Genomic DNA, 54,603 nt, shown 5'->3' on the forward strand with positions numbered 1-54,603 from the left:
TCGTGAACGGCCACGAATAGAGCGACAACCCATGGAGGTCGGCGACCAGGGTGGGCATCGCCGTCGCCACGCCCATGTTCTCGAACGCGACCAAAGTGACCACGAGCAGCAGCGCGATCGTCGTCAGGCGGTGTTCCGGGCTCCAGAGCACGCTTCGGCGGCGGGGTGCGGAGTCGAGCGTCGAGGCCATGATCAGCAGCGTGCAACCTCCAGCTGACTGGAGGTCAAGGCGATTCAGGCCGTGCGGTGGGTCACCGGCTCCAGGGGCAGGTCGCGGGCCAGTGCGGCCGCCTCGCCGCGGGAACTCACGTCCAGCTTGTCGAGGATGTTGCGGACGTGGAACTTGACCGTGTGCTCGCTGAGCTGCAGCTGCTCGGCGATCTGCCGGTTGCGCAAGCCTTGGGAGATTCCCGACAACACCTCCAGCTCGCGCGGGTTGAGCCGGTCGAGGGGACGCAGCTCGGGAGGCTCGGTGACGCCGTGCGGGAGGACAGCCGTGACCGTCGTGCCCCAGCCGGGCACGGCGTCGACCTCCCAATGGCCGCCCAGGGCCGTGAGGCGCTCGGTCAGGCGCCGCGGCGGGACCGCGTCCGCTACTTCCGGGCAGTCGTCGCGGACGGTGATCCGGAGCAGGGGTCCGTCCACGCGCCAGGACGCCCGCAGGCGCGTGGTCGTCGGGCGGTCCAACGCGCCGAGCACGAGGCCGCGGGTCAGCGTCCGGGCCGTGTGGGCGATGTCCTGCGGGAGGGACGCGTCGCCGACCGGCGCGGGCAGGTCGATGTCGGCTTCCGTGTGGCGGACCAGGTCGGCCAGCTGGGTCTTGAGGACCTCGAACGCCGTGTCCACCTGCTCCGCGGATAAGACCTCGTCGCGGTCGACGACGCCCTTGAGCTCGAGGAGCGCGGCGGCCGCCAGGTCGACCGCGGTGCGGCGGGCGGCGACGTCGGTGAGCCGGCCCGAGCGGAGCACCGACAGGATCGTGACCAAGGTTGCCGCGTGCGCCTGGCCCAGGTCGGTGATCGCGCGGGCGCGGGCGGACGCTGCCGCGAGGCTGCCGGCCAGGACTTCCGGCTCCGGGTCCGCCGCGCGCCGGCCCGCGTCGGTGCTGAGGATGTGCCACAGGCGGACCGCCAGGTCCAGTTCCGCGGACGGCGGCTGCGCGGCCTCCGGCACCACCGCGAGCACCGCGCCCTGGCCGATGGCCGGTTTCGAAGCGAGCAAAACGAGACGGCGTTCGACGCCGCCGAGCACGCCGTCGATCACCAGGGCCGTGCCCGGCTCGCTGCGGTCGGCCAGCCGCTGCAGCTCGACGCTCGTCACGGCCTGGGTGATCGCTTCGTCGCCGATGACCTTGAGCGGGCTGCGGGGACAGTCGCCCGTCTGCATCGCGACCCCGCGGTGCGGGATCAGCCTGCCCAGCTCGGCGGCGAACCGGCTGAGCAGCTGGGACCGCGGGGCCGACAGCACGCGCTCGACGACGTCCAGCACGTGTCGCGGATCCGACCAGGAGGCGTCCATGTCGTCCACGGTAGGCGCGTCCCCGCTCCGGCGACCTGCTCGTCCGGCTAGTGAACACTGCTCGTCCGGGCGGTTCGCCGGTTCCGCCGGGCGAGTTGACTTCCCGGGGAGGACATTCGAACCGAACGTCACGAACCGAGGAGCGACCACCACCATGCGAGCGATCACCTTCTCCGCGTACGGCGGGCCGGACGTCCTGCAGCTGTCCGAGGTGCCGGTGCCGGAGCCCGGCCCGGGGCAGGTGCGGCTGGCCGTCCGGGCCGCCGGGATCAACCCGATCGACTGGAAGATCCGCAGCGGCGCCATGCAGCAGAACTTCCAGGTCGCTTTTCCGCACACGCCCGGGCTGGAGGTGGCCGGGGTCGTCGACGCCGTCGGCGAGGGCGCGGACTTCGCCGTCGGCGACGAGGTGTTCGGCTGGTCCGAGACCGGCGCCTACGCCGAGTACGCGCTGGCGAAGACCCTCGCGCCGAAGCCCGCGAGCCTCTCGTGGGCGGACGCTGCCGCTCTGCCGGTCGCCGGCGAGACGGCACTTCGCGTCCTCGGACTGCTCGAGGTCCGCGAAGGCGAGACGCTGCTGATCCACGGCGCCAGCGGCACGGTCGGGCGGTTCGCCGCGCAAGTGGCCGTGGCGCAGGGCGTGACCGTCATCGGCACCGCCGGCAGCCGGAACCTCGACGACCTCAAGTCGCTCGGCGTCGTTCCGGTGCTCTACGGCGACGACTGGCTGGAGCGGGTCCGGGAGGCGGCGCCCGGGCCGGTGGACGCCGTGTTCGACGCCGCCGGGCACGGCGTGCTGCCCGGTTCGGTCGAGCTGCGGGGCACGAAGGACCGGGTCGTCACCATCGCCGACAGCGCGGCCTTCGAGCTGGGCATCCCCTTCTCGAGTGGCGGCGAGCAGACCCGCGAGGTCCTGACCGGGATCGCCGGCTGGGTGACCGACCGCGGGGTCCGGATCGCGCAGGGCACGAGCTACCCGCTGGCCGAGGCGGCCGCCGCGCAGGTCGAGAGCGAGGGTGGGCACCCCGGCGGGAAGCTCACGCTCGCTGCCGGCTGAATCGGCGAGATGAACGGGCCCGTCGCCGAATTTCGGCAACGGGCCCGTTCGCGACGAGAACACTTCCGAGCCGGAGCTCGACAGCGAACGGCCGGCGCTCCCGATCCGGGCCTGCCACCGGATCGCGGCGGCAGGCCCGGATCACTTCGCGGGAGGCGAAGCCACCAGTGCGCGGCTCGGCGTCCGGCGCCTGCGCTGCGCCGGGATCCGGACCGTGCCCAGCGCGGAATGGACCGCTGCCTCGGCGAGGGCCGCCAGTTCCCGCCTGGTTTCCGCGCGGCCCGGTGCGATCTCCGGGCAGATGTGGATCTCGAGCACCAAGCCGCGCAGAGCCGCGACCCGGCGCAGCGACGCGATCAGGGATTCCGGGCCGATGAACGCCGGGCGGCTGGTCTCGCGGCCGTCCGCGAGGCGGTAGCGCAACGCGATCGGGCGGACCGGGACGCCGCCGTCGATCGCCGCCTGGAACGTCGCCGTCGTGAACCGGCCCGAGGCCAGGCCGCACCACGTCGTGCCCTCCGGGGTGACGCTCACCAGAGCGCCCGTGCGCAACGCTTCGGCCAGGGACGCCATCGTGGCCGGCAGGGTCGTCAGCCGCTCGCGGTCGAGGAAGATGCTGCCGCCGCGGCGGACCAGGCCGCCGAGCACGGGCCAGCCCGCGATTTCCTTCTTCGCCAGCGCGCGCATCGGGCGCAACGCGTTGATCGCGACGATGTCCAGCCACGAGATGTGGTTGTTGACCACCAGTGCCCCACGGCCGGTGGGGGCCCTCAGGAAGTCCGCGCCGCCGCGGATGTCCAGCCGGACGCCGAACGCCCGGAGCACGCCGAGGAAGATCAGCCGGAGGAGACGTTCGCGGCCCGGTGCCACCAGCAGCAGCGGTGCCGACAGCAGCGCCGCGAGAACAACGGTGATCGCCGCCGCGAAGCGCAGGATCCGGCGCGGGAAACCGACCACCGGGTCGTCGGCGGTGAGGCAGCCGTCGCCGCACGGCGAGGCCGGCATCCAGGCGTGGCTCATGACTGGGCCCCGAGGAAGAACTTCAGGTACCGCTCGTCGACGTTCTGCAGGTCCAGCAGGACGAAGAAGTCCGCGACGCCGAAATCGACGTCGAGCGCGGGCGGTCCGCAGACCTTCGCGCCGAGCCGGACGTAGCCCTTGATCAGTGGCGGCAAAGTTGCCCGCGCCGGGCGCTCGATGCCCGAGGCATCCCACGGGATCAACGGCGACACGCGCGTGGCCTCGTCGGAGTAGTGCTTGGCGCGCAGGACGTCCCACACGCCGGCGGCGAAGGAGCCGTCGCCGACCAGCGGGACCGAGGCGCAGCCGGCGAGGTAGCGGTGGCCGGAGAGCAGCATGTAGCGGGCGATCCCGGCCCAGACCAGGCTGACGACGGCGCCGCTGCGGTGGTCCGGGTGGACGCACGACCGGCCGGTCTCGACCAGCGACGGCCGCAGGGCGTCGAGCTCGCCCAGGTGGAATTCACTGTCGGCGTACAGTTTCCCGGCTTGGACGGCACGTTCCGGCGGCAGCATCCGGTAGCAGCCGACGATTTCGCCCGTGTTGTCGTCGCGGACCACGAGGTGGTCGCAGAACTCGTCGAACTCGTCGATGTCGAGACCGGGCCGCGGGGAGTGCAGGCGCGCACCCATTTCCTCGGCGAAAACCCGGTGCCGCAGTTTCTGCGCCGCGACCACTTCGTCGTTCGCGTGCGCGACGAGAAGCGAGTACCGGGGGGCGTCGGCGGGGAGCTGGGCACCCGCCTGATCAGTGCTGACGAGGAGCTGTGACGTCGTCATGGTCAAGGTGTACCGGCGCGGAGGAAGCCGCGGAGAGTGCGATCCGATGACCGATCAGTGCACGTTCAGTGAATGGCGGGTTCTGTGTCCCGAAAACGCCCGAAGGGCCTTCCGGGAGCTCGCGGAAGGCCCTTCGTGAGACCAGGCTCAGCCCTTGCGCTTCTCGACCGCCTCGGTCAGCTGCGGCGCGACGGTGAACAGGTCGCCGACGATGCCGAAGTCGGCGATCTCGAAGATCGGCGCCTCCGCGTCCTTGTTGACGGCGATGATCGTCTTCGACGTCTGCATGCCGGCGCGGTGCTGGATCGCGCCGGAGATGCCGAGCGCGATGTACAGCTGCGGCGACACGGTCTTGCCGGTCTGGCCCACCTGGAACTGCGCCGGGTAGTAACCGGAGTCGACCGCGGCACGCGAGGCGCCGACAGCCGCGCCGAGCGCGTCGGCCAGCTTCTCGACGACGTCGAACTTCTCCGCCGAGCCGACACCGCGGCCGCCGGAGACCACGATGGAGGCTTCGGTCAGCTCGGGACGGTCACCGCCGGTCACCGGCTCGACGCCGGTGATCTTGGTGGCCTTCGCCGCGTCGACGGCGGGGATCTCGACGGTCTCCTCGGCCGCCGCGCCCTCGGCCGGCTCGGCCTCGACCGCACCCGGGCGGATGGAGACGACCGGCGCACCCTTCGCGGACTTGGACTTGACCGAGAACGCGCCACCGAAGATGGACTGGTCGATGACGCCGTCGCCGTTGACGCCCACGGCGTCGTAGATCAGGCCGGAGCCCAGGCGCACGGCCAGGCGGGCGGCGACCTCCTTGCCCTCACCGCTGGCGGTGACGAGCACGGCCGCCGGGGACGCCTGCTGCGCGAGCGCGGCGAGCACGTCGACCTTGGGTGTGACCAGGTAGTTCGCGGCGTCGTCGCCTTCCGCGACATACACCTTGGCGGCGCCGTGCGACGCCAGCGCCTGCTTCGCCTTGGCGGCGGTCCCGGTCGGGCCGACGACGACGGCCGACGGCTCACCGAGGGCGCGGGCGGCGGTCAGCAGCTCGAGCGTGACCTTCTTGACCTCACCGTCGACGTGGTCGACGAGGACGAGTACTTCAGCCATGTTCTTGTTTCCTCCTCGAAGAGCCGTTGTCAGATGAGCTTCTGGCCGACCAGGTACTCGGCGACCTTGGTGCCGCCGTCGCCCTCGTCTTCGGCCTTCTCGCCGGCGGTGCGCGGCGGCTTCGGCGAGGATTCGGTCACGGCGGACCACGCGTTGCCGAGGCCGACCTCGCCCGCGTCGACGCCCAGGTCGGCGATGGTGAACTTCTCGACCGGCTTCTTCTTGGCGGCCATGATGCCCTTGAACGACGGGTAGCGCGGCTCGTTGATCTTCTCGCCGACGCTCACGATCGCGGGCAGGCTCGCCTCGAGGTGGGTCAGGCCGTCCTCGGTCTCCCGGGTGGCCTTGATCGTCGAACCGTCGACGGTCAGCTCACGCACGTAGGTGACCTGCGGCAGGCCCAGCAGCTCGGCGAGGATCGCCGGGATGGCGCCACCGCGGCCGTCGGAGGACTCGTTGCCGGCGATGACCAGGTCGAAGCCCTCGACCTTGGCGATGGCGGCGGCGAGCACCTTGGCGGTGGCGATCGCGTCGGAGCCGTGCAGCGCCTCGTCGGAGACGTGGATGGCCTTGTCGGCGCCCATGGACAGGGCCTTGCGGATGGCGTCGGTCGCGCGGTCGGGGCCCACCGAGATCACGGTGACCTCGCCCTCGCCGGCTTCCTTGATCTTCAGCGCTTCTTCGACGGCCTTCTCGTTGATCTCGTCGAGCACGGCGTCGGCGGATTCGCGGTCAAGGGTGTGGTCGGACCCGTTGAGCTTCCGCTCCGAGTAGGTGTCCGGTACCTGCTTGACCAGGACGACGATGTTGGTCATGGGTCTGCTTCGACCTCCCGGTTCGTGGCCCGCGGTCGACCACGGGACAGTGCTCTACTGGCCGGTAGATTAGGGCCATTCCGCCGCCACGACCCGTCGAGGTGACGCCATTCACCTGGATGCGCAATCTATTGGGACGATTGTCCCGGTAGTTGACCGGTTACCCCACCCGAACTGCCGTTCGTCCAATCGGACCAACCACGGCCTACTCGCGGTGGGTCCCAGGCATTAACCTCCCCCACCATGCCCGCGCGCATCGCCGTCATCACCGACTCGAGCTCCTGCCTTCCCGACCTCGTCGCATCCCGCTGGGCCATCGGCGTCGTCCAGATCCAGATGAGCCTGGGAAACCACTACGACGACGAGAACCGCTTCGACCGCGGCGAAGTGATCGACGCCATGAGAGCCGGGCAGGTGATCACCACGGCGCCCCCGGACCCGGGGGCGTTCTTCTGGACCTACCAGGAAGCGGCCGCCTCCGGCGCGACCGCCATCGTCAGCGTCCACATCTCCGGCCGCATGTCCGACACCGTCCGCGCGGCCCGGGAGGCCGCCCAGCAGGTCCGCATCCCGGTGCACGTCCTCGACAGCCGGACCACCGGCATGAGCCTCGGCTTCGCCGCCGTGTCCGCCGCGCGGGCGGCCGCGGCCGGGGCGGACGCCACCCGCGTCATCGAAGCCGCCGAGCGCCGGTGCACCACGAGCACCGAGTTCATCTACGTCGACACGCTCGAGTACCTGCGCCGCGGCGGCCGGATCGGTGCCGCGCAGGCCGCGCTCGGCAGCGCGCTCTCGATCAAGCCGCTGCTCACGGTCAAGGACGGCGAGGTCGCGCCGCTGGCCCGGGTCCCCGGCACGCGGCGCGCGCTGGCGAAGATGGTCGACCTCGCGGTCAAGAAGTCCGGTGGGTTCCGCGCCGACATCGCCGTGACGCGGTTCGGCGCCAGTGACCACGAACTGGAAATCGGCCGGCAGATCGAACGCCGCGTGCCGGCGATGGTCGAGAGCATGGTCGTCGAGGCGAGCACGGTCATCGGCGCGCACCTCGGCCCCGGTGCGCTCGGCATCACGGTGTCGCCGGTGGGCTGACCCGCCGCCCCGGGATCGCCAGCACCACGAGCGGGACGACGACGCCGAGCGCCGTCGTCGCGATGATCAGCACCTGGTCGATCCGCTCGAAGTGCGCCACGTGGCCGAGGTGGTAGAGGAAGTGCGGCAAGCCGAACAGCAGCCCCGCCACGCCGGCGAGGCGCGCCACGGCTGTGGTGCCGATCACGGCGGCTCCGGCCAGGAGCGCGGCGAGGGTCAGGTTGAGGCCGCCGAAGTCGCGCAGGAGGTGCTCGTTGAAGGGCCCGTCCATGGCGACCCAGCCGGTGCGGAACCCGGGAAAGTCCTGGTAGAAGCCGGTGGGCGACACCAGCGGCCACATTCCGACCACGGCCTCGACCAAGCCGAAGACGACGAGCAGTACGCGGGTGATAGTCCGTTGCATGCCCACGGAACGAGACGGCGGGGCCGGACGTGACACCCGCTAGGGTCGCGGAGATGACCACCCCAGCCACCCGGGCCGAGGCGCTGCACCTGACCGGCGAGCGGACCGTCCCCGGCATCGCCGCGGAGAACTATTGGTTCCGCCGCCACGAAGCCGCGTACGCCGCCCTGCTTCCCCACTGCGCGGACGCGACGGTGCTCGAAGCCGGCTGCGGCGAGGGCTACGGCGCCGGGCTCATCGCCACCACGGCCCGCCGGGTGCTCGCCCTCGACTACGACGTGCCGACCACCGAGCACGTCGCCCGCCGCTACCCCGAGGTCACCGTCGCGCGGGCGAACCTGGCGTACCTGCCGGTGCGGGACGCCGTCGTCGACGTCGTAGCGAACTTCCAGGTCATCGAGCACCTGTGGGACCAGGCCGGATTCCTCGCCGAGTGCCACCGGGTGCTGAAGCCGGGTGGCCGGCTGCTGGTCACGACGCCGAACCGGCTGACCTTCACCCCGGACAGTGATACGCCACTGAACCCGTTCCACACCCGCGAGCTGGCGCCGGCGGAACTGGCCGAGCTGCTCACCGACGCCGGGTTCGCCGTCGAATCGCTGCACGGGCTGCACCACGGCGCGGCCGTGCGCGCGCTCGACGAGCGGTACGGCGGTTCGATCATCGACGCCCAGCTCGACGTGGTCATGGGCAAGCTGCCGGGCCAGGCGGTGTGGCCGGAGGCGCTGCTCGCCGACGTCGCCGCGATCGAGGCGACCGGGTTCGACGTCCACGGCGACGACCTCGACGCGAGCCTCGACCTGATCGCCGTGGCGGTGCGCCGATGAGCGAAGGCACCTTCTGCCTCGTCGTGCACAGCCACCTGCCGTGGCTGCCGCATCACGGGACCTGGCCGGTCGGCGAGGAATGGCTGTACCAGGCGTGGGCGCACTCCTACCTGCCGATGGTGGAACTGCTGGAGCGCTTCGCCGACGAAGGCCGCCGAGACGTCCTGACGCTCGGTGTGACGCCGGTGCTCGCCGCGCAGCTCGACGATCCGTACAGCATCCGCGCGTTCCACGACTGGCTCGGCCACTGGCAGCTGCGCGCCCAGCACGCGTCGACGCTGTGGCGCGGCGACCCGCTGCTGCGCGAGCTCGCCGCCGCCGAGCACCGAACCGCGGTCCGCGCGGCCGAAGAACTCGGCACGCGCTGGCGGCACGGGTTCTCCCCGATCCTCCGGTCACTGGTCGACAACTCGACGATCGAGCTGCTCGGCGGGCCACTGGCGCACCCGTTCCAGCCATTGCTGGACCCGCGGGTGCGGGAATTCGCGCTGAACGCCGGGCTCGCCGACACGGCGCTGCGGCTCGGAACGCGGCCGGAGGGGATCTGGGCGCCGGAGTGCGGGTACGCGCCCGGGATGGAAACGGGCTACGCGGCCGCGGGTGTGCGGCGGTTCATGGTCGACGGCCCGTCGTTGCGCGGCGAGACGTGGGCGGCGCGCCCGGTCGGCGACAGTGACGTGGTCGCTTTCGGACGAGACCTCGAAGTCACCTACCGCGTCTGGTCGCCGAAGGCCGGGTATCCCGGCCACGCCGCCTACCGCGACTTCCACACCTGGCAGCACGAGGTCGGGCTCAAGGCGGCGCGCGTCACCGGCAAGACGGTCGAGCCGCAGGACAAGGCGCCGTACGACCCGGCGCTCGCCGCGGACGTGCTGGGGACGCACGTCAAGGACTTCGTCGAGACGGTCGTGGCGCGGCTGCGCTCGCTGAAGAAGCAGCACGGGCGTGAGGCGCTCGTGGTCGCCGCGTACGACACGGAACTGTTCGGACACTGGTGGTACGAAGGGCCGGCGTGGCTCGAAGGCGTGCTGCGTGCCCTGCCCGAGGCCGGCGTGCGGGTGACGACACTGAAGGGTGCACTGGAGACGGGGCACGTCGGCGAGCCGATCGACCTGCCGTCGTCGTCGTGGGGGTCGGGCAAGGACTGGCGCGTCTGGGACGGCGAGCAGGTCAAGGACATGGTCGCCGCCAACGCGGCCCTGCAGGAACGGCTGCTGGACCTCGTGGCCGGATTGGCGACCACGGCCCGGGACACTGTCGCCGACCAGGCCGTCGCCGAGGCGATGCTGGCACTGGAAAGTGACTGGGCGTTCATGGTCACGAAGGATTCGGCCGCGGACTACGCCCGCCGCCGCGCCGCGGTCCACACCGAGCGCTTCGACACACTGGCCGATTTGTTGCGACGCGGCGACCGCGCGCGGGCCGCGGAACTGGCCGCCAACTATCGCGCCGACGACGGGCCGTTCGGGCACCTCGACGCCCGGGAACTGAAGCACAACTGAAGCACAACTGAAGGGACCTTCATGGGGATCCACGAAATTCCGGTCAAGACACTCGACGGGCAGGACAGCTCGCTGGGCTCGCTCGCCGGCAACGCTCTGCTCGTGGTCAACGTCGCGTCGAAGTGCGGCCTGACTCCGCAGTACTCCGGCCTCGAGCGCCTTCAGGAGCGCTTCGGCGGTCAGGGTTTCTCCGTGGTGGGTTTCCCGTGCAACCAGTTCGCGGGACAGGAACCGGGCAGTGCGGAGGAGATCCAGACGTTCTGCTCGACGACCTACGGCGTGACGTTCCCGCTGTTCGAGAAGATCGACGTCAACGGCGATGACCGGCACCCGTTGTACGCGGAACTGACCAAGTCGGCCGACGCCGAGGGCGCGGCGGGTGACGTCCAGTGGAACTTCGAAAAGTTTCTGATCAGTTCCGACGGCGAGGTGCTCGCGCGGTTCCGGCCGCGGACCGAGCCCGAGGACGAGGCCGTCGTCAAGGCGATCGAGGCCGCGCTTCCGGCGTGAACCGGGCCGCCGGGCGGGCACCCGCCCGGCGGAGCGCCGGTCACAAGCCGAGCTGCTCGCGCCCGACGGCGTTGAGGTCGTCGAGTGTCGCGCGGCCGGTCCAGTTCACTTCGTAATCTTCGGGCGCGAAGTCGCCGGGGCTCTTGCCGGTCAGGAATGCCCGGCCGCAGTTTTCGGCGTAGGCGGCGTTCTTCGGGCAGTGCGGGCTCGCCGGGATGTACATGACGTTGCCCCAGCGGTCCGGGTTGGTGCCGTCGGCGACCGCGTGGATGACATCGCCGTGCCACCAGACCGTGTCGCCCGGTTCGATGTCCGGGATCGGGGTCAGCGCCGGCAGCAGGTCGTCGTGGTACTTGTCGTTCACCGGCAACGCCTGGCCGTTGGCCGCGCCGCAGAGGTCGTCGTCGGGGATGTCGTCCTGGAGCGCGCGAAGCAGGACGTATGCGATTGCCGACGGGATCGGCACCACGTGCAGCACGCCGTCGCCCTGGCGCATTTCCGACAACGCCGTCCAGCCCTGGAAGGTGCGGAAGGCCGAGCACATCACCGTCGACGGGTACTCGTCGACTTCGGCGCGGTAGGCGCCGTCCCACGGGTCGTACCGTTGCCAGTTTCCGGCGAAGACGTGGCGGAACACCTGCTGGTAGGCGGGCAGCAGCCAGCGTTCGACCGAGCCGGAGTCGGTGTGCGCGGAGAGGCCGAGTGACGCCGACCCGGGCGGGCGGCGGCGGATGCGGTCCGGGTAGGCCGTGTCGCGATCGGGGTCGAACCAGACGCGACCCTCGGATTCGTGCCGCCAGAAGGAATTGAGGAACCGGCGGACGGCGACCATGTGCTCGTGCTGGCGTGCCTCGATCTGGGGCTTCGACCAGTAGACGGGGTAGATCTGCGGCTGGCTCGACGCGAGGCCGGCGAAGACGTCGTCGGCGGGGCCCTGGTAGGTGCCGGCGAAGTCGTTGTCGGCGAGGTACGCGGCTAGCCCGGCGTCCCAGGCTTCGGCGGTTTCGCGCGCGAAGGTGCCTTTGACAACCGCGCAGCCACGGCGGCGGATGGCGTCGAGCGTGCGCTGCGGCACCGCGCCCTCGGCGATGTCGCGGTAGCGGACCACGGGGAAGGCGTCCGGGTCGGCGGCGACGGCGTCGACCTCCCGGCGCATCCGGTCGCGGATGCCGGCGAACGCGCCGGCGACGTCGCCGATCCGGGCGCGCAGGTCCTGCTTGGTCCGGGCGATCGCCTCGGACATGTTCGCGGGCAGTTCGGTGGTGGTCATCGGCGTCCTCCGGGTTTGGTTAGGACTCCTTACTAGAATGGCCCGGCTACGGTAACCCCTGTCCGTCCCCCGCCACAAGAGGTGCGATGTCCGACCCCGACCGGCCGCTTCCGCGCCTGGCGATGCTGCGGGCTATGACCGACCGCGCGGTCCTCGACCGGGTCTTCGTCGAAAACCGGACCACGCGCGCCGAGCTCGCCGCGACCACCGGGATTTCGAAGCCGACGATCTCGGAGTCCGTCCGGCGGCTCGAGACGGCGGGCGCGCTGCGGGCGACCGGCACCGACCAGACCGGCCGCCGCGGTCGCATCGCCACCATCTACGAATTGGCCGCCGACGCCGGCCGGGTCGTTGCCGCCGAGGTCAACCAGCAGGGCATCCGGACGGTGACGACCGACCTGACCGGGACGGTCCTGGCCACCGCGCGGCACGCGCCCGGCGGACGGCCGATGACCGACGCGGTCCGGGCGGCCATCGCCGCCGCGGGCGCCGCCGGGCCGGGGCCGGTGCGGGCGACCGCGATTTCGGTGGCCAACCCCGTGGACCCCGTCGCGCACGAGGTCGTCGCCCTGCCGGGGTCGCCGTTCCCCGAGGGCACGCTGCGGGCCGGGGAGATCGGCCCGGACGTCCTGCTCGACAACGACGTCAACTTTTCGGCGATCGCCGAACGGCGGGAAGGTGCGGCGCGGGCGGCGAAGAGCTTCGCGTACGTCTACGTCGGCGCCGGGCTCGGGGTCAGCCTCTACGTCGGCGACCAGTTGCTCCGGGGCGCGCACGGGCTGGCCGGCGAGATCGGGTACCTGGACAGTTCGGGGACGACGCTGGCGTCCGCGCTGGCCGAGCAGGGGTTCGGCCGGCCGGATGCACCCTCGCTGGACGTCGACGCGATGCTGACCACGCTCGACGCCGCGGCGGCCGGGGACACCGTGGCCGCGGAACGGCTACGGCTGCTGGGCGGCACGCTCGGCCGGGCGGTGGCCGCGATCTGCACGATCGTCGACCCGGACCTGGTGGTCCTCGGCGGCCCGGCGGGGAGCCGGGCGGCGCTCGTGGCGGAAATCCGGCAAACGGTGCACGCGGCGGCGCCGGGGCCGGTGCGGGTAGCGGCCGGCGAGGTGACGGACTCGGCGGCACTGCGCGGGGCGTTGTTGTCGGCGCTCGACCACGGCCGAGACGGCCTGGTCAGGGCGGTCGCCGAAAGCTGACCACGGGCCTCGGCGGCGCTCACCGACGACTGACCACGTGCCCGCCGTCCGGGGCGGTTGCCGGAAGTCGACCGGCTGGTGACCGGCGAGGCGACCGGCGTGGTCAAAATCAGGACGAGCCTGCCTCGATCACCGCTTGCACGCACCTCGCCACCACCGCCGGGTCCACCTTCACCACGCGACGGTCGTACGTGAGCAGGCCGTTGACCTCGTTCTCGACGTCCGTCGTCTGCGTATACACCGCTCCGGACAAGCCGCGCTCCGTCACCACCCGCTCCAGGGCCGCGCTCACTTCCGCGTAGCGCGAGGACAGCCGCTCCCGTGTCGGTGTCATCTCGTATGCGTTCGGGGGGCCTGGCCAGCAGTGGCCCTCCAGGGCCAGGCCGAGGCCGCCGTACTCGCCGTTGACGATTGCCCGGTTGTCCGCCACTGATGGGTCGCCCGGGCCTACGTACGTGTGGTCGTCGTAGATGTCGCCCGCGGCCGTGTCCGGGCGGGAAAAACAGCAGTTCATGCCGCTGTTGGCGATCACCAGGCGCGTCGGGTCGAGGGTTTTCACCAGTTCCGCCACCCGGGCCGTGTCGAACTCGCCCCAGCCTTCGTTGAACGGGATCCAGGCCACGATCGAGGGGACCGCCCTCAGCTGGGTCACCATTTCCCCCAGTTCCGCCTCGAAGTGCGACTGCGCCTGCGGGATCGGGTCCGGGGCGATCCCCGGCGGGCCGTCGAACGATGCCGTGAGCGAGGGCATGTCCTGCCAGACGACCAAGCCCAGCGTGTCGGCCCAGAAGTACCAGCGGGCCGGCTCCACCTTCACGTGCTTACGGACGCAGTTGAAGCCCAGTTCCTTCGTCTTCTCCAGGTCGAAGCGGAGGGCGTCGTCGGTGGGTGCCGTCGAGATGCCGTCCGGCCAGTAGCCTTGGTCGAGTGGGCCGTGCAGGAACTTGACGCGTCCGTTGAGCGCTATTCGCGGACGGCCGGAAGAATCCGGGAGCAGGCCGATCGTTCGCAAGCCCACGTAGCTGCCGACCTCGTCCGAAACTTCGCCATGCCGGTCGCGGAGCTCGACGCGCAACGAATACAGGTGCGGGTCGGCCGGGGTCCAGAGGCGGGGTGATGGCACGTCCACGCGCACCGGCGTCCCCGCCGGGGCCGAGGCTCCCGCCAGCTCGCCGTCCTTCGACGAAATGACGACCACGACTTCGGTGCCGCCAGTGACCTGTGGGGACACCGTCACGCCGGTCAGGTCCGGGGTCAGGTCCAGCCGCTCGATGCGGGCCTCGGGGACCGGCTCCAGCCACACCGTTTGCCAGATTCCCGACGACGCCGTGTACCAGATCCCGCCCGGGGTGTTGCGCTGCTTGCCCACCGGGAACGGCTCGATGTCGGTGCGGTCCTCGGCGCGGACCGTCAGCTCCTGCGGCCCCGACGCGCGCAGGACGTCGGTGATGTCCGCGCTGAACGCCGTGTAGCCGCCTTCGTGCGCCGCGACGAGCTGGTTGTTCACCCACGCCTTCGCCGTCTGGTCGACCGCGCCGAAGTGGAGCAGGACACGCGAGCCGCGCCAGTCCGGCGGGATCTCGACCAGCCGCCGGTACCAGAGGATCTCGTCGCGCCGGCCGATTTCCGACAACGCCGACTCCGGCGGGAACGGCACCAGGATCCGCTCGCCGTAGCCCGACGGCCGTGGTTCGTCCGGCGACGACGGCCAGCCCGCGTACTCCCAGACGCCGTTCAGGTTCAGCCAGCGCGGCCGGGTCAGCTGGGGCCGCGGGTACTCGGGCAGCGCGTGGCCCGGAGCGACGTCGCCGCTCCACGGGGTCGAGAGGAGCGGGTCGAGCCGGCGCCAGCCGGGTTCCTCCGGGAAAGTCATCCCCGTCATGGTGACACCAGTGACCGACGTCACATGTGAACGGTCCGTCACCACGGGCCCGCCGCCTCTTTCCGACTCGCGAGTAACCTCTGCGCATGCGTGTGCTGATGCTGTCCTGGGAGTACCCGCCCGTGGCCATCGGGGGCCTGGCCCGGCACGTCCACGCGCTCGCCACCCACCTCGCCCGCCAGGGCCACGACGTCGTGGTGCTCTGCCGGCACGCCGCGGGCACCGACGCCGGGACGCACCCGCGGACCGATCGCGTCGTCGAGGGCGTGCGGATCATCCGGGTCGCCGAGGACCCGATGCACGTGACGTTCGAACGCGACCTCGTCGCCTGGACGCTGGCCATGGGGCACGCCATGATCCGCGCCGCGCAGGACCTGCTGCGCACCTGGCAGCCCGACGTCGTCCACGCGCACGACTGGCTCGTCGCCCACCCGGCCATCGCGATCACCGAGGCCGCGCGGGTGCCACTGGTCGGCACTGTTCACGCAACTGAAGCCGGGCGGCACTCCGGCTGGCTGTCGCACCCGCTGAACCAGCAGGTGCACTCGGTCGAATGGTGGCTCGCGAACCGCGCCGACGCGCTGATCACCTGCTCCCAGGCCATGCGCCGGGAGGTCGCGCACCTCTTCGAGGTCGAGGCGGCCGACGTCACGGTCATCCACAACGGCATCGAAGAACGCGGCTGGCAGGTGCCCGCGGACGAGATCGCGCGCGCCCGCGAGGTCTACAGCCCGGCCGGGGCGCCACTGTTGCTCTACTTCGGACGCCTCGAGTGGGAGAAGGGCGTGCAGGACCTGCTCGCCGCGCTCCCCCGCATCCGCCGCCGCCACCCGGGCACCCGCGTGGTCGTCGCCGGCAAGGGACGGCACTTCGACGAACTCGTCGAGCAGTCGCGGAAACTGCGGGTGCGGCGCGCGGTCGACTTCGTCGGGCACCTGTCCGACCGCGACCTCCGGGCGGCGCTCGCCGCGGCCGACGCCGTGGTGCTGCCCAGCCGGTACGAGCCATTCGGCATCGTCGCCCTGGAGGCCGCCGCCGCGAAGGCGCCGCTGGTCGCCTCGACGGCCGGGGGCCTCGGCGAGGTCGTGGTGGACGGCGAGACCGGGCTCGCGTTCAGTCCCGGGGACGTTGCCGCGCTGGCCACCGCGGTGACGGCGGTGCTCTCCGACGCGGACGCCGCCGCCGAACGGGCGCAGGCCGCGCAGGCGCGGCTGGCCGCGGACTTCGACTGGGGCCGCATCGCCGAGGCGACGGCCGAGGTCTATCGGCGGACGAAGGCGGGCGAGCCGGTCGAGCTGCCCCGGCCGAAGATCGCCACCGGCAACGCCTTCGAACCGGTGCCGGCCGAGATCCCGGAACTGTAGGTGGCCGCCGGCTCAGAACCGGCAGGGCCGCATGCAGTCCGGCCGCGCCGCGGTGGGCGTGGCCGTGGCCGCGTCGACCATGAACGCGAGCGAAAGCACGACGAAGAGGGTGGCGACGGCAGCTCTCAACCGGCTGGTCATGGGGACTCCTCGGGGACGGCGGCGCGATCGGCGCCTGCAGCGAGCATCCGCGCCGCGTCCCGGGGAAACAATAGGCGGAACTGCAGGGGCCGGTACGTATTCGCCTTCCGTGATCGGTTCGTCCGGTTCCGCCGAGAACGGGCTCAGAACACCGGCAGCAGGACGCCGTGCTCGGACTCCGGCCGCGAGCCGAAGATGCGGCGGTCGGCCTCCGCGATGGGGACGTCGTTGATGCTCGCTTCGCGCCGGCGCATCAGGCCCTCGTCACTGAACTCCCACAACTCGTTGCCGTAACTGCGGAACCACTGCCCGCCGGCGGTCCGGGACTCGTACTGGAACCGCACACCGATGCGGTTGCTGCGGAAGCCCCACAGTTCCTTGCGCAGTGCGTAGTCCAGTTCCCGCGTCCACTTCTCGGTGAGGAACTCGACGATCTGCGCACGCCCGGCGACGTAGCGGTCGCGGTTGCGCCACACCGAATCCTCCGTATACGCCAGCGACACCCGCTCGGGGTCGCGGGTGTTCCACGCGTCTTCGGCGGCCTGGACCTTCTGGCGGGCGGTGTCTTCGTCGAACGGCGGGAACGGCGGGCGCGGGGTCATGGCAGGCTCCTTCCGGGGCAGAGAACGTTCGTTCTCCGGCACTGCCGCTAGACTAGAGAACGATCATTCTCAGCGCCAGGAGCAGGTGACATGGATTCCACGGAGGCGACCGACCGGCTGCTGGAGGCCGCCGAAGACCTCTTCTACGCCCACGGCGTGCAGGCGGTCGGGATGGACGCCGTGCGCGAACGCTCCGGCGTCTCGCTCAAGCGGCTCTACCAGTGCTTCCCGGCGAAGCACGACCTGGTCGAGGCCTACCTGCTCCGCCGGGACGAACGCTGGCGCCGCTCGTTGCGCGAATTCGTCCACGCCCGCGGCGACGACCCCCTGGCCGTGTTCGCCTGGCTGCGGAACTGGTTCGCCGAGCCGGGCTTCCGCGGCTGCGCCTTCATCAACTCTTTCGGCGAGTTCGGCGAGCCCGCGCCGGGCATCGCCGCCGCGATCCGCAAGCACAAGGACGAAGTCCGGGCCTACCTGCGCAGCCTGCTGCCGGGCCGGGAAGTTGCCGATCAGTTGTTCGCGCTCGTCGAGGGCGCGACCGTGCTCGCCGCGATCACCGGCGACCCCGGCGAAGCCGACACGGCCCGCGAAGCCGCGAAGGTGCTGCTGGCCGCTCAGGGGTAGAGCGTCAGCCCGGGGTCGAGCCCGACCTCCGCCAGCTGGGCGAGGCTCAGCGGCGGCGACGGCATGTCCGGCGCATCCCCTGGTTCTTTCGGCCGGCTGGTCGGCTACGGCTACGGCGACGCCGCCGGACGGCCGCGCACGGCAGAGCCGGCCGCCGTGGACACCGGTTCGGTGGGCCTCTCGAAGGACGGCGTCGCGATTCCCGTACCCCGGGCGAGCCGGGCCTGGCCCGGATCCCGGTGCCGGACGCCGGCGGCGCGTACCGGCTCACCGCGGACGTCCACCGGCACACCGCCTGGTGGCCACTGTGGACGGACGTGTCGGCGGAGTGGGGCTTCCGCTCGTCGGCCGCCGCGGACGGCCGGGCGCTCCCGCTGCTCACCGCCCGGTTCGACCCGGCGGTCGACCTCCGCAACCGCGCACCGGGCGGCCGGCTCTTCACGTTCCCGGCGTTCGTCGAGCGGCAAGGCGGCGGGACCAGCAGCAAGCTCGCCGTCGAGACGTCCGCCGACGACGGGCGCACCTGGCCGCCCGCGGTCACCCTGCGGACCGGGGACCACTGGACGGTCGTGGTGCGGAACCCGGCGAGCGGTTTCGTCTCGCTGCGGGCCAAGGCGTCGGACGACGACGGGAACACCGTGCAGCAGACGGTGATCCGGGCGTACGCGATCTCCTGACGCGGAAAAATGAACCGGTCCCGGTGACGGGGAGCCGCCGTCACCGGGACCGGTCCGGACCCACACCATCCCAACGGTGTGGAATCCGGCCGCCCCTCGTCAGGTAGGGGCGGCCGGGGCCCTGCTACCGGGCGTCCGTGAGGTACCGCGCGTAGGCACCCGTGGTGAGGAAGCTCGGCAGCTTCTCGCCCAGCGCGGTTTCGGTGAAGATTTCGTACGCGTCGTCGAGGCGGTTCCCGGAACCGAGTTCCGCACGCACCGACACGAGTTCCTCGTCCAGGAACTCGACCGCCAGTTCGCGGGTCAGCGCCGTGCCGTCCTCGAGTTTCGTTCCGTTGCGGATCCACTGCCAGACCTGGCAGCGCGCGATCTCCGCGGTGGCCGCGTCCTCCATCAGGTTGTGGATCGCCGCCGCGCCGGTGCCGCGCAGCCACGCGTCGACGTACCGCAGCGCGACGTTGATGTTCGCGCGCACGCCCGCTTCGGTGACCTCGCCACCGGCACTGGCCACGTCCAGGAGGTCCTCCGCGGTGACGTCGACGTCTTCGCGCAGCTTGCCGAGCTGGTTCGGCCAGCCGCCGAGCACGCCGTCGAAGACCTCGCGGCAGACCGGGACCAGGCCGGGGTGCGCGACCCACGAGCCGTCGAAACCGTCGCCGGCCTCGCGTTCCTTGTCCGCACGGACCTTTTCGACGGCGGTCGCGTTGACCGAAGGGTCCTTGCTCGGGATGAACGCCGCCATGCCGCCGATGGCGTGCGCGCCGCGCCGGTGGCAGGTGCGCACCAGCAGCTCGGTGTAGGCCCGCATGAACGGCACGGTCATCGTCACCTGGGCGCGGTCCGGCAGCACGAAATCGGCGCCGTGCGCGGCGAAGTTCTTGATGAGGCTGAAGATGTAGTCCCAGCGGCCGGCGTTCAGGCCGGCCGCGTGCTCGCGCAGCTCGTAGAGGATTTCGTCCATCTCGAACGCGGCGGTGATCGTCTCGATCAGCACGGTGGCGCGGATGGTGCCGCGCGGGATGCCCAGCTCGCGCTGCGCCAGCAGGAAGACGTCGTTCCACAGGCGCGCTTCGAGGTGGTTTTCCAGCTTCGGCAGGTAGAAGTACGGGCCGGCGCCGCGGGCCAGCAGCTGGCGCGCGTTGTGGAAGAAGTACAGGCCGAAGTCGACCAGGCTCGCCGACACCGGACGGCCGTCGATGCGGATGTGCTTCTCCACCAGGTGCCAGCCGCGGGGCCGCGCGACGATCGTCGCGGGGTCGTCGCCGATCGTGTAGCGCTTGCCGGCCTCGGTGGTGAAGTCGATGTTGCGGCGGATCGCGTCGTAGAGGTTGAGCTGGCCGTCGATGACGTTGTGCCACGTCGGCGACGTCGCGTCCTCGAAGTCCGCCAGCCAGACCTTGGCGCCGGAGTTCAGCGCGTTGACCGTCATCTTGCGGTCGGTCGGGCCGGTGATCTCGACGCGGCGGTCCTCCAGGCCCGGCGCGGTCGGGGCGACGTGCCACGACTCGTCGTCGCGGACCTGGCGGGTCCCGGGCAGGAAGCCCAGCGGCTTCTCGCCCGACTGCAGTTCCTCGCGCCGCACGCGGCGGGCGTCGAGCAGCTCGCGCCGGCGGCCGGCGAACGTGTTGTCCAGCTTGGCCAGGAAGTCGAGTGCCGCCGGGGTCAGGATCTCCGCGAACCGGCCCTCGACCGGCCCGGTGACCTCGATGCGGTAGTTCAGCCGATCAACCATGGGGTGCCTCCACGAGCTGGGAAGAAGGGGAAGGACGCGGCCCGGCGGACGGAGGGGGTTGCCGCCGCCGGGCCGCGGCCGGGATCAGTGGAACTGGGCTTCTTCGGTGGAGCCCTTGAGCGCGGTGGTCGAGCTCTCCGGGTTCAGCGCCGTGGCGACGTTGTCGAAGTAGCCGGTGCCGACCTCGCGCTGGTGCTTGGTGGCGGTGTAGCCGCGGCTCTCCGAAGCGAACTCGCGCTCCTGCAGGTCGACGTAGGCGGTCATGCCTTCGCGGGCGTAGCCGTGCGCCAGGTCGAACATCGAGTAGTTCAGGGCGTGGAAACCGGCCAGGGTGATGAACTGGAACTTGTAACCCATGTGGCCGAGCTCGCGCTGAAACTTCGCGATCGTGGCGTCGTCCAGGTGCTTCTTCCAGTTGAACGACGGCGAGCAGTTGTAGGCCAGCATCTGGTCTGGGAACTTCGCCTTGATCGCCTCGGCGTACTTGCGCGCCACTTCCAGGTCCGGCTCGGAGGTCTCCATCCAGAGCAGGTCGGCGTACTGGCTGTAGGCCAGGCCGCGCTCGATGCAGGGCTCGATGCCGTTGCGGACCTCGTAGAAGCCCTCGGCGGTGCGGCCGCCGGTGAGGAACTGCTGGTCGCGCTCGTCGACGTCACTGGTCAGCAACGTCGCGGCCTGGGCGTCGGTGCGGGCGACGACCAGTGTCGGCACGTTCAGCACGTCGGACGCGAGACGGGCGGCGTTCAGCGTGCGCTCGTGCTGCTTGGTCGGGATCAGCACCTTGCCACCGAGGTGACCGCACTTCTTCTCGGACGCGAGCTGGTCTTCCCAGTGCACGCCCGCGGCGCCGGCCGCGATCATGCCCTTCATCAGCTCGAACGCGTTGAGCGGGCCACCGAAGCCGGCCTCGGCGTCGGCGACGATCGGGGCGAACCAGTCGATGTCCGTATTGCCCTCGGCCCAGTTGATCTGGTCCGCGCGGCCCAGCGCGTTGTTGATGCGGCGGACCACGGCCGGCACCGAGTTGGCCGGGTAGAGGCTCTGGTCCGGGTAGGTCTGGCCGGACAGGTTGGCGTCGGCCGCGACCTGCCAGCCGGACAGGTAGATGGCCTGCAGGCCCGCGCGGACCTGCTGGACGGCCTGGTTGCCGGTGAGCGCGCCCAGCGCGTGGATGTAGTCCTCGGTGTGCAGCAGGTCCCACAGCTTCTCCGCGCCGCGGCGGGCCAGGGTGTGCTCCTCGACGACACTGCCGCGCAACTTGATCACGTCTTCGGCCGAGTAGGAGCGCTGCACGCCCGCCCAGCGGGGGTCGTTCGCCCACTGCGCCGCCAGCTCCGCGGCCGCCTGCTTGGCCTGTTCCGTCATCGGTACTCCCGGTGTTGCGAAGTTTGCGATTGCTCGCCTTGCTTGGCCTGACCCTGACACGCCAGCGAAAACGCGGTCCAGTTATCCAATTTGCCAATTTGTGCGAAGGGTACGTACGCTCCTTGCAAAGGTTGCGAATCGCCCGGTTCGCAAGTGATCGAAAATCCGCGTTCTTGACCGTTCACGTAACCGTTCAGGACCGGAAACCTTCCGGGAAAGAGGGCGATGATGGAGAAGACTTTCGCCGGCGCGCGGTTGCGCCACCTCCGCGAAAGCCGGGCGATGAGCCAGGCCGACCTCGCCCGTGTGCTGGAGATCTCACCCAGCTACCTCAACCAGATCGAGCACAACTCGCGGCCGCTGACCGTGCCGGTGCTGCTGCGGATCACGCAGGCGTTCGGCGTCGACACCGAGTTCTTCGCCAACAACGACACGTCCCGCCTCGTCGCCGACGTCAAGGAAGCCCTGCTCGACGAGGCACTGGGCATCGACGTCACCACGAGCGAGCTCAACGAGCTGGCCACGAACCTGCCGGCGATCGCCCAGGCGTTGGTCAAGCTGCACCGCAGCTACCGCAACGCCGTGGAGAACACCGCCGCGCTGACCATGGAAAACGGCCTGGGCCTGCACGGCAGCGCCGCCGCGTCGCTGCCGCACGAGGAGGTCCGCGACTTCTTCTACGAGCGCGAGAACTACGTCGCCGAGCTGGACGAACGCGCCGAGAAGATGGCCGCGGACGTCCCGCTGCAGCGCGGGCAGGTGCTCGGCGCGCTGAAGGAACGCCTGTCCCAGCGCTACGGCGTCGAGGTGACCAGCGAAGGCATCGACGAAGCCGCCGGCCAGCAGCACCGCTACGAGCCGGTGACGCGGGTGCTGCGGCTGGCGCCGAGCCTGCGGGTCGGGCAGCAGGCGTTCCGGATGGCCTCGCAGATCGCGCTGCTCGAATACGACGACCTGATCACCGAGCTGGCCGACTCGTGGGCGTTCTCCGGCCCGGCCGCCCGTTCCCTGGCCCGGGTCGGCCTGGCGAACTACTTCGCCGGGGCGCTGATCCTCCCCTATGGACCGTTCCTGGCCGCCGCCGAGCGGTTCCGCTACGACATCGAGCGGTTGTGCGACCACTACGGCGTCGGTTTCGAGACGGTCTGCCACCGGCTGTCCACGCTGCAGCGGCCCAAGCAGCGCGGGGTGCCGTTCTCGTTCGTGCGGGTCGACCGGGCCGGGAACATGTCCAAGCGGCAGTCCGCGGCCGGGTTCCACTTCTCCCGCGTCGGCGGCGCGTGTCCGCTGTGGAACATCTACGAGGCGTTCACCCAGCCGGGCAAGATCCTCACCCAGATCGCCACCCTGCCCGACGGCAAGAGCTACTTCTGGATCGCGCGCACGGTGTCGCGCAACATCGGCGGCTACGGCAGCCCGGGCAAGACGTTCACCGTCGGCCTCGGCTGCGAACTGCGCCACGCCGGGCGGCTGATCTATTCGACCGGCCTCGACCTGGACGAGCCGGCCGCCGCGACGCCGATCGGGATGGGCTGCAAAGTCTGCGAACGCCCGGCGTGCTCGCAGCGCGCCTTCCCGACGATCGGCAAACAGCTGACCGTGGACGAGAACACGAGCACCTTCGTCCCGTACCCGGCGGTGCCGAAGGGATCCGAGGGGTAACGGCGTGCCGGGCACCGGCGACGTCCCCGGCAGGGGGTCGCCATGGCCGAACGGGTCCGGACGGGCTGCAGCAACTGCAAGCGGTGCACCAACTCGGCGATCGCCGAGCTCGGCCGCCGGCAGGGGAAGTTCTGGGCGAACGTCGCGACGGCGGGCGGCGTCGCGGTCGTGCAGGCGTTCACGCCCGGTTGCCGGGCGTGCGGGCACAAGCTGAGCCTCCACGACCGCGGTGGCGAGAGCCGCGGCAACGCCTACCCCGCGCCGGTGAGCGTCCGGACGTCCGCGCCCCAGGCACCCCCGCCCGGCTGGTACGCCCACGAGAGCACACCCGGCGTCCTGCGGTGGTGGGACGGGACCCGCTGGACCGGGCACACGCAGGCGCCGCCGCGCTGATCGGCCGGCCACGGCACCCGGAGGCCCGGGAGGCCGGCCGGGACGCCCGAGTCGTAGATTCATCGGGGTGCACGACATCGACACGGTGACCGCGGCGACCATCGAACAGGCCGCCGAGCGGCTGGCCGGGGTGGTGACCCGGACGCCGCTGGAGCCGAGCGCGCGGCTGTCCGCCCGGGTCGACGCGCAGGTCTGGGTGAAGCGCGAAGACCTGCAGACGGTCCGGTCGTACAAGATCCGCGGCGCCTACAACTTCATCGTCCAGCTCGACGAGGCGACCCGCGCCCTCGGCGTCGTCTGCGCCAGCGCGGGCAACCACGCCCAGGGTGTCGCGTACGCGTGCCGCCGGCTCGGCGCCAACGGCCGCGTGTACGTCCCGGGCACCACGCCGCGGCAGAAGCGCGAACGCATCGCGACACTCGGCGGTGCGCACATCGAGGTCGTCGTGGTCGGCGAAACCTACGAAGACGCCTTCGCCGCGGCCAACGAGGACGCCCAGCGCACCGGCGCGACACTGGTCCCGGCGTTCGACGACGTCCGCACCGTCGCCGGCCAGGGCACGGTCGCGCGGGAAGTGATCGAGCAACTGGGGTTCGTGCCCGACGTCGTGGTCGTGCCGGTCGGCGGCGGCGGGCTCCTCGCCGGGGTCGGCAGCTGGCTGCGCGAGCGCCACCCGGACGTCCGGATCGTCGGCGTCGAACCCGCGGGCGCGGCCTGCATGGCCGCGGCCCTCACGGCCGGTCACCCGGTGCGGCTGCCGGAGCTCGACTCGTTCGTCGACGGCGCCGCCGTCCGCGAAGCCGGCGCGGTCACCTACCCGCTGATCCGCGAGAGCGGCGCCGAGCTGACCGCGGTCGCCGAGGGCGCGGTGTGCACCGAGATGCTGGCGATGTACCAGTCCGACGGCATCATCGCCGAGCCCGCGGGTGCGCTCGCCGCGGCGGCGCTCGGCTCGGTGGTCCGGGTGACGCCCGGGCAGACGGTCGTGGTCCTGGTCTCCGGCGGCAACAACGACGTCAGCCGGTACAGCGAGATCCTCGAACGCTCACTGATGCACGAGGAACTGAAGCACTACTTCCTCGTCGGGTTCCCGCAGGAGCCGGGCGCGCTGCGGCGGTTCCTCGAGCAGGTCCTCGGCCCCGAGGACGACATCACCCGCTTCGAGTACGTCAAGCGCACCAACCGCGAGCTGGGCCCGGCGCTGGTCGGCATCGAGATAGCCCGCTCGGCCGACCTCCCGGGCCTGCTGGCGCGGATGGACGCGAGCCCGTTGCAGGTGGAACGGATCGAGCCGGGCAGCCCCCTGTTCCACTTCCTGCTCTGAGGCCGTGGTCCACTAGGCGGATGGTGAAGGTCGACGGTGTCCGCAGTGTCGAGGCGTTGCGCGAAAAGGTCCACGAGGGTGCGGAGCCCGAGTACCTGCTGTTCTACGGGCACACGCCCTCGAAGTCCGGGCGGGTGACGGCGAGCTGCCTGAGCCAGTGGTGGCTCGACCCGTTCGAGGCCGGCGGCGTGCGGTATCCGACGGCCGAGCACTACATGATGGCCGGCAAGGCGGCGCTCTTCGGCGACCACGAGAAGGCCGAGCTGATCCGGACCACGCCCGACCCGAAGGCGGCGAAGGTGCTCGGCCGCGAGGTCGCCGGGTTCGACGCGGACACCTGGGAACGGCACCGGTTCGACATCGTGGTCGACGGCAACCTGGCCAAGTTCGGCGCCCACCGCGACCTGCGCCGGTTCCTGCTCGGGACCGGCGACAAGGTGCTCGTCGAGGCGTCCAAGAAGGACCTCGTCTGGGGCAGCGGCCTCGCCCGCGAGGAGAAGAACGCGACCAAGCCGGACTACTGGCGCGGGCTGAACCTGCTCGGCTTCGCGCTGATGGAGGTCCGCGACCAGCTGCGGGCCCGCGTCTGACGCAGGTCAGCCGCCCGGGCATTCGTTGCCGCCGCCGCTGTGCTCGACGCAGTGGCGTGGTCCCGGTGGCGGCGGCGGGCGGTGGCGGACGTCGCCGGCCCAGTTCAGGGCCGCGACGACCGCGGCGAGGGCGAGGCAGCTCCCGAAGAACCACGTCCACCCGCGCCGCCGCGTGGTCGCCGCGGCGACCACGCCCACCAGCGGCAGCCCGGCGCCGAGCCAGGCCGCCCAGGTCAGGTAGCCGTCGCCCGCGTGCGAGCTGGTGCCGAACACCGGCGTGTTCGCGAGCGCGCCCTGCAGCACCAGGAACGGGACGGCGACCAGCCACCCCACCGCGGCCAGCGCGAGCAGGGCGGACACAGCGGCTCCCCGAGCTTCCCCCATGCGTCCACCATGCCCGGGCGACCGGCCGCGCGGCCTGAGTAGTTCTACTGCTCGCCGAGGGTTTTCTGCAGGGCCTTGTTCGCCTTGCGGGCCATGTCCGCGACGGCCTCGCGGCGCGCGGCGTCGGCGGCGTAGTCCTCTTCGCGGTTGCGGACCACCCGGGCCGGCGCGCCGACCGCGATCGAGTAGTCCGGGATGTCACCACGGACGACCGCGTGCGCGCCCAGCACGCTGCCGCGGCCGATGCGGGTGCCCTTCAGGACGCTGACCTTGGTGCCGAGCCAGGTGTCCGGGCCGATCCGGACCGGGGACTTGACGATGCCCTGGTCCTTGATCGGCACGTGGATGTCCGAAATGACGTGATCGAAGTCACAGATGTAGACCCAGTCGGCGACCAGGGTGGCCGCGCCGAGCTCGATGTCGAGGTAGCAGTTGATCACGTTCTGGCGGCCGAACACGGACTTGTCGCCGATCCGCAGCGAGCCCTCGTGGCAGCGGATGGCGTTGCCGTCGCCGATGTGCACCCAGCGGCCGATCTCCAGCCGCCCGTAGCCGGGCCGGCAGTGGATCTCGACGTCCTTCCCGAGGAACAGCATCCCCCGCAGGATGATGTGCGGGTTGGCGAGCCGGAACTTGAGCAGCCGGTAGTACCGGACCAGGTACCAGGGCGTGTACGCGCGGTTGCGCAGCACCCAGCGCAGCGAGTCGGCGGTCAGGAACTTGGCCTGCCGCGGGTCCTGCCGGGCGCGGCGCCAGGCCCGCACCCGCGACAGCGCGGGCGCACCCCACATCGACGTCATGCGAGTGACCGTAACCTGTGTGCGGGACGGGTTCGCAGGCAAGGGGAGCTGGATGGGCACGAAGCTGATCATCGACACCGACCCGGGCGTCGACGACGCGCTGGCGATCGCGCTGGCGGCGCTGTCCCCGGACGTCGACTTGCTCGGGGTGACGTCGGTTTTCGGCAACGTTCCCCTCGACCGCACGACGTCGAACGCCCGCCGGCTGCTGGAGCTCTTCGGCCGCACCGACGTGCCGGTGGCCGCCGGAGCCGCCCGGCCGCTGGTGTACTCGAAGCCGCGTGACGCGAAAGAGGTCCACGGCGGCGACGGCCTGTCGGGCCACTCCTACACGCTCCCCGAGGCGAGCCGCCCGCTGGAGGAGCGGGACGCCGTCCGGCTGATGCTCGACCTGCTCGAAGCGGCCGACGAACCGGTGACGATCGCCCCGATCGGGCCGCTGACGAACATCGCCGCGCTGCTCGCGGCGCACCCGGGCGCGGCGGCGAAGATCGCGCGGCTGGTGATCATGGGCGGCGGCGTGACGTTCGGCAACAGTACGACGGCCGCCGAATTCAACATCTGGAGCGACCCCGAGGCGGCCCGGCGGGTGCTGGTCGAGGAGGACGTCCCGGTCGTGCTGGTGCCGCTGGACCTGACGCACCGCTGCGCCGTCGACGCCGAGTGGCTGGCGAAGCTCGCGGCGTCGGGGCCGGTCGGCGCCATCCTCGAAGGGCTCACGTCGACCTACCGGCAGCACTACACGCGCGTGTTCGGCGAGGACCGGATGGTCATGCACGACGCCGTCGCGGTCGCCGAGGCGATCTCGCCGGGCATCCTCCGCACCGAGACCTACCGCGTCGACGTCGACTGCGGCCTCGGCCCGGCGCGCGGCCAGACGCTGGTCGACCGGCGGCGGCTCGGCGAGGACGATCCGCAGTTCTCCCCCGGCCGCCCGATCGAGGTCGCGCTGGACACCGACCTCGACGGCCTGCGCGGCTTCGTCCTCGACCGGCTGACCGGGGCCGCGCGGTGAGCGACGAGCCCGAGGTCACGCCCGAGCCCCGCCGCCGCAAGCCCGTGGTCGTGGTCGCCGCGGTGGTCGTCGTCGCGGCCGCGCTGGTGGGCGGCATCCTGCTCGCGCCGAAGCAGCAGGAGACGACGAACGCCGCCGCGACGGTCACGCCTTCGACGTCGGCCAAGCCGCCGGTGACCACGCCGCCGCAGACGTCGGCGCCGCCGAAGGTGCCCGAGGCGAGCGAGTTCGACGCCTGGGCGTCCAAGACCAGCCAGTGGCTCGACATCCCGCTGCGCGCGATGGTCGGCTACGCGAAGGCGACGACGAAACTCGGCAAGGACGTCCCGGGGTGCCACCTGTCGTGGGTGACGCTGGCCGCGGTCGGCAAGGTGACCACGGACCACGGCCGGGCGCGGGGCGGCCAGTTCGGCACCACCGGCGTGCTGGACAAGCCGCTCGCCACCATCGAGGTGCGCGACTTCTACAACAAGGTCGTCTCGACGGCGAACGCCGCCGGCCCGATGCAGCTGTCCCCGGCGATCTGGGGTCAGTTCCAGGCCAGTTACGCGGGCGGGAAGCCCGACGTGCAGAACATCGACGACGCGGCGCTGACCACGGGCCGCGCGTTGTGCGCCGACGGCCACGACCTGGGCAAGGGCCAGGTGTGGTGGAACTCGGTGGGCACGTTGCAGCCGGCGCCCCTGTTCCTGCACCGGACGCTGGCCACGGTCAACGTCTACGGCACGGTCGGCCAGGGCTCGGCGCCGCCGAACCCGGCGGTGCTGAGCGCGGTCAACTTCGCGATCGACAAGATCGGCCTCCCGTACATCTGGGGCGGCAACGGAACGGGCGGAAGCGACCCGGGCTTCGACTGCTCGGGCCTGACGACCGCGGCGTACGGCAGTGCGGGGATCAAGCTGATGCGCACGGCGGACACGCAGTTCCGCAGTGTCCCCCATGTGACGGACCCGCAACTGGGCGACTTGATTTTCTACGGCGAGCCGGCGACGAAGATCCACCACGTCGGCCTGTACATCGGCAACCAGCAGATGATCGACGCACCTCAGACGGGCCAGGCGGTCCAGGTGCACTCGTACCGCCGCGACGGCGACGACTACGCGGGTGCGGGTCGCCCGACGGCCTGAAACCGGTGGACGCCGACACTTGCGGACCAGTAGCGTTTCAGTTGCCGGTGGCCCTGATCGAGGAGGTGAGACCCATGACCGCTGTACCGCTGTGGGTGCTCCCCCTCCCGTCACGGCCGGGCGACTGACGTAGGTGTCGCCGGAGCGCCTGAACTCGAGGCACTCCCGAAAGGCTCCACCATGGACACTCCGCCCTTCACCTTCGACGTCGTCATCGCCGGTTGCGGGCCGACCGGCGCCGTACTGGCCGCCGAGTTGCGGCTGCACGATGTCTCCGTTCTCGTGCTGGAGCAGGACACCGAACCCGCGTCCTTCGTGCGCATCGTCGGGCTGCACATGCGCAGTCTCGAACTGATGGCCATGCGCGGGCTGCTGGACCGGCTGCTCGAACACGGACGGCAGCGGCCGGCCGCCGGGTTCTTCGCCGGGATTCCCAAGCCCGTGCCGCAGGGGCTCGACTCCGCGTACGCCTACTTGCTGGGCGTTCCGCAGCCGGTGATCGTCCGCCTGCTCGAGGAGCACGCGAGCCGGCTGGGTGCGCAGGTCCGGCGCGGCTGCGCGGTCGCCGGGTTCGCTCAGGACGCCGAGGGCGTGACCGTCGAACTGACCAGTGGCGAACAGTTGCGTGCCCGCTACCTCGTCGGTTGTGACGGTTCGCGCAGCGCAGTGCGCAAGCTGCTCGGCGTCGGCTTCCCCGGCGAGCCCTCGCGGACCGAGACACTGATGGGCGAGATGGCAGTCGGCGTGCCGCCGTCGGAAATCGCCGCCAAGATGGCCGGCGTCGCGGTCCACCGGCGGTTCTGGCTCCGGCCGTTCGGCGAAGGCGTTTACAGCGTCGTCGTTCCCGCCGCGGGAGTCAGCTCGGAGCAGCCGACGCTCGACGACTTCAAGCACCAGTTGCGCGCGTTCGCCGGCACTGACTTCGGCGTGCACTCGCCACGCTGGTTGTCGCGCTTCGGCGACGCCACCCGGCTGGCCGAACGGTATCGCGTCGGCCGCGTGCTGCTGGCCGGCGACGCCGCGCACATCCACCCGCCCACCGGCGGGCAGGGCCTCAACCTCGGCGTGCAGGACGCCTTCAACCTCGGCTGGAAACTGGCCGCCCGAGTTGCCGGCTGGGCGCCCGAAACCCTGCTGGACACCTACGAGACCGAACGTCGTCCGGTCGCCGCGGAAGTGCTCGACAACACGCGCGCCCAGATGGCGCTGTCGTCCGACGAACCGGGCGCGCAGGCCGTGCGCCGGCTGCTCACCGAGCTGATGGACATCAACGAAGTGAACCGCCACTTGATCGAAAAGATCGCCGCGATCGGCATCCGCTACGACTTCGGCGACGGCCCCGACCTGCTCGGCCGCCGCCTGCGCGACGTCGACGTGCACGGCGGCCGCCTCTACGAGCGGCTGCACCGCGGCCGCGGCCTGCTGCTGGACCGCACCGGACGCCTGTCCGCCGGCGGCTGGGCGGACCGGGTCGACCACCTCGCGGATCCCACCGCGGTCCTGGACGTCCCGGGGGTCCTGCTGCGCCCCGACGGCCACGTCGCCTGGATCGGCGACGAGCAGCGGGAACTGGACGACCACCTCACCCGCTGGTTCGGCTCACCTGGCCGGTGACGCCTGGTGGACAGCGTCGAGGCGGGCCAGCTCGTCCGGTGTGAGCCGGAGGGTGCCCGCCGCGACGTTGTCCGGGTACGGCGCCAGGGCGGTCGATCAGCTCGTCGGCCGACCGCAGCCGCGAGAAGGAGAACGCCGCGGTGTCGATGTGGCCGACGGCGCGAGGCCGGGGGTGCGTCGCGGGGATAATCCCGTGATGGACTCGGGAACTTCCACGCAACTGATCACCGTGGGCGCCACGCTCGGCGGGGTCGTGCTCACGTTGCTGACGACCACGTTCGTGGAAGGCCGCAAGTTGAAGGCCACCCAGCGCGCCGAGGCGCAGAAGCGCGCGGCGGACCACGCGAACTGGCTGCGCGACGAGCGGGTCAAGGCGTACGCGGGTCTGTCGACGGCGAGTGAAGAGGCGTTCCAGCTGGTGCGGTCGGAGTTCATCAGGCTGCCAAAGGACCGGCCGGAGATCGAGGCGCGCTGGCGCGAGCGGCGCTCGGAACTGCGCAAGGCGCACAACCAGGTGGCACTGTTCGGCGCCGAAGAGCCGCGGCAGCGCGGAAAGGAACTGTGGAAGGCGGCCCGCAACGGGGTGAACGCCGTCTTCGCCGAGCTGGACGCCGGGGAACAGAAGGTGCGCCGGGAGAGCCTCGACCAGGTGCTGACCGGGATCAGCGACGCCGGGGACCGGTTCCTGGAAGCGTGCCGCGCCGACGTTCAGGGCACGCGCTGATCAGGCCCGCGCCGAGTTGATCGGGATCGGCCTTTCCGTCACCGCCGCCTCCCCGCGGTTTCCGGCACCCGCAGGGCCGGCGCGAGGAAGACGATCCCCACCGTGACCACCACCGCCGACGACAGGGCCCAGTGCAGCCCGACGCGGGTCGCGAGCGCGCCCACCAGCACCGGTTCCACCAGGAACCCGAGGTACCCGCAGGCCGCGACGGCGGCGACTGCGCGGCCCGGGGCGTCCGGCTGCTTCCGGCTTGCCACGCTCCACGCGATCGGCACGATCCCGGCCACGCCGAGCCCCACGACCGCGAACCCGAGCACTCCCGCCGCCGGCCACGGCGCCAAGAGGACCACCGCGAACCCCAGCACCGCGACCGTGGCCGCCACGCGGACGAACCGGACCGCGCCCGTCCGCGCCACGATGCGGTCGGCGACCAGGCGGACCGCGACCATCGTCCCGGAGAACGCGAAGTAGCCCAGCGAGGCCAGTGCGGGCGTCGCTCCCGTCACGTCGGCGAGGTACACCGCGCTCCAGCTGTTGACCGCGCCTTCGGCGACGAACCCGCCGAACGCGATCACGCCCAGCGGCACCAGGGCCTGGCTCGGCCAGGCGAACGCCGCGCCGCCCTGGCCGCGGTCGGCGCCGATGAGGAACCGCGTTCGCGCCGCCCACAACGCCACTGCGAGCAGCAGCGCCCCGGCCGCCGGAAGTGAACGGACACTGGAACGTGAGTGGCCTCCATCAGCGCGTCGACCCCCGAACCCGCGAGGCCGCCGATGTTCCAGAAGGCGTGAAACCCGGCGAATATCGGGCGCCCGTAGCCCTCCTCGACGCGGGCCGCGTGCGCGTTCATCGCCACGTCGAGCACGCTGTTGCCGACCCCGAGCACGACGAGCGCGGCGAAGAACACCAGCGCCGACCACGCGAACGCCACCAGCGGCAGTCCCGCGCACAGCACTACGGCGCCGAGCACGACGGCCGCCCGGCTCCCGATCCGGGTCAGCAGGGCGCCCGCGCCCAGCAGCGCCAGCACCGATCCGGCGGCGAGGCCGAACAGGCCGGTCGCCAGCTCGCCCGTGCTGAGCCCGAGCCGCTCCTGCACGGCCGGCACGCGCGCGAGCCAGGTCGCGAATGCGGCGCCGCACACCGCGAAGACGACGGAAACGCCCAGCCGGGCGCGTTTCAACTCCCCCCTCACGCCGCCACTCTACGGATCATGGGCGCGGGTGCGGCGGCTGTCCAGGTCCGGGGAGGTCGTCTTCAGGGCAGCCGATACTGACCCCACGGCCGCCGTCGTCCGGCCTACGGTGGCGGAGTGATGTCCTTGAGCCACGACCGCCTGGCCGGCGCCCTCGTGACCGAAGCGGTCCGGTTCGGGACGGCGATCGCGGGCGCCGACCCGGAGGTGCGCGTCCCGACCTGTCCCGAGTGGACACTGCGTGACCTGGCCTGGCACGTCGGCCTGGCGTACCACAAGTCGGCCGTGATCATCGCGAGCCGGCCCACGGGATACGTGCCGTTCGAGGCCGTCACGGTCGACGACCCGCCCGCGTTCGCGGCGCTCGGCGGCTGGCTCCTCGACGGCGCGGAGCGGCTCGTCGCCGCGGTGGCCGAGGTCGGTCCCGAAACCCCGACGTCCACTTGGACCCCCGATCGCCGCGCCGGGTTCTGGACCCGGCGGCTGACCCACGAGACCGTCGTCCACCGCGCGGACGCCGCCTTCGCGACCGGCACGCCGTTCGACGTCGACGCCGACCTCGCCGCGGACGGCATTTCCGAAGGCCTGGGCCTGGTCGCCGTGTTCTCGCGACGGCCGCTCCCGGCGCTGGACCGGACGGCCCTGCAGGGAACTGGTCAGACACTGTTCTTCCACGCCACTGAACGGCAACTCGGCTGGCTGGTCCGGCGGACGCCGTCGGGCGTCGAGGTGAGTGAAGGAACCGGTGGAGCCGACGTCGTCGTCGAGGGCCGCGCCGCCGACTTGCTGCTCGCACTGACCGGGCGCCTCGGCGCGGACGACCCCCGGCTCACCGTTTCCGGTGACGCGGAACTGTTCCGCCACTGGCGGGAACACACGCGCTTCTGACGGTCCGGCGACACCCGGCCGAGCTGTGTAAGGTTCCTGTCATGAGTGACCTCCCGACCGGCGACCGGCCCGGCTACCTGATCAAACGCGCCCAGCAAGCGCTGAACCAGACCTGCACCGACCGGCTGCGGCCCTTGGGCCTGTCGATGTCGCAGTACGCGGTGCTGCGGGCCCTCGACGATCACCCCGGCGCGTCGTCGGCCGAACTGGCCCGGATCACTTTCGTCACGCGGCAGTCGCTGCGGGACGTCCTGAGCGGCCTGCGGACGGCCGGCCTGGTCACCGTCGCCGAGCAGGCACCGACCGGCCGCGCCCGGCCGGTGACACTGACCCCGTCGGGTCACGCCCAGTTGAAGGCCGCCGAGGACCTGGTCGCCCGGGTCGAAGAGGACATGCTCGACACCCTGTCGGCCGACCAGCGGCGCCGCCTGACCGACCTGCTGCACACCTGCGTCGGCAACCTGACTTGACCGAACCCGTATAGTCGGTTCCGACTAATAGGGAGCGACTAGTGCCGCGCAAGATCCGCAACACGCTGGCCCTGGCCCTGCTCGGCCTGCTGCTGGAACGCCCGATGCACCCGTACGAAATGGCGTCCACACTGCGCGAGCGCTACAAGGGCTCGACGTTCAAGATCAACCCGGGTTCGCTCTACGACACCGTCGAGGCGCTGGCGAAACACCGCTGGATCGAGCCCGTCGAGACGGTCCGCGAAGGCAACCGGCCGGAACGGACCGTCTACGCGCACACGGAACTCGGCCGCCAGGAGTTCGTCGCCTGGCTCGACGAGCTGGTCCGCGAACCGGTCGCGGAGTACCCGAAGTTCGTCGCGGCGGTGAGCTACCTCGGCGCGCTCGGCCCGGACCGCGCCGCCGACGCCCTGGAGGAACGCGCCCGCCACCTCGCCGAACGCATCGGCGGCGCGGACACCGCGCTGGCCGAAACCGTCGGCCAGGGCGCACCGCGGCTGTTCATGATCGAGGTCGAGTTCGTCCGGCACGCCTGGCAGGCGGAACTCGACTGGGCCCGCCGCACGGCCGCCGAAATCCGGTCCGGCTCCCTGCTCTGGCCCGACCACTTCTGAGGGGAAGACCTGTGCCCGATCTCGAAACCGGCGTCCTCGTCGCCGGCGCCGGCCCCGCCGGCCTGCTGCTCGCCGCGGAACTCGCGCTGGCCGGCGTCCGCACCACGATCGTCGAACGCCTGCCGGAACGCCCGCCGTACTGCCGCGGCTTCAACCTCAACGCGCGATCGCTGGACCTGCTGGCCCGGCGCGGCCTGGCCGAATCCCTGGTGGCGGAGGGCCACCGGGTGCCGCACGCGCCGGTGACCGGACTGCCGGGCCCGCTGCTGCTCGACGGCACGGCCACGGACCACCCGTTCTCGCTGGGCATCCCGCAGACCCGTGTCGAGGAGGTCCTGGAGGCGCGGGCGCTCGAACTGGGCGTCGAAATCCTGCGCGGGCACGAGCTGCGCTCGTTCACCCAGACCGCGGACGACGTCACCACGGTGGTCCACAACGGACAGTTCGGCCGGACGATCCGGTCCCGGTTCCTCGCAGGCTGCGACGGCGGCCGCAGCACGGTCCGCAAGCAGGCGGGCATCGGCTTCCCCGGGGTCGACGCGCGCTGGTACGCGCTGCTCGGCGACGTCGAATGCGAGCTGCCGTACGGACCTGCGGTGGGACCGGACGGGCGGAGCCTGTTCGTGATCCCGCGGCCCGGGTACGTCCGGATCGTCGTCCGGGAGGACGACCCGCCGTCGGACAAGGACACCCCCGTGACACTGGAGCGGCTGCAGGCGCAAGTGGACGCGGTACTGGGCCGGCACGTCGAGTTGCGCGCACCCCGCTGGCTGAGCCGCTTCGGCGACGCGGCCCGGCTGGCCTCGCGGTATCGCGAAGGCCGGGTACTGCTGGCGGGCGACGCGGCCCACATCCACCCGCCGGCGGGGGCGATCGGGGTGAACGTGGCGCTCGACGACGCGTTCAACCTGGGCTGGAAACTGGCGGCAACTGTCCAAGGGACGGCTCCGGAAGGTCTCCTGGACAGTTACCACGCCGAGCGGCACGCGGCGGGTGGGCGGATCCTGGCGAACACGCGGGCCCAGGTCGCCCTGGAGGAAGCCGGCGAGCAACCGTGGGCGGACCTGATGCGGCGGGTGGCGGCGCACCCGGCGGGGAACCGCGCACTGGCGGAGATCATCACGGGCCTGGACGCGTGTTACGAGCCGGGCGGCCATCCGTGGCTGGGGCGGCTGGCGCCGGACGTGCCGCTGCTGATGTCCGGATCAGAGACACACCTGGCGGCCCTGCTGCGGGCCGGGCGGCCGGTGCTGGTGGATCTGACCGCGTCGGAGGCGTTCGCCGTGTGGTCGGCCGGGGTGGAGGTGGTGGCCGCGTCTTCGTCCACATTGGACATGGACGCGGTGCTGCTGCGACCGGACGGGCACGTCGCCTGGGTCGGCACGCCGGGCTCGGGTGACGCGGGGCTGGCGGAGGCCGTGCACCGGTGGGTGGGGAAGGTGCCGGCGGCCACCTGAGCGACGGGGTCAGCGCGGGCGGTCCAGGACCGCCCGCTGCTCCACCCGGCCGTCCAGCACGAACCGGCTGTGCGGCGTGAACCCGAGTTTCTCCGCCACCCGTGCCGACGGCTTGTTGACCGGTTCGTACACCGCCATCAGGCGGTCCGCCCAGCCCGCCTCGAACGCGTGGTCACGCACTGCCGTCGTGGCTTCGGTGGCGTAGCCGCGGCCCCAGCCCGAAGGCGCTGTCCACCAGCCCATCTCCACCGCCGGCAGGCCGAGGCCCGACTCCGCCGCGCTGCGCCGGACCAGGGACACCACGCCGTCGAACGAACCCGGGGCCGCCGACAGCGCGAACCAGCCGAAGCCGTGCTCGGCCCAGTGGGCGAGCGTCGCCTGGTGCTTGGCCTGCGTGTACTCGCGGCTCCACGGCTCGCCGGTGCCCACGTACCGGACCGTTTCGGGCAGCTGGGCCAACGCGAACAAGCCGTCGAAGAAGTCCTCGGACCACGCGTGCAGCGTGAGCCGTTCCGTGGTGATCCGCACCGCGGCCAGTCTAGTGTTCGCCCAGCAGCACGGCGATGCCGTCGAGCTGGCGCCGCAGGCCGAACTCGAACGCCTCGTCGAGGTCGACGTCCTCGACGCCGGTCAGCACTTCCGCCAGCACCGGGTAGCGGCCCGAGCCGAGGTACCGGTGCAGCAGCGCCATGTCGGCCGCCAGGCGCTGGTCGCCCGTGATGCCGGTGTCCTGCTCGGCCTGGACCTCGAACGCGTTGCTCACCGCCAAGCCGCCGACCCAGCCGTTGAGCGTCATGACCACCTGCAGCTTCACCCGCCGCTTCAGGCCCGTGCCGGCCAGTGCGCGCAACGACCAGTCGAGCAGCCGCAGGCCCGCCGCCAGCACCGGCGGCCGGACCAGGGAGTTGAGCAGGATCGGCGCCAGCCACGGGTGACGCCGGTACGCCCGCCACTGCGCGCGGGCGGCCAGGTCGAGGCGGGGCCGCCATTCCGCCGGGCCGGGTGCCGGCAGTTCCGCCTCGCCGAGCGCCACGTCGGCCATCAGCCGGAGCAGCTCCTCCTTGTCCGGCACGTGCCGGTACAGCGCCATCGGGCCGACGTCCAGCTCGGCGGCGAGCCGCCGCATCGACACCGCGGCCAGACCGTCGGCGTCGGCGAGCGCGATGGCCGCGCGGACCAGGCCGTCCCGGCCCAGCGGCGGCTTCGCCGGGGTGCGGTCGGCGACGACCGTGCCGCTGCCCGGCACCGCGCGCACCCAGCCCTGCTCGCCCAGCGCGGCCAGTGCCTTCGCCGCGGTCGCCATCGCGACGCCCCACTCGCGGACCAGTGCCCGGGTCGACGGGACGCGGTCGCCGGGCCGCAGCTCGCCCGCGGTGATCCGGCGGCGCAGGTCCGCCGCGATCCGCAGGTAGGGCGCCTCGGTCACGCACTCCCCGATCCGTACTAGAACAGTTGCCGATCAGTGGTAGAACAGTTTCAGGGTACTCCCCCATTACTGCACGGGATTGTTGTCGTTCAGTTGCCGCGCTCAATACGGTTTCGATACACCGTACGAAACTAGGGGGCAACATGACGACAACTGAACGGCAACTGTCCGCGGTCCGCCCCGCGGCGCCGTGGTGGCGGCGCCCGTGGGTCTTCCCGCTGGGCCTGCTCGTCACGGCCTTCCTGGTGTTCTCGCTCCCGCCGTACCTCGGGCTCGACCCGGCGCGGTCGCGGATCCCGGCCCCGACCGGCTGGTACTACCCCGTGCTGGTCACCCACATCGGCCTCGCGACCATCGCCATGGTGACGTGCGCGCTGCAGATCTGGCCGTGGCTGCGGCAGAAGCACCCGGCCGTACACCGCCGCACCGGGCGGGTGTACGTCTTCGCCGGCGCGATCCCCGCGTCGATCGCCGGGTTCGTGATCGCTCTCGCGGCGCCGTTCGGGCCGGTCGGGGCCGTGTCCAACGTCCTGCTGGCGACCCTCTGGTTCGGCTGCACCGTGCAGGGTTACCGGATGGCGCGGGCGCGCCGGTTCGGCGACCACCGGCGCTGGATGGTCCGCAGCTTCGCGCTGTGCATGTCGATCATCAGCAACCGGATCTGGGGCATCGTCTGGGCGATCGTGCTGGCGCCGCAACTGGACACCACCTTCGGCGGCAGTGAACTGGCACTGGGCCAGGCCATCGCCGGCATCACGACGTGGACCGGCTGGGTACTGCCACTGCTGGCCGCCGAGTGGTGGCTCGGGCGCCGGCCCCGCCGCCGCAACGCACCGTCACCGGCGTAGCCCGTTCGGCCGATGGTCCACACCACAGTAAATGGTCTATACCAATGGAGACCGCAGTTCCCGCCGCCGCGTTCGTCGTCGTGGAGGTTCCCATGCGTCTCCGTTCCCTGCTGGCCGTCCTGGCCGGCGCCACCCTGCTGAGCACCGGGTTCGCCGCCCCCGCGGGCGCCGCGGCCGGCTCGCCGATCCCGGTCGGGCCCTACGTCGACATGGGGGCCTGGCCGACGCCCAGCCTGTCGGCGATGTCGGCCGCGAGCGGCGTCAAGGGGTTCACGCTCGCATTCGTCAACTCCTACGGCTGCAAGGCGAGCTGGTTCGGCGCCTACGACCCGCGCACGGCGTGGCAGAAGGAGGAGATCGCCAAGATCCGCAACGCGGGCGGCGACGTCAAGATCTCCTTCGGCGGCGCGTCCGGCATCGAGCTGGCGCAGGCGTGCAGCACGTCCGCGCAGGTCGCGGCCGAGTACGACGCCGTGGTCAAGGCGTACGGCCTCAAGTACGCCGACTTCGACATCGAGGGCGCGGCCGTCGCGGACCCGGCGTCGATCGCGCGCCGGTCCCAGGCCCTGAAGACACTGCAGAACAACAATCCGGGACTGAAGATTTCCCTGACCCTGCCGGTGCTGCCGAACGGCCTCACCGCGGACGGGCTCAACGTCGTCAAGGCCGCGAAGGACGCCGGGGTCGATCTGGACCTGGTGAACGTGATGGCGATGGATTACTACCAGGGCGCCGGCGACCAGGGCGCGAAGGCGATCTCGGCGGCCAAGGCCACTCAAGTGCAACTGAAGGCGCTGTACGGCCTGAGTGACGCGGCGGCGTGGAAGAAGGTCGGCGTCACGCCGATGATCGGCGTCAACGACTCGCAGAACGAGATCTTCTACCAGAAGGACGCGAAGGCGCTGGTGGCCTTCGCGAAGACCGTCCACCTGGGGATGCTGTCGCTCTGGGAGCAGGGCCGGGACGCGAACGCGTGCACCGGGGCGCTCTACCGGTGCACCAACGTGCCGCAGGCGCCGTACGAGTTCGCGAAGATCTTCGCCGGGTACACGGGCTGAGTCACCAGCGGGCGGCGTCCGCGAGCAGTGCGTCACGCACGGCCGCGGGCCCCGCCCGGCACGGCTCGGTCCTGCTGACCACGAACAGCGTGTTGATCGGCGGTTCCGCCGGCTCCAGCAACGCGACCAGTTGCCCCGACGCCAGTTCCGCCGCGCACAAGTACCGCGGCAACACGCTCACGCCGCATGCCGCCAGCACGCAGGCCAGCACCGCGCGCAGGTCCGGGACCACCACCGCCGGGCGGGCCGGCGGACGGGCGCCGAGGACGCTGCGCCAGTAGCGGCGGATGATCGGGAGGTCCTCCGCATACGCCACCAGCCGGGCCGTCCGGGGGTCGCCGGTGAAGCCGCGGGGGCCGACCAGGACGAACTCCTCGTCCGTCAGCGGCGTCGCCGTGAAGCCGCGGCCGCGGGGCCGGATCGTCGAGACGACCAGGTCGAACCGGCGCTGGGCCAAGCCGGCCAGGAGGTCGTCGGCCAGGCCGAACGTCACCCGCAGCTCCAGCCCGCCGCCGACCAGGTCCGCCAGGGCCGGCAGGACTCGCGCGGCCGTCAGCTCGGCCGGCCCGGCCAGGTGCACCGGGGACGCGAACGGGTCCGGCCGCCCGGCGGTGACGTCCGCCAGGGCGTCGATGTGCGGGGCGATCCTGGCCGCCAACTCGTCGGCCACTGAGGTCGGTGTCACGCCGCGGGCGCGGCGGACGAACAGTTGCTGCCCCAGTTGCTCCTCCAGGGCCCTGACTTGCGCGGTCACCGTCGGCTGGGACAGGCCCAGCCCCGGTGCCGCGCCCGTCAGTGACCCCGCGCGGTGGACCGCCAGGAACGTGCGCAGCAGGTCGAGGTCCAGCTCAGTCCTCGACCAGCTCGATCGAGTCGACCACGTTCGGGTAGAACGCGACGTGGTCCTTGATCGGCGCGACCGCGTCGTACGGGTTCTCGTACGTCCAGACCGCGTTCTCGCCCTTCACCTCGCCCGCGTTCAGCGAGTAGTAGCTCGCCTCGCCCTTGTACGGGCAGTACGTCTCGTGGTCGGTCCGCTCCAGCACGCCCGCGTCGACGTCCGCCAGCGGGATGTACTGGACCGCCGGGTAGGTCGATTCCTGCAGGGTGAACGCGTTGCGGCTGTCGGCGACCACGCGGCCGCCCGCCTTGACCACCACGCGCGCCTTGGTCGGCTCGACGGTGATCGGGTGGTCCGGGCCCGGCTGCAGAACCTTCTTCGCCATGTCAGCTCCCTAAGAGTCCTGTGTACAGGGAGCAGCACGCCGGGCCCGGCGGATATTCCGCGATCAGGGCAGGTAGTACATCGGGTTCGGCAGCTTGACCGGGTGCAGCGCGTAGCCGCCTTCGAGGTCGCTGAACTGGTCACCCAGGTTGAGCACGATTTTCGCGCCGGTCGCCTCGATGTGCGCCCGCGTGCCCGACTTGTACTGGACGGTGTTGCAGGTCAGGCCGCACGGGAGGTAGTCGGGGGCGGCCGTCTTCGGCTTGAAGAACGCGCCGGCCGGGGCCGGGAAGCCCTCGTTGGCCAGGTTCTTCAGCGACTGCGGCCCCTGGAACTCGTTGCGGCCGGTCAGGAAGTAAACCTTGACGCCGTGCTGCGCCGCCCAGCTGGCCAGCTCCAGCACCGGCTTGTTGGCGACGAACGTGCCGTTGTCGATGGCCTGCTGCTGCTTGACCGGGTCGAAGCCGAAGTCGTTGTCGGCTTCCCAGCCGTAGGTGATCTCGGACGTGTCGTCGACGTCCAGCACGATCGCCGGGTTCTTCACCCGGCCCAGCGACTGCTGGAGGAAGCGCTTCGCGTCCGAGACGACCCGGCCGGTGTCCTTCACGAACCGGCTCGTGTCGGAGTAGTGATGCTTGCCCGCGGCGTCGACGTAGTCGCCGTAGTACGCCTTGACGTCGAGCTTGACCTGGCCGATGTTGGCCGGCTCCTTCGCGCGGGCGGCCGTCGATTCGTTTGAGCCGGCCAGCGCAGTGGCGCCCGAAGCGACCGTCGCGCCGATGGCCGCGGCGGCGGCGAGCTTGACGAGACCTGACCATTTTCCGGACACGGCGACCCTCCAGTGACGACTTGGCGACCCGGGGAACCTACGTCACGTTCACCCGGAGTTCCACCCCTCGAACGTTCCCGTTCACTTTCCGGCGCGACACAGAAAGGCAACTGGTGACCGCCCGATCCGCGTCAGCACCACCGACGCTTCCGCGTCACCACGGGGTTTCAGCCGCCGCCGTAGCGCGTCCGGGTCGACGTCCAGGCCGCGGACCAGGATTTCCAGGCGCCCGACGTCGTGTCGCTTGAGGACGGCCTTCAGTGCCTTTTCACTGTAGGGTCCCTGCTCCAGCACGCGAAAGGCGCGCACGCCGGGCGGCGGAGTGTCACCGGTCAGGTACGCGATGCGTTCATCCAGTTGCCACAACCCGTGCCGCGCCGCGTAGTGCCGGACCAGTCCCGCGCGCACGACGGCGCCGTCGGGGTCGACGATCCACGCCCCCGGCTCCCGCACCGGCAGTTCGTCCGGTTCCGCATCAGTGACCGTCCACTGTGTCCCGTCCGAATGCAGCACGGTCGCCCGCCGGGTGACGCCGGTGCCGAGGCCGCGCCACAGGCAGGACTCGCGGACCTGGCCGTCCAAGGACACCAGCTCGACCTCCTCGGCCCACGGCGTCAGCGCGAAGTCGAGACCGGGCGCGCACTTGACGGCCAGCGGACGCCCGGGGTACGCCTCGACCAGGCCGTCCAGCGGCGGCGCGAAGTCGGCGGGTTTCCACGCCCGGCGCCCGGCGGAGTCGCGCCGCGCCGGATCGGCCACGACGACCCCGGACCGGCTCACCGGCCGCAGCGCGTCGGCGCGCAGGAGCCCGAACGCGGCCCCCGCGGCCACCCCGTTGTGCCGGGCCATCTCCAGCCGCACCGGGTCCACATCGGACCCGAGGGCGTACCGCGCCACCCGGGCGATTTCGACGAGGTCCGCGCCCACCGAGCAGGTGACGTCGTGGACGTCGAGCCCGGCCAGGCGGGCGGCCCGGTGCCGCGCCACGATCGACGCGCTCGCCTGCTGGAGCGCGTCGGAGGTGAACAGCCAGTCCACCCCGGACAGTTTGCCGACGGCTTTCCGCCGCAGCAGCACGGTTTCCAGGACGGCGGCCGCGTGCTCCGCACCGACCAGACGGCGCACCTGGGCGACCGCCGCGATCCGGTCGGTCAGCGGCAACGCCGAGACCTCGGTGAGCGCCGCCACCCCCGCGCCGGAACGCAGGTAGGCGACGTCGCCGAGGCTGAACGAGTAACCCAATTCAGGACGGCCGCTTGGTCCCGGTGATCATCACGTTGTAGAACAGTTCCCGCGGCAGGATCTTGGCCAGCACCTTCTTGTCCACGGCGGACAGCCGCAGCCACAGGTGGTAGGCGAACAGCCGCCAGCGCACGGTGAGCTTCTCGGCGGGCACCGCGGCTTCGAACGTCCGGATCGGCCAGCCGGCCAGGGCCGCGGCGAACTCCTCGGTGACCGCGCGCACGTCCTGGGCGCCGGCCCCGCGCGCCCACGACTCCAGCTCCGACGGGTCGAAGGTGTGGATGTCGACCACGGCTTCCAGCGCCGCGGCGCGCGACGACTCGTCCAGTTCGGACTGCGGACGCCGCCAGCCGCGCAGCGCCGGCAGCTTCGTCACGCGGGTCGTCAGGAACCAGGTGAACTGGCCGAGCTTGCGGGCGTAGAAGTCGCCGACCTTGGTCGGCTCGCCGGCGAAGACGAACCGGCCGCCCGGCTTGAGCACGCGCAGCACCTCGCGGAACGCCGCCTGGACGTCCGGGATGTGGTGCAGCACCGCGTGCCCGACCACCAGGTCGAACGTGTTGTCGTCGTACGGGATGCGCTCGGCGTCGGCGACCCGGCCGTCGACGTCGAGGCCGAGCTTCTCGGCGTTGCGCAGCGCGACCTGGACCATGCCGGGCGAGAGGTCGGTGACCGAACCCTTCTTGGCGACGCCGCCCTGCATCAGGTTCAGCAGGAAGAAGCCGGTGCCGCTGCCCAGCTCCATCGCGTGCTGGTAGGGCTGGCCGTCCTCGCCCGCGACGGCGTTGAACACATCGGTGGCGTAGGAGATGCAGCGCTCGTCGTACGAGATCGACCACTTCTCGTCGTAGGTGCCGGCTTCCCAGTCGTGGTAGAGCACGTTCGCCAGCTTGGGGTCGGCGTACGCGGCCTGGACCTCTTCGGCGGTGGCGTGCGGGTTCGGCGCCGGGTCGTTCACGTCGGTCAAGGCGTCATTTCCCTTCGAAAGTGGCCTTGCCGGGCCCGTTTTCGATGAACGACTTCATGCCGTTCTGCTGGTCCTCGGTCGCCCACAGCGCGGCGAACAGGTGTGATTCGAGCTTGAGCGCGTTCGGGAGGTCCATGTCGAGGCCGCCGTCGATGGCCGCCTTGGCCGCGCGCAGCGCCACGGCCGGGCCGTTGGCGAACTGGGCCGCCCACTTGTGCGCGGCCGCGTAGACGTCGTCCGGGGCGACGACCTGGTCGACGATCCCCAGCCGCAGCGCCTCTTCGGCCTTGACGAACCGTCCGGTGTAGACGATGTCCTTGGTCTTGCTCGGCCCGATCAGCCGGGCCAGGCGCTGGGTGCCGCCGGCGCCGGGGATGACGCCGAGCTGGATCTCCGGCTGGCCGACCTTGACGTTGTCGCCGGCGACGCGCCAGTCCGCGGTCAGCGCCAGTTCGAGGCCGCCGCCGAGGGCGTAGCCGGTGATGGCCGCGACGACCGGCTTCGGGATGTTCGCGATGGCCGCGAGGGTGCCGGTGAGGTTCGCGCCGAACTTGGCGATCTCCGGGTAGGTGCGGGTGGCCATCTCCTTGATGTCCGCGCCGCCCGCGAAGGTCTTCTCGCCGCCGTAGAGGATCACCGCGCGAACGTCGTCACGCTCGGTCGCTTCCTTCGCCAGCTCGGCAAGCTCGGCGGTGACCTGGGCGTTCAGGGCGTTGACCGGCGGCCGGTCGAGCCGGATGGTGCCGACCCCGTCCTTGACCTCCAGGGTTACGAACTCTCCCACGCCCATCCTCCTCGTTGACGAACGGCCAACAACGGCACTTTCACGTGAAAGTGCCGTTCTTGACGGCCTGCCAGCACCCTACCGGCCGGTAAGGGACAGCTTAGCGACGGCGGGCGAAGAAGCGATCCCCGGAACGCTCGAGCACGAGGTCCTGGTCGAACGTCTTCGACAGGTTTTCGCTGGTGATGACGTCGTCGACCAGGCCGGCGACCACCGCGTGGCCGTCACGCAACAGCAGGGCGTGGGTGAACCCCGGCGGGATCTCCTCCACGTGGTGGGTGACCAGGACGATGGCCGGCGCGTCCGGGTCCATCGCCAGGTCGGACAGCCGCGCGACCAGGTCCTCGCGGCCGCCCAGGTCGAGGCCCGCGGCGGGCTCGTCGAGCAGCAGCATCTCCGGGTCGGTCATCAGCGACCGGGCGATCAGCGCCCGCTTGCGCTCGCCCTCGGACAGCGTGCCGAAGGTGCGCTCGGCCAGGTTGCCGATGCCCATCGCTTCGAGCAGCTCGGTCGCGCGGGCGGTGTCGAGGGTGTCGTATTGCTCACGCCACCGGCCGAGCACCGCGTAGCCGGCGCTGACCACGACGTCCTTGACCAGCTCGTCACCCGGCACGCGCTGGGCGATGGCCGCCGAGGTGAAGCCGATGCGCGGGCGGAGATCGAAGATGTTGACCCGGCCGATGCGCTCGCCGAGCAGGTCGACCTCGCCGGTGGTCGGGTGCAGTTCGGCCGCGGCGAGGCGCAGCAGGGTGGTCTTGCCCGCCCCGTTCGGGCCGAGCACCACCCAGCGCTCGTCCAGTTCCACGGTCCAGTCGAGGCCGGCGAGGAGGTCGTTGGTCCCCCGGCGGACGCCGACACCGGCCATCCGGACCACGAGGTCGTCAAGTTCGCTGGGCTGGATCGGCTCGCTCACGAGCCCCATTCTGTCTTCCGTCGCGCGCGCGTGCGCACCCGCCCGGGTGAGACGGCGAACCGGCAGGTCGGGAAGTGTCCACGACGTGGAACGCCGCACCGCGGGAGAGCAGCCGCGGGCGTCGCTGTGGCAGGATCGCGGGCATGTCAGCCGACGCGCCCGCCACCGGGATCACCCGGGGTTCGTTCTGGCGCCGTCGCACCATCGACCTGCTCCTCGTCGCTTCGGCCGGGTGTACGCGGGCGCGGCTCCGCTGACCTTTCGCGCCCCCGGGCGCGTGCGGTGCCGTGCTGCCCCCGTGTCCCGAACCCTTCGCGTCCGAGGAGCACCCGCGTTGACCACTTCCCTGGTTCGCCCGTCCGTCGAGATCCACCCGCAGCTGACCGACCCGCTGCTGCCCGAGCTGCTGCACCCGTCGCGGCTGCTGTGGACACCGCGTGAGCTGGCCGACCTGACCGCCACCGTCACCACCGAGCTGACCGCGGGCCTGCGCGGCATCCTGCGGTTCGACGAGGACCGCCGCTGGTGGGCACGGCTGGCGCTGACCGACGGCGTCGAGCTGTGGCTGCTGTCGTGGCTGCCCGGCCAGCACACGAAGCCGCACGACCACGGCGGCGCGTCCGGTTCGTTCACCGTCCTGCAGGGTGAACTCGGCGAGGAGTACCGCTACCCGGGCGGCCCGATCCGGCGCCGCACGCACGTCGCCGGCCAGGGCCTCGGCTTCGGCGCGGGCCGCGCCCACCAGATCACCGGCCTGGGCGACCAGCCCGCGGCGAGCGTCCACGCGTATTCGCCGCCGCTGGTGGCGACGCGGGAGTACGCCACGCTGGCCGACGTTCCGGCGGAAATCCCGCCGCTGCCCGCTATCGTCCGATCATGAGCGCTGTCGAATCCCTGCTCGAGAAGGCCCGCTCCGGGCTGGACCGGGTGACCCCCGTCCGGGCCCGCGAACTGCAGGAGGCGGGGGCACTGGTGGTCGACATCCGGCCGCTGGCGAACCGCTCGGCGGAGGGCGAGATCCCGGGCGCGGTGGTCGTCGAGCGGATCCACCTGGAGTGGCGGCTGGCGCCGGACAGCGAGTGGCGGCTGCCGTCGGTGTCGCCCGAGGCGACGGTGATCGTGGTGTGCAACGAGGGTTATTCGTCGAGCCTGGCGGCGGCCGACCTGCAGCGGCTCGGGCTGCCGCACGCGACCGACCTCGACGGCGGCTTCCGCGCGTGGGCTGCCGCCGGCCTGCCCGTGCAGGCCGGCGGCAGCCCGGCGGTGCCTTAGCAGCCCCCGTTTTCCACGCTACCGGGGAGGACCGACAGTTCTCAGCCGGCCAGCGCCGGGGCGATGTGCTTGGTGAACAGGTCGATGCCGGAACGGTCGTACGCGGCCTCGGGGAAGTTGAGGATCGCGTAGGACATGCCGCGTTCGCCGAGCGCCTTGAGGTGCTCGGCGACCTTGTCGGGCGTGCCGACCGCCGGGCCGCTCGCGAAGGTGGCGATCGCGCGCTCGGCCTGCTCCGCCGGGACGTACTTCTCGTAGTGGGCCTTCAGCCAGGCCACCTTCTCCCGGACGTCCTTGTCGGTCTCGCCGAGGACGACGCCGAGGTTGCCCGAGCGGACGATCGCGTCGAAGTCGGTGCCGACGTCCTTGCAGTGCGCGGCCAGGATCTCCGACTTGCGCGTGAACATCTCCGGCTCGGGGTAGAAGTTCGTGTACTGCGCGTACTTCGCGGCGATCCGGAGCGTCTTCTTCTCGCCGCCGCCGGCGATCCACAGCGGGATCCCGCCGTCCTGCAGCGGAAGGGGCCGCAGGATCGCCCCGTCGGTCTGGTAGTGCTTGCCGTCCAAGGTGGACGTTCCGGTGGTCCAGAGGTCCCGCATGATGCGGACGCCCTCGTCGAGCTGGCCGAGCCGCTCGCCGGCGGACGGGAAGCCGTAGCCGTAGGCCCGCCACTCGTGCTCGTACCACCCGGCGCCGATGCCCATCTCGACCCGGCCACCGGAGATGATCTCGGCGGTGGCGGCGACCTTCGCCAGGTAGGCGGGGTTGCGGTACCCCATGCAGGTGCACATCTGCCCGAGCCGGATGCTCTCGGTCGCGGCGGCGAACGCCGAGATCAGCGACCACGCCTCGTGCGTGGCCTCCTCGGTGGGCACGGGCACGGTGTGGAAGTGGTCGTAGACCCAGATCGATTCGAAGGGGCCGGCCTCCGCGTGTTTCGCGAGGCCGAGCATGGTCTGCCAGTGGTCCGCGGGGTCGATGCCGGCCAGGTCGAGCCGCCAGCCCTGCGGGACGAACATTCCGAAGCGCATACCTCCGAACTTAGCTTTGCTCAGGGCTGCGCGCGCCGCCATTTCGAGTAGTCCGGGTCAGCCGCGGGCGAAGTGGTCGAGCACCGCGTCGCAAAGATCCTGCAGGTGGCCGCGGTAGGCGACGCGGTCGACGTCGCCGAGCCGGGGATCTCCGGGTTCCTCCGGCTCGGGAGCCACACCGCCGCCGCGGGCCGGCGGTGCCGGTGGCGGCAGCGGGGGCCCGGCCGGGGCCGCCGCCTCGGCGTGTTCGGGCAGCACCGGCCGCAGTTCGGCGAGCCGGGCGGCCGCCTCCCGGCAGGCCGCTTCCGCCACGCCCGCCGCCTCGACCCGTTGGAGCTCCAGCCGGGCCAAGCCGTCCGACAGCGGCTCGTGCCGACGCCGTTCGCCCAGCTCCCACAGGGTTTCGGCGTAGCCGTCCAGCGCCCGGGACGCGAGGTGGTGGGCGTCAGCGGCCGAGCTCAGCTGCTTCGCCAGGCGGGCACGCGCGTCGGTGAACGCGTCGTGCGCAGCTCCCGTCCAGCCTTCCGGGAGCAGCAGCCGCGCCTCGGTGTCGAGCTCGTCGAACACCCGCGCCAGCGCCCCGAGCCGGGCGGCCTCGCCCCGCAGCAGGTTGACGGTGCCGGGATCCCAGGTCACGTCGGCCGCCCGCTCAGCCGAGGCCGGCCGGGCCGGACGGCTCCGGTGCCCCGATCAGGCCGACCGCGCCGAGGGCGTCGGCGTCCCGGCCGGCATACAGGCGCGCAGCCCGCTCGAGCCGCGCACCGAGCTCGCGCGCCTCCCCCAGCAGGAGCGCGGCCGCGCGCGCCGAAGCGTCCTGGAGGTCGTCCAGGGCGCGGCCGAGCAGCACGTCACCGGCGTGCTCGGCCTTGGCCGCGTAGCGCAGCTCGGGGCAGGCCGCGGACTCGGCGGCCAGGGCACCGAACCGGTGACCGGCGGCCCGCAGCAGCACGGGATCGGCTTCGAAGCCGTTCATCGGGGAACCGTCCTTCGTGGTCAGTCCGGGAAGCCGCGAACCAGTTCGGCGATCAGCGACCGCGGGATCGAGAACGCGCGCTCGGCGCCGGTCCCCCGGCTGCGGCTGGGGTTGAGGAGCAGGCCGCAGGCCGCGCGGTCGGCCACCGCGGCGAGTTCGCGTCCGGTACCGGTCACCGACAGCGGCCACTGGCACCCGGCGCTCTCGCGGTACTCGTCCAGCGCACCCTGGTCGCCGAAGGCGCACAGCCAGACTCCGCGCGCACCGAGGTCGGCGACCACGGGCGCGTGACCGGCGTCGGCCGGTGCGCACCAGAACCGGTCCAGGAACCACCGGACCACGCCGGCCGAATCGAGGTGGAACCCCTCGATCGGGCTGCTCGGGACGGTCCGGGCGGGACCGGCCGCGAACCGGCCCTCGGCTTCCCGGACGTCCGGCTCGCCGAGCGGCCGCCGGCGGCTCCGGAGGCTGACGAACAGCTCGTCCCGGAACGGCTTGAGGTCCCGCTGGAAGCTGCGAGCCGAACGGCCGAGCAGGTTCTCCAGGCGAGCGGCCAGGTTCCGGTCGAGCGGCAGCGGCTCCACGTTGTAGGCCACGTGCACGAGCCGCTCCAGCTTCGGTTCCGGCTCGACCATCGACCGGAGCACTTCCATCAGGCGCAGGTAGACGACGGCGCAGACCCGCTGCGCCGGATCGGCGTCCCCGATGCCCCAGAATTCCCGGAGTTCGGGACCGAGCGCCTCGCGCAGGCCGGAAACCCGGACACCCGCGTTTTTGTGCAGCTTGCCCACCGCATTCTCGACGCGCACGCGGGCTCGGGGATCAATTCCCTCAGCCGGCCGGTCCTGCCCGGTCATCGCCCTCCCCCGCCTCCACAATGGAGCAGCATCATAAAGGATTCGTGATCCGGAAAGGCAAGCCCTTTACCCGCGCGTGTCACCTGCAGGAACTCGCCACTACCTGGGTTTTTGCCAGGTTTTGGCCAGATTCGCGACACTTTCTCGCCCACACTTCGCCGCGAAGTCGACAAATCTATTTTCCGGTTCACCACACCGTACAGTCGTCCTTGACCTGTTTGTGGCGAAACCGCAGATCAGCGCACTGCGAATGGATCAACGCCCGTACGTTGGTTCCGACGGCCCGTTCCCGACCGGCCGTCCGGCATTCCGGGAGGACCACAGTGGAATTGATCTTGATTGCGGTTTTGGCCTTCCTGGTCGGCAGCCTGGCGACGGCGCGCGCCACGGCGTGGCCGGCGCGGCCCAGGGAGGTCGAAGCCGGCCGCGTCGCCGAGCTCGAAGCCCGGCTGCAGGCCGTCGAGCACGCCTGGCGCACCGGCCGGCCGGTGCTGCCCCCGCCGCCGCCCGGACGGCGGCCGTGGTGAGCTCAGGCCAGCACGACCCGCGCCAGCTCCGCCGGGGTGGCCAGCAGGCCGTGCTTCGGCAGGACGCGGACCGTGTAGCCGATCGAGCCCGGGCGGGGCAGCTTCACCCGGGCCGCGAACGCGCCGATGCCGTCGCCCGTCATCGGGACCGTCACCGTGTCGTGCAGCTCGTCGTCGTCGCCGACCCGGCCGACCACCGCCTGGATGTCCACTTCGGACGGGTCGAGGGCCGCCAGGTCGATCCGGGCGCGGATCGTCACCTCCGTGCCGACCACCAGCGGCTCGGTCGCCTCGACCAGCAGCTCCGAGTCGAAGATGCGGACCCGCGGCCACGACACCTCGAGCTTCGTGCGGTAGTCCGCCAGCGACAGCGCGCCGCGGTAGCCGTCGCCCGTGGCCGCCGCCACCGTGCGAGACGCGGGAAGGTAGCCGTTGTCGACGTACTCGCGGACCATGCGGGACGCCTGGACCCGCGGGCCGAGCGTCTCCAGCGTGTGCCACACCATCGACAGCCAGCCCGTGGGGACGCCGCCGTCCGAGCGGTCGTAGAACAGCGGCGCGATCTGCTGGCCCAGCAGCTCGTACAGCGCCGCGGCCTCCAGGTCGTCACGGCGGAGGGGGTCCGTGACGCCGTCCGCCGTCGGGATCGCCCAGCCGTTGCTGCCGTCGTAGCACTCGTCCCACCAGCCGTCGCGGATCGACAGGTTGAGCCCGCCGTTCAGCGCCGACTTCATCCCCGACGTCCCGCACGCCTCCAGGGGCCGCACCGGGTTGTTCAGCCAGACGTCGCAGCCGCGGTAGAGGTAGCGGGCCATCGACATGTCGTAGTCGGGCAGGAAGACGATCCGGTGCCGGACGTCCGCGCCGTCGACGAACCGGACGATCTGCTGGATCAGCTGCTTGCCGTTCTCGTCGGCCGGGTGCGACTTGCCCGCCACGACCACCTGGATCGGCCGGTCCTCGTGCAGCAGCAGCGTCCGCAGCCGCTCGGGGTCGCGCAGCATCAGCGTCAGCCGCTTGTACGTCGGGACGCGGCGGGCGAACCCGACGGTCAGCACGTCCGGGTCGAAGACCGAGTCCACCCAGCCCAGCTCCAGCGGCGACGCACCGCGCTGCAGCCACGCCGCGCGCACCCGGCGCCGGACCTCGAACACGAGTTTTTCGCGCAGCTCGCGCCGCAGTTCCCACAGCTGCGCGTCGGACACGCCGTCGCGCAGCGGGCCCTCGCCGACGTCGAGGCCCCACTCGCGCCCGAGCAGCGTGCTCAGCTCGCGCGCCACCCACGTCGGGCCGTGGACGCCGTTGGTCACCGACGAGATCGGCACCTCGGCGTGGTCGAACCCGGGCCACAGCCGGGAGAACATCTTCCGGGTGACACGTCCGTGCAGCTGGGACACCCCGTTGGCGCGCTGCGCCAGCCGCAGGCCCATGTGGGCCATGTTGAACAGCCCGGGGTTGTCCTCGGCGCCCAGCGCGAGCACGCGGCGCGGGTCGATGTCCGGCACCAGCCTGCCGTCGTTGAAGTAGCGCTGCACCAGGTCCACCGGGAACCGGTCGATGCCCGCGCTGACCGGGGTGTGCGTGGTGAACAGCGTCCCGGCGCGGACCGCGGGCATGGCCTCGTCGAACGCGAGGCCGTCGGCCTGGACGATCTCGCGGGCGCGCTCCAGACCGAGGAAGCCCGCGTGTCCCTCGTTCGTGTGAAACACCATCGGCTGCGGGTGCCCGGTCAGCTCGCAGTACTTCCGCACCGCGCGGAACCCGCCGATGCCGGCCAGGATCTCCTGCCGCAGCCGGTGGTCGGCGTCGCCGCCGTAGAGCCGGTCGGTGACGCCGCGCAGGTCCTCGTCGTTGGCCTCGGTGTCGGTGTCGAGCAGCAGGAGCGGCACCCGGCCGACGCGGGCCTGCCAGATCTGCGCGCACAGCTCGCGCCCGCCCGGCATCGCCACGCCGATCAGCACCGGCCGCCCGCCGGCCGTCAGCAGCTCCAGGGGGAAGGCGTTCGGGTCGATCACCGGGTAGTGCTCGACCTGCCAGCCGTCCAGCGACAGCGACTGCCGGAAGTAACCGTTGCGGTAGAGCAGCCCGGCGCCGACCATCGGCACGCCCAGGTCGGACGCGGCCTTGAGGTGGTCGCCGGCCAGCACGCCGAGGCCGCCGGAGTAGTTCGGCAGCGCTTCGGTGACCCCGAACTCCATCGAGAAGTAGGCGACCGCGGCCGGCAGGTCGTCGTCTTCGCGGCGCTGGTACCAGCGCGGTTCGGACAGGTACTTCTCCAGGTCTTCGGCCGCGGCGCGGGCGCGCGCGAGGAAGTCGTCGTCGACGGCGAGCTCGTCGAGCCGGGCCGGCGGCAGCGCGGTGAGCATCCGCAGCGGGTCGCGCACGGCGTTGAACAGCTCGGCGTCCATCGACGCGAACAGGTCCCGGGTCGGCGGGTGCCACGTCCAGCGCAGGTTGGTGGCCAGCGCACCCAGGCCGGCGAGGGAGTCCGGGAGGCTGGCGCGGACGGTGAACCGGCGGACTGCACGCATGGGAAGCGACGATATCGGGCCGCGGGCCGACCTGCGCAGGAGGACTTCGGGGATAACGTGCACGCGCCGCGAATGCCCTGGGTAGGGTCCTGGCCGTCGGGTACCGGGTGGGCACGAGAGCGAGTTGGACAGATGATCCCAGGGGGAGGACGGCGCGCGCTGGTCGCGTTGCTCGCCGTCGCGGCGGTGGCCGTGAGCGGGTGCAACGACAAGGGCGGCGCGAGCGGGGACCCGGCCAAGGACACCGGGGCGGGCTCGGTCTCCGGGCTGCCGGTGACGCACTTCGAGAGCGGCCTCAAGCCGGACGCGCCGTCGCCGGACCTCGACGTCCGCAACGCCGACGGCGGCGAGGACGACAAGCTCGCCACCGCCGCGATCGCCGACGTCCAGACGTACTGGGGCGAGATGCTCCAGGCGAACTTCGGGCAGCAGTTCGAGCCGGTGAAGTCGCTGCTGTCCTACGACGCGCAGACCGACACCGAGAAGACCGGCTGCGGCAGCGTGAAGAAGCTCGTGAACGCGTTCTACTGCCCGGTCGACGACTCGGTGGCGTGGGACCGCGGCGTGCTGCTGCCGATGCTGCGCCAGCGGTTCGGCCCGATGTCGGTGGTCGTGGTGCTCGCGCACGAGTTCGGCCACGCCGTCCAGTACCGGCTCGGCGACAAGGCGGGGATCGCCAAGAACACCCCGACCGTGGTCAAGGAGCAGCAGGCCGACTGCTTCGCCGGCGGCTACTTCCGCTGGGTCGCCGAGGACAAGAGCAAGTTCTACCGGGTGTCGACGTCCGAGGGCCTGAACCAGGTGATGGCGTCGATGTTCCTGATCCGCGACCAGGCCGGCACCAGCGCCGCCGACAAGGGCGCGCACGGCACGGCGTTCGACCGCACCTACGCGTTCCAGGCCGGGTTCGAGAAGGGCCCGAAGGAGTGCGCGGCGATGACGACCGAGAACGTCAACGCCCGGCTGACCGAGCGCCCGTTCGACAAGGGTGACAAGGGCAAGGGCGACGCCAAGTTCAACGCCCAGGCCGTCGAGCTGCTGAAGAAGAGCCTCGACGAGGCGTTCAAGGGCGCCGGGGTGGCCGCGCCGGAGATCACCGACGGCGGCAGCTGCCAGACCACGCCGCCGGCGTCGTACTGCCCGGACGACAACACGGTCAGCATCGACCTGGCGAAGCTCGCGCAGCTGGCCCAGCCGATCGACCGCGAGGCCGAGATGAAGGGCGAGGACCCGGGCGGCATGGGCGACTTCGCGGCGTTCTCGGAGGTGGCGTCGCGGTACGCGCTGGGCATCCAGAAGGGGGCCGGGGCGTCGATCGACAACGCGAACGCGGGCCTGCGCACGGCCTGCCTGGTGGGCGCGTGGGCGGCGTTCACCAACCGGCCGGGCGACCTGCGGCTGTCGGCCGGTGACCTCGACGAGGCCATCGCGGACCTGCTGCAGCCGGAGAGCCTGGTGTCGGCGGACGTGAACGGGAAGCGGCCGGACAGCGGTTTCGACCGGGTCGAGTCGCTGCGGAAGGGTTACCTCGAGGGCTCGTCGGTCTGCTCGAAGCAGTACGCCTGAGACACGCGAACAGGCCCCCACCGCGGTGGGGGCCTGTTTCGTGCGTTCTCAGAAGAGGGCGCTCGCGAGGTCGCGGCGGGCCTTCATGACCCGGTCATCGGCCGGGTCGAACAGGTCGAACAGGGCCACCAGGTGCTCGCGGACCTTGTTGCGGTCCTCGCCCGCGGTGCGGCGGACGGTGTCGATCAGGCGCTTGAACCCGGCCTCGACCTCGTTCGCCGCGATTTCCAGGTCGGCCGCGTCGAGCTGGGCCGCCAGGTCGGCGGGGTCGGCGTCGGCCTTGGCGACGGCGTCCGGGTCGGCGCTTTCGGCGCGGGCGGTGAACTTGACCTGGGCCAGGGCGTTCTTGGCCAGCTCGTTGGCCGGTTCGACGTCGAGGATGCGCTCGTACGCGGCCTGCGCCGCGGCGAAGTCGCCCCGCTCGAATGCCTCTTCCGCCTCGGTGAAGCGCGGGTCCTCCGGCTCCTCGACCGGGCCGCCGGCCGCCTCGGCGTCGCGGATGCCCGGCAGCTTGTCGCGCAGGGCGTCCAGGAGCGAGCTGATCCACTTGCGGATCTCGGGCTCGGGCAGGGCGCCGGAGAAGGCGTCGACGGGCTGGCCGCCGGCGATGGCGACGATCGTCGGGATGGACTGCGCACCGAACAGCTGCGCGATCCGCGGGTTGGCGTCGACGTCGACCTTCGCGACGACCCACGCGCCCCCGGACTCGGCGGCCAGCCGCTCGAGGACCGGGGACAGCTGCTTGCACGGGCCGCACCACTCGGCCCACAGGTCGACGACCACGAGCTGACGCAGGGACCGCTCCACG

General features: G+C 71.6%; 59 protein-coding genes and 1 pseudogene (2 of these 60 running past the window's edge). 27 read left to right on the plus strand and 33 right to left on the minus strand.

What is annotated here, in order from left to right; genetic code table 11:
- Both C2L59_RS16360 and C2L59_RS16365 read right to left on the minus strand, forming a co-directional pair.
- Positions 1-190, minus strand: the beginning of a protein-coding gene (locus tag C2L59_RS16360) for an MFS transporter (protein WP_103350366.1). Its footprint begins 1,178 nt before the window's first position; 190 of the gene's 1,368 nt are visible here — the first part of the coding sequence; the start codon lies at positions 188-190; the stop codon falls past the left edge of the window.
- 44 nt (positions 191-234) lie between these two features.
- Complete coding sequence (locus C2L59_RS16365) at positions 235-1,518, minus strand: response regulator transcription factor (protein ID WP_103350419.1); 1,284 nt, start codon at positions 1,516-1,518, stop codon at positions 235-237.
- Between the two features lie 154 nt (positions 1,519-1,672).
- Here C2L59_RS16365 and C2L59_RS16370 point away from each other — a divergent pair, with 154 nt between their 5' ends.
- On the plus strand, positions 1,673-2,575 hold the full coding sequence (locus C2L59_RS16370) for an NADP-dependent oxidoreductase (RefSeq protein ID WP_103350367.1): 903 nt from the start codon (positions 1,673-1,675) through the stop codon (positions 2,573-2,575).
- Positions 2,576-2,716: 141 nt separating this feature from the next.
- Here the strand turns inward: C2L59_RS16370 and C2L59_RS16375 are convergent, their stop codons facing one another.
- The 4 genes from C2L59_RS16375 to C2L59_RS16390 all read right to left on the minus strand — a co-directional run bounded on the left by C2L59_RS16375 (position 2,717) and on the right by C2L59_RS16390 (position 6,296).
- The gene (locus C2L59_RS16375) at positions 2,717-3,595 is read right to left on the minus strand and encodes a 1-acyl-sn-glycerol-3-phosphate acyltransferase (RefSeq protein WP_103350368.1); all 879 of its coding nucleotides are present in this window, start codon (positions 3,593-3,595) and stop codon (positions 2,717-2,719) included.
- On the minus strand, positions 3,592-4,374 hold the full coding sequence (locus tag C2L59_RS16380) for a GNAT family N-acetyltransferase (RefSeq protein ID WP_103350369.1): 783 nt from the start codon (positions 4,372-4,374) through the stop codon (positions 3,592-3,594). The genes C2L59_RS16375 and C2L59_RS16380 overlap by 4 nt, the downstream gene beginning before the upstream one ends.
- Positions 4,375-4,521: 147 nt before the next feature.
- Positions 4,522-5,481, minus strand: a complete 960-nt coding sequence (locus tag C2L59_RS16385) for an electron transfer flavoprotein subunit alpha/FixB family protein (RefSeq protein ID WP_103350370.1) — start codon at positions 5,479-5,481, stop codon at positions 4,522-4,524.
- Between the two features lie 29 nt (positions 5,482-5,510).
- On the minus strand, positions 5,511-6,296 hold the full coding sequence (locus tag C2L59_RS16390) for an electron transfer flavoprotein subunit beta/FixA family protein (protein ID WP_103350371.1): 786 nt from the start codon (positions 6,294-6,296) through the stop codon (positions 5,511-5,513).
- Positions 6,297-6,539: 243 nt separating this feature from the next.
- Between C2L59_RS16390 and C2L59_RS16395 the strand changes: the two genes are divergently transcribed.
- Complete coding sequence (locus C2L59_RS16395; protein WP_103350372.1) at positions 6,540-7,385, plus strand: DegV family protein; 846 nt, start codon at positions 6,540-6,542, stop codon at positions 7,383-7,385.
- On the opposite strand, the gene C2L59_RS16400 is transcribed toward C2L59_RS16395, so the two are convergent.
- On the minus strand, positions 7,363-7,788 hold the full coding sequence (locus tag C2L59_RS16400) for a hypothetical protein (protein WP_199199105.1): 426 nt from the start codon (positions 7,786-7,788) through the stop codon (positions 7,363-7,365). The two genes, C2L59_RS16395 and C2L59_RS16400, sit on opposite strands and share 23 nt — an antisense overlap.
- A gap of 53 nt (positions 7,789-7,841) precedes the next feature.
- Between C2L59_RS16400 and C2L59_RS16405 the strand changes: the two genes are divergently transcribed.
- From C2L59_RS16405 to C2L59_RS16415, 3 genes are read left to right on the plus strand one after another with little or no spacing between them, the layout of a single operon-like run.
- The gene (locus tag C2L59_RS16405; RefSeq protein ID WP_103350374.1) at positions 7,842-8,615 is read left to right on the plus strand and encodes a methyltransferase domain-containing protein; all 774 of its coding nucleotides are present in this window, start codon (positions 7,842-7,844) and stop codon (positions 8,613-8,615) included.
- Positions 8,612-10,117: a glycoside hydrolase family 57 protein gene (locus C2L59_RS16410; RefSeq protein WP_103350375.1), complete on the plus strand. Its 1,506-nt coding sequence runs from the start codon at positions 8,612-8,614 to the stop codon at positions 10,115-10,117. Before C2L59_RS16405 ends, C2L59_RS16410 begins: the two co-directional genes overlap by 4 nt.
- A 21-nt stretch (positions 10,118-10,138) precedes the next feature.
- The gene (locus C2L59_RS16415; protein WP_103350376.1) at positions 10,139-10,627 is read left to right on the plus strand and encodes a glutathione peroxidase; all 489 of its coding nucleotides are present in this window, start codon (positions 10,139-10,141) and stop codon (positions 10,625-10,627) included.
- Between the two features lie 40 nt (positions 10,628-10,667).
- Here the strand turns inward: C2L59_RS16415 and C2L59_RS16420 are convergent, their stop codons facing one another.
- Complete coding sequence (locus C2L59_RS16420) at positions 10,668-11,897, minus strand: YbiU family protein (RefSeq protein WP_103350377.1); 1,230 nt, start codon at positions 11,895-11,897, stop codon at positions 10,668-10,670.
- Between the two features lie 86 nt (positions 11,898-11,983).
- On the opposite strand from C2L59_RS16420, the gene C2L59_RS16425 reads away from it, so the two are divergent.
- Positions 11,984-13,102, plus strand: a complete 1,119-nt coding sequence (locus C2L59_RS16425) for an ROK family transcriptional regulator (RefSeq protein WP_103350378.1) — start codon at positions 11,984-11,986, stop codon at positions 13,100-13,102.
- Positions 13,103-13,211: 109 nt separating this feature from the next.
- On the opposite strand, the gene C2L59_RS16430 is transcribed toward C2L59_RS16425, so the two are convergent.
- The gene (locus C2L59_RS16430; protein ID WP_103350420.1) at positions 13,212-14,975 is read right to left on the minus strand and encodes a glycoside hydrolase family 2 protein; all 1,764 of its coding nucleotides are present in this window, start codon (positions 14,973-14,975) and stop codon (positions 13,212-13,214) included.
- 95 nt (positions 14,976-15,070) lie between these two features.
- Here C2L59_RS16430 and C2L59_RS16435 point away from each other — a divergent pair, with 95 nt between their 5' ends.
- Positions 15,071-16,348, plus strand: a complete 1,278-nt coding sequence (locus C2L59_RS16435; protein ID WP_103350379.1) for a glycosyltransferase family 4 protein — start codon at positions 15,071-15,073, stop codon at positions 16,346-16,348.
- Positions 16,349-16,360: 12 nt separating this feature from the next.
- Here the strand turns inward: C2L59_RS16435 and C2L59_RS49850 are convergent, their stop codons facing one another.
- Both C2L59_RS49850 and C2L59_RS16440 read right to left on the minus strand, forming a co-directional pair.
- A complete protein-coding gene (locus C2L59_RS49850) occupies positions 16,361-16,489 on the minus strand; it encodes a hypothetical protein (protein ID WP_255410266.1) in 129 nt (42 codons plus the stop codon).
- Between the two features lie 143 nt (positions 16,490-16,632).
- Positions 16,633-17,091 (minus strand): nuclear transport factor 2 family protein, encoded by a 459-nt coding sequence (locus C2L59_RS16440; RefSeq protein ID WP_103350380.1) that lies wholly within the window; start codon positions 17,089-17,091, stop codon positions 16,633-16,635.
- Between the two features lie 90 nt (positions 17,092-17,181).
- Between C2L59_RS16440 and C2L59_RS16445 the strand changes: the two genes are divergently transcribed.
- Entirely contained in the window at positions 17,182-17,715 is a 534-nt protein-coding gene (locus C2L59_RS16445) for a TetR/AcrR family transcriptional regulator (RefSeq protein ID WP_103350381.1), read from the plus strand.
- A gap of 239 nt (positions 17,716-17,954) precedes the next feature.
- Positions 17,955-18,392, plus strand: coding sequence for a hypothetical protein (locus C2L59_RS16450; RefSeq protein ID WP_233223519.1), 438 nt, complete (start codon positions 17,955-17,957; stop codon positions 18,390-18,392).
- Between the two features lie 124 nt (positions 18,393-18,516).
- Here the strand turns inward: C2L59_RS16450 and aceB are convergent, their stop codons facing one another.
- Positions 18,517-20,124 (minus strand): malate synthase A, encoded by a 1,608-nt coding sequence (aceB, locus tag C2L59_RS16455; RefSeq protein WP_103350382.1) that lies wholly within the window; start codon positions 20,122-20,124, stop codon positions 18,517-18,519.
- Positions 20,125-20,208: 84 nt separating this feature from the next.
- Entirely contained in the window at positions 20,209-21,489 is a 1,281-nt protein-coding gene (aceA, locus tag C2L59_RS16460; RefSeq protein ID WP_103350383.1) for an isocitrate lyase, read from the minus strand.
- 228 nt (positions 21,490-21,717) lie between these two features.
- Here aceA and C2L59_RS16465 point away from each other — a divergent pair, with 228 nt between their 5' ends.
- The 4 genes from C2L59_RS16465 (at position 21,718) to C2L59_RS16480 (ending at position 25,458) form a co-directional block, all read left to right on the plus strand.
- The gene (locus C2L59_RS16465) at positions 21,718-23,151 is read left to right on the plus strand and encodes a short-chain fatty acyl-CoA regulator family protein (protein ID WP_103350421.1); all 1,434 of its coding nucleotides are present in this window, start codon (positions 21,718-21,720) and stop codon (positions 23,149-23,151) included.
- 42 nt (positions 23,152-23,193) lie between these two features.
- Positions 23,194-23,544 (plus strand): DUF2510 domain-containing protein, encoded by a 351-nt coding sequence (locus C2L59_RS16470; protein ID WP_103350384.1) that lies wholly within the window; start codon positions 23,194-23,196, stop codon positions 23,542-23,544.
- 67 nt (positions 23,545-23,611) lie between these two features.
- Positions 23,612-24,868: a threonine ammonia-lyase IlvA gene (ilvA, locus tag C2L59_RS16475; protein ID WP_103350385.1), complete on the plus strand. Its 1,257-nt coding sequence runs from the start codon at positions 23,612-23,614 to the stop codon at positions 24,866-24,868.
- A 20-nt stretch (positions 24,869-24,888) separates the two neighbouring features.
- A complete protein-coding gene (locus C2L59_RS16480) occupies positions 24,889-25,458 on the plus strand; it encodes an NADAR family protein (RefSeq protein ID WP_103350386.1) in 570 nt (189 codons plus the stop codon).
- A gap of 6 nt (positions 25,459-25,464) precedes the next feature.
- Here the strand turns inward: C2L59_RS16480 and C2L59_RS16485 are convergent, their stop codons facing one another.
- Both C2L59_RS16485 and C2L59_RS16490 read right to left on the minus strand, forming a co-directional pair.
- Positions 25,465-25,818: a hypothetical protein gene (locus C2L59_RS16485; protein ID WP_233223520.1), complete on the minus strand. Its 354-nt coding sequence runs from the start codon at positions 25,816-25,818 to the stop codon at positions 25,465-25,467.
- Between the two features lie 68 nt (positions 25,819-25,886).
- Positions 25,887-26,642, minus strand: coding sequence for an acyltransferase (locus C2L59_RS16490; RefSeq protein ID WP_086843454.1), 756 nt, complete (start codon positions 26,640-26,642; stop codon positions 25,887-25,889).
- Between the two features lie 52 nt (positions 26,643-26,694).
- Here C2L59_RS16490 and C2L59_RS16495 point away from each other — a divergent pair, with 52 nt between their 5' ends.
- The 4 genes from C2L59_RS16495 to C2L59_RS16510 all read left to right on the plus strand — a co-directional run bounded on the left by C2L59_RS16495 (position 26,695) and on the right by C2L59_RS16510 (position 31,122).
- Positions 26,695-27,657, plus strand: a complete 963-nt coding sequence (locus C2L59_RS16495) for a nucleoside hydrolase (RefSeq protein ID WP_103350388.1) — start codon at positions 26,695-26,697, stop codon at positions 27,655-27,657.
- 44 nt (positions 27,658-27,701) lie between these two features.
- Positions 27,702-28,784: a bifunctional lysozyme/C40 family peptidase gene (locus tag C2L59_RS16500; RefSeq protein WP_103350422.1), complete on the plus strand. Its 1,083-nt coding sequence runs from the start codon at positions 27,702-27,704 to the stop codon at positions 28,782-28,784.
- Between the two features lie 180 nt (positions 28,785-28,964).
- On the plus strand, positions 28,965-30,398 hold the full coding sequence (locus C2L59_RS16505) for an FAD-dependent monooxygenase (RefSeq protein WP_103350389.1): 1,434 nt from the start codon (positions 28,965-28,967) through the stop codon (positions 30,396-30,398).
- Between the two features lie 196 nt (positions 30,399-30,594).
- Entirely contained in the window at positions 30,595-31,122 is a 528-nt protein-coding gene (locus tag C2L59_RS16510; RefSeq protein ID WP_103350390.1) for a hypothetical protein, read from the plus strand.
- Between the two features lie 38 nt (positions 31,123-31,160).
- Here the strand turns inward: C2L59_RS16510 and C2L59_RS48970 are convergent, their stop codons facing one another.
- Both C2L59_RS48970 and C2L59_RS48975 read right to left on the minus strand, forming a co-directional pair.
- On the minus strand, positions 31,161-31,799 hold the full coding sequence (locus C2L59_RS48970) for an MFS transporter (RefSeq protein ID WP_233223521.1): 639 nt from the start codon (positions 31,797-31,799) through the stop codon (positions 31,161-31,163).
- Positions 31,694-32,317 carry a hypothetical protein gene (locus C2L59_RS48975; protein ID WP_233223522.1) on the minus strand — a complete coding sequence of 208 codons (624 nt, stop codon included), beginning with the start codon at positions 32,315-32,317 and terminating at the stop codon, positions 31,694-31,696. Before C2L59_RS48975 ends, C2L59_RS48970 begins: the two co-directional genes overlap by 106 nt.
- 120 nt (positions 32,318-32,437) lie before the next feature.
- Here C2L59_RS48975 and C2L59_RS16520 point away from each other — a divergent pair, with 120 nt between their 5' ends.
- From C2L59_RS16520 to C2L59_RS16535, 4 genes are read left to right on the plus strand one after another with little or no spacing between them, the layout of a single operon-like run.
- Positions 32,438-33,205 (plus strand): maleylpyruvate isomerase family mycothiol-dependent enzyme, encoded by a 768-nt coding sequence (locus C2L59_RS16520; protein ID WP_233223523.1) that lies wholly within the window; start codon positions 32,438-32,440, stop codon positions 33,203-33,205.
- A gap of 41 nt (positions 33,206-33,246) precedes the next feature.
- Entirely contained in the window at positions 33,247-33,675 is a 429-nt protein-coding gene (locus C2L59_RS16525; protein ID WP_103350392.1) for a MarR family winged helix-turn-helix transcriptional regulator, read from the plus strand.
- A 41-nt stretch (positions 33,676-33,716) separates the two neighbouring features.
- Positions 33,717-34,289 (plus strand): PadR family transcriptional regulator, encoded by a 573-nt coding sequence (locus C2L59_RS16530; RefSeq protein WP_103350393.1) that lies wholly within the window; start codon positions 33,717-33,719, stop codon positions 34,287-34,289.
- 11 nt (positions 34,290-34,300) lie between these two features.
- On the plus strand, positions 34,301-35,746 hold the full coding sequence (locus tag C2L59_RS16535) for an FAD-dependent monooxygenase (protein ID WP_103350394.1): 1,446 nt from the start codon (positions 34,301-34,303) through the stop codon (positions 35,744-35,746).
- Between the two features lie 9 nt (positions 35,747-35,755).
- Here the strand turns inward: C2L59_RS16535 and C2L59_RS16540 are convergent, their stop codons facing one another.
- Positions 35,756-36,274, minus strand: coding sequence for a GNAT family N-acetyltransferase (locus tag C2L59_RS16540; RefSeq protein WP_103350395.1), 519 nt, complete (start codon positions 36,272-36,274; stop codon positions 35,756-35,758).
- A gap of 10 nt (positions 36,275-36,284) precedes the next feature.
- A complete protein-coding gene (locus tag C2L59_RS16545) occupies positions 36,285-37,172 on the minus strand; it encodes a TetR/AcrR family transcriptional regulator C-terminal domain-containing protein (protein ID WP_103350396.1) in 888 nt (295 codons plus the stop codon).
- Positions 37,173-37,315: 143 nt separating this feature from the next.
- On the opposite strand from C2L59_RS16545, the gene C2L59_RS16550 reads away from it, so the two are divergent.
- Positions 37,316-38,020: a DUF2306 domain-containing protein gene (locus tag C2L59_RS16550; RefSeq protein ID WP_103350397.1), complete on the plus strand. Its 705-nt coding sequence runs from the start codon at positions 37,316-37,318 to the stop codon at positions 38,018-38,020.
- A gap of 92 nt (positions 38,021-38,112) precedes the next feature.
- Positions 38,113-39,078, plus strand: coding sequence for a chitinase (locus C2L59_RS16555; protein WP_103350423.1), 966 nt, complete (start codon positions 38,113-38,115; stop codon positions 39,076-39,078).
- A 1-nt stretch (position 39,079) separates the two neighbouring features.
- Here the strand turns inward: C2L59_RS16555 and C2L59_RS16560 are convergent, their stop codons facing one another.
- The 8 genes and pseudogenes from C2L59_RS16560 to C2L59_RS16590 all read right to left on the minus strand — a co-directional run bounded on the left by C2L59_RS16560 (position 39,080) and on the right by C2L59_RS16590 (position 45,047).
- A complete protein-coding gene (locus C2L59_RS16560; RefSeq protein WP_370444745.1) occupies positions 39,080-39,748 on the minus strand; it encodes a substrate-binding domain-containing protein in 669 nt (222 codons plus the stop codon).
- Between the two features lie 12 nt (positions 39,749-39,760).
- Positions 39,761-39,925: pseudogene (locus tag C2L59_RS50370) on the minus strand (LysR family transcriptional regulator); the annotation flags it as partial.
- A 1-nt stretch (position 39,926) separates the two neighbouring features.
- Positions 39,927-40,304: a DUF427 domain-containing protein gene (locus C2L59_RS16565; RefSeq protein ID WP_103350399.1), complete on the minus strand. Its 378-nt coding sequence runs from the start codon at positions 40,302-40,304 to the stop codon at positions 39,927-39,929.
- Between the two features lie 63 nt (positions 40,305-40,367).
- Positions 40,368-41,132: an HAD family acid phosphatase gene (locus C2L59_RS16570; protein WP_103350400.1), complete on the minus strand. Its 765-nt coding sequence runs from the start codon at positions 41,130-41,132 to the stop codon at positions 40,368-40,370.
- A gap of 81 nt (positions 41,133-41,213) precedes the next feature.
- Positions 41,214-42,374 carry an SAM-dependent methyltransferase gene (locus C2L59_RS16575; protein ID WP_103350401.1) on the minus strand — a complete coding sequence of 387 codons (1,161 nt, stop codon included), beginning with the start codon at positions 42,372-42,374 and terminating at the stop codon, positions 41,214-41,216.
- Between the two features lies 1 nt (position 42,375).
- Entirely contained in the window at positions 42,376-43,341 is a 966-nt protein-coding gene (locus C2L59_RS16580; RefSeq protein ID WP_103350402.1) for a class I SAM-dependent methyltransferase, read from the minus strand.
- Positions 43,342-43,345: 4 nt separating this feature from the next.
- On the minus strand, positions 43,346-44,125 hold the full coding sequence (locus C2L59_RS16585; protein ID WP_103350424.1) for an enoyl-CoA hydratase/isomerase family protein: 780 nt from the start codon (positions 44,123-44,125) through the stop codon (positions 43,346-43,348).
- 100 nt (positions 44,126-44,225) lie between these two features.
- On the minus strand, positions 44,226-45,047 hold the full coding sequence (locus C2L59_RS16590; RefSeq protein WP_199199106.1) for an ABC transporter ATP-binding protein: 822 nt from the start codon (positions 45,045-45,047) through the stop codon (positions 44,226-44,228).
- 325 nt (positions 45,048-45,372) lie between these two features.
- Between C2L59_RS16590 and C2L59_RS16595 the strand changes: the two genes are divergently transcribed.
- Both C2L59_RS16595 and C2L59_RS16600 read left to right on the plus strand, forming a co-directional pair.
- The gene (locus C2L59_RS16595; protein WP_103350403.1) at positions 45,373-45,918 is read left to right on the plus strand and encodes a cysteine dioxygenase family protein; all 546 of its coding nucleotides are present in this window, start codon (positions 45,373-45,375) and stop codon (positions 45,916-45,918) included.
- Positions 45,915-46,310, plus strand: coding sequence for a rhodanese-like domain-containing protein (locus C2L59_RS16600; RefSeq protein WP_103350404.1), 396 nt, complete (start codon positions 45,915-45,917; stop codon positions 46,308-46,310). Before C2L59_RS16595 ends, C2L59_RS16600 begins: the two co-directional genes overlap by 4 nt.
- Positions 46,311-46,351: 41 nt before the next feature.
- On the opposite strand, the gene C2L59_RS16605 is transcribed toward C2L59_RS16600, so the two are convergent.
- The 4 genes from C2L59_RS16605 to C2L59_RS16620 are packed head-to-tail and all read right to left on the minus strand — an operon-like array spanning position 46,352 to position 49,123.
- Positions 46,352-47,341, minus strand: coding sequence for an LLM class F420-dependent oxidoreductase (locus C2L59_RS16605; protein WP_103350405.1), 990 nt, complete (start codon positions 47,339-47,341; stop codon positions 46,352-46,354).
- A gap of 57 nt (positions 47,342-47,398) precedes the next feature.
- On the minus strand, positions 47,399-47,977 hold the full coding sequence (locus C2L59_RS16610) for a putative T7SS-secreted protein (protein WP_103350406.1): 579 nt from the start codon (positions 47,975-47,977) through the stop codon (positions 47,399-47,401).
- A gap of 13 nt (positions 47,978-47,990) precedes the next feature.
- The gene (locus tag C2L59_RS16615; protein WP_103350407.1) at positions 47,991-48,314 is read right to left on the minus strand and encodes a hypothetical protein; all 324 of its coding nucleotides are present in this window, start codon (positions 48,312-48,314) and stop codon (positions 47,991-47,993) included.
- A gap of 20 nt (positions 48,315-48,334) precedes the next feature.
- Entirely contained in the window at positions 48,335-49,123 is a 789-nt protein-coding gene (locus C2L59_RS16620; RefSeq protein WP_103350408.1) for a hypothetical protein, read from the minus strand.
- A 383-nt stretch (positions 49,124-49,506) separates the two neighbouring features.
- Between C2L59_RS16620 and C2L59_RS16625 the strand changes: the two genes are divergently transcribed.
- Positions 49,507-49,698 (plus strand): hypothetical protein, encoded by a 192-nt coding sequence (locus C2L59_RS16625; RefSeq protein WP_233223524.1) that lies wholly within the window; start codon positions 49,507-49,509, stop codon positions 49,696-49,698.
- 2 nt (positions 49,699-49,700) lie between these two features.
- On the opposite strand, the gene glgP is transcribed toward C2L59_RS16625, so the two are convergent.
- Positions 49,701-52,229 carry an alpha-glucan family phosphorylase gene (gene glgP, locus C2L59_RS16630; RefSeq protein WP_103350410.1) on the minus strand — a complete coding sequence of 843 codons (2,529 nt, stop codon included), beginning with the start codon at positions 52,227-52,229 and terminating at the stop codon, positions 49,701-49,703.
- Positions 52,230-52,361: 132 nt separating this feature from the next.
- Here glgP and C2L59_RS16635 point away from each other — a divergent pair, with 132 nt between their 5' ends.
- Positions 52,362-53,795 (plus strand): neutral zinc metallopeptidase, encoded by a 1,434-nt coding sequence (locus C2L59_RS16635; protein WP_103350411.1) that lies wholly within the window; start codon positions 52,362-52,364, stop codon positions 53,793-53,795.
- Positions 53,796-53,843: 48 nt separating this feature from the next.
- Here the strand turns inward: C2L59_RS16635 and C2L59_RS16640 are convergent, their stop codons facing one another.
- A protein-coding gene (locus C2L59_RS16640; protein ID WP_103350412.1) for a tetratricopeptide repeat protein crosses the window boundary here: on the minus strand, positions 53,844-54,603 show its 3' portion. 212 nt of this gene lie beyond the right edge of the window; the window shows 760 of its 972 coding nt (coding positions 213-972); its start codon lies beyond the right edge, outside the window — the gene reads right to left on this strand; the stop codon is at positions 53,844-53,846.

Source organism: Amycolatopsis sp. CA-128772 (assembly GCF_002904295.1).
Lineage (GTDB): Bacteria > Actinomycetota > Actinomycetes > Mycobacteriales > Pseudonocardiaceae > Amycolatopsis.

Bases quoted from the DNA above. Each gene is read 5' to 3' on its own strand.
- C2L59_RS16365 (WP_103350419.1), bottom strand. From the start codon at position 1,518: ATGGACGCCTCCTGGTCGGATCCGCGACACGTGCTGGACGTCGTCGAG.
- C2L59_RS16370 (WP_103350367.1), top strand. From the start codon at position 1,673: ATGCGAGCGATCACCTTCTCCGCGTACGGCGGGCCGGACGTCCTGCAG.
- C2L59_RS16375 (WP_103350368.1), bottom strand. From the start codon at position 3,595: ATGAGCCACGCCTGGATGCCGGCCTCGCCGTGCGGCGACGGCTGCCTC.
- C2L59_RS16380 (WP_103350369.1), bottom strand. From the start codon at position 4,374: ATGACGACGTCACAGCTCCTCGTCAGCACTGATCAGGCGGGTGCCCAG.
- C2L59_RS16385 (WP_103350370.1), bottom strand. From the start codon at position 5,481: ATGGCTGAAGTACTCGTCCTCGTCGACCACGTCGACGGTGAGGTCAAG.
- C2L59_RS16390 (WP_103350371.1), bottom strand. From the start codon at position 6,296: ATGACCAACATCGTCGTCCTGGTCAAGCAGGTACCGGACACCTACTCG.
- C2L59_RS16395 (WP_103350372.1), top strand. From the start codon at position 6,540: ATGCCCGCGCGCATCGCCGTCATCACCGACTCGAGCTCCTGCCTTCCC.
- C2L59_RS16400 (WP_199199105.1), bottom strand. From the start codon at position 7,788: ATGCAACGGACTATCACCCGCGTACTGCTCGTCGTCTTCGGCTTGGTC.
- C2L59_RS16405 (WP_103350374.1), top strand. From the start codon at position 7,842: ATGACCACCCCAGCCACCCGGGCCGAGGCGCTGCACCTGACCGGCGAG.
- C2L59_RS16410 (WP_103350375.1), top strand. From the start codon at position 8,612: ATGAGCGAAGGCACCTTCTGCCTCGTCGTGCACAGCCACCTGCCGTGG.
- C2L59_RS16415 (WP_103350376.1), top strand. From the start codon at position 10,139: ATGGGGATCCACGAAATTCCGGTCAAGACACTCGACGGGCAGGACAGC.
- C2L59_RS16420 (WP_103350377.1), bottom strand. From the start codon at position 11,897: ATGACCACCACCGAACTGCCCGCGAACATGTCCGAGGCGATCGCCCGG.
- C2L59_RS16425 (WP_103350378.1), top strand. From the start codon at position 11,984: ATGTCCGACCCCGACCGGCCGCTTCCGCGCCTGGCGATGCTGCGGGCT.
- C2L59_RS16430 (WP_103350420.1), bottom strand. From the start codon at position 14,975: ATGACTTTCCCGGAGGAACCCGGCTGGCGCCGGCTCGACCCGCTCCTC.
- C2L59_RS16435 (WP_103350379.1), top strand. From the start codon at position 15,071: ATGCGTGTGCTGATGCTGTCCTGGGAGTACCCGCCCGTGGCCATCGGG.
- C2L59_RS49850 (WP_255410266.1), bottom strand. From the start codon at position 16,489: ATGACCAGCCGGTTGAGAGCTGCCGTCGCCACCCTCTTCGTCGTGCTT.
- C2L59_RS16440 (WP_103350380.1), bottom strand. From the start codon at position 17,091: ATGACCCCGCGCCCGCCGTTCCCGCCGTTCGACGAAGACACCGCCCGC.
- C2L59_RS16445 (WP_103350381.1), top strand. From the start codon at position 17,182: ATGGATTCCACGGAGGCGACCGACCGGCTGCTGGAGGCCGCCGAAGAC.
- aceB (WP_103350382.1), bottom strand. From the start codon at position 20,124: ATGGTTGATCGGCTGAACTACCGCATCGAGGTCACCGGGCCGGTCGAG.
- aceA (WP_103350383.1), bottom strand. From the start codon at position 21,489: ATGACGGAACAGGCCAAGCAGGCGGCCGCGGAGCTGGCGGCGCAGTGG.
- C2L59_RS16465 (WP_103350421.1), top strand. From the start codon at position 21,718: ATGGAGAAGACTTTCGCCGGCGCGCGGTTGCGCCACCTCCGCGAAAGC.
- C2L59_RS16470 (WP_103350384.1), top strand. From the start codon at position 23,194: ATGGCCGAACGGGTCCGGACGGGCTGCAGCAACTGCAAGCGGTGCACC.
- C2L59_RS16480 (WP_103350386.1), top strand. From the start codon at position 24,889: ATGGTGAAGGTCGACGGTGTCCGCAGTGTCGAGGCGTTGCGCGAAAAG.
- C2L59_RS16490 (WP_086843454.1), bottom strand. From the start codon at position 26,642: ATGACGTCGATGTGGGGTGCGCCCGCGCTGTCGCGGGTGCGGGCCTGG.
- C2L59_RS16495 (WP_103350388.1), top strand. From the start codon at position 26,695: ATGGGCACGAAGCTGATCATCGACACCGACCCGGGCGTCGACGACGCG.
- C2L59_RS16505 (WP_103350389.1), top strand. From the start codon at position 28,965: ATGGACACTCCGCCCTTCACCTTCGACGTCGTCATCGCCGGTTGCGGG.
- C2L59_RS16510 (WP_103350390.1), top strand. From the start codon at position 30,595: ATGGACTCGGGAACTTCCACGCAACTGATCACCGTGGGCGCCACGCTC.
- C2L59_RS16520 (WP_233223523.1), top strand. From the start codon at position 32,438: ATGTCCTTGAGCCACGACCGCCTGGCCGGCGCCCTCGTGACCGAAGCG.
- C2L59_RS16525 (WP_103350392.1), top strand. From the start codon at position 33,247: ATGAGTGACCTCCCGACCGGCGACCGGCCCGGCTACCTGATCAAACGC.
- C2L59_RS16550 (WP_103350397.1), top strand. From the start codon at position 37,316: ATGACGACAACTGAACGGCAACTGTCCGCGGTCCGCCCCGCGGCGCCG.
- C2L59_RS16555 (WP_103350423.1), top strand. From the start codon at position 38,113: ATGCGTCTCCGTTCCCTGCTGGCCGTCCTGGCCGGCGCCACCCTGCTG.
- C2L59_RS16565 (WP_103350399.1), bottom strand. From the start codon at position 40,304: ATGGCGAAGAAGGTTCTGCAGCCGGGCCCGGACCACCCGATCACCGTC.
- C2L59_RS16590 (WP_199199106.1), bottom strand. From the start codon at position 45,047: ATGGGGCTCGTGAGCGAGCCGATCCAGCCCAGCGAACTTGACGACCTC.
- C2L59_RS16600 (WP_103350404.1), top strand. From the start codon at position 45,915: ATGAGCGCTGTCGAATCCCTGCTCGAGAAGGCCCGCTCCGGGCTGGAC.
- C2L59_RS16605 (WP_103350405.1), bottom strand. From the start codon at position 47,341: ATGCGCTTCGGAATGTTCGTCCCGCAGGGCTGGCGGCTCGACCTGGCC.
- C2L59_RS16615 (WP_103350407.1), bottom strand. From the start codon at position 48,314: ATGAACGGCTTCGAAGCCGATCCCGTGCTGCTGCGGGCCGCCGGTCAC.
- glgP (WP_103350410.1), bottom strand. From the start codon at position 52,229: ATGCGTGCAGTCCGCCGGTTCACCGTCCGCGCCAGCCTCCCGGACTCC.
- C2L59_RS16635 (WP_103350411.1), top strand. From the start codon at position 52,362: ATGATCCCAGGGGGAGGACGGCGCGCGCTGGTCGCGTTGCTCGCCGTC.